The sequence below is a fragment of the Glutamicibacter sp. MNS18 genome (genome assembly GCF_026107515.2).
GTDB lineage: Bacteria > Actinomycetota > Actinomycetes > Actinomycetales > Micrococcaceae > Glutamicibacter.
Genome location: NZ_JAPCHW010000006.1, coordinates 230,686 through 284,821, shown reverse-complemented (window position 1 = coordinate 284,821; position 54,136 = coordinate 230,686). Strand labels below are relative to the sequence as shown.

The 54,136-nt window shown below is 63.4% G+C and carries 61 protein-coding genes, 4 tRNA genes and 1 pseudogene (2 of these 66 running past the window's edge); 34 read left to right on the top strand and 32 right to left on the bottom strand.

All coding sequences use genetic code 11. The features are described 5' to 3' along the window. A protein-coding gene (locus OK351_RS11140; protein WP_306349481.1) for a thiamine pyrophosphate-binding protein crosses the window boundary here: on the top strand, positions 1–713 show its end. The gene continues 949 nt to the left of window position 1, outside the view; the window shows 713 of its 1,662 coding nt (coding positions 950–1,662); its start codon lies beyond the left edge, outside the window; it ends in the stop codon at positions 711–713. 50 nt (positions 714–763) lie between these two features. Further along, entirely contained in the window at positions 764–1,891 is a 1,128-nt protein-coding gene (locus OK351_RS11135) for an endonuclease/exonuclease/phosphatase family protein (RefSeq protein WP_265158859.1), read from the top strand. A 73-nt stretch (positions 1,892–1,964) separates the two neighbouring features. Here the strand turns inward: OK351_RS11135 and OK351_RS11130 are convergent, their stop codons facing one another. Both OK351_RS11130 and OK351_RS11125 read right to left on the bottom strand, forming a co-directional pair. After that, positions 1,965–3,449, bottom strand: coding sequence for a mannitol dehydrogenase family protein (locus OK351_RS11130; protein WP_265158857.1), 1,485 nt, complete (start codon positions 3,447–3,449; stop codon positions 1,965–1,967). Between the two features lie 57 nt (positions 3,450–3,506). Continuing rightward, a complete protein-coding gene (locus OK351_RS11125) occupies positions 3,507–4,838 on the bottom strand; it encodes an MFS transporter (protein WP_265158855.1) in 1,332 nt (443 codons plus the stop codon). Between the two features lie 147 nt (positions 4,839–4,985). Here OK351_RS11125 and OK351_RS11120 point away from each other — a divergent pair, with 147 nt between their 5' ends. The 3 genes from OK351_RS11120 to OK351_RS11110 are packed head-to-tail and all read left to right on the top strand — an operon-like array spanning position 4,986 to position 8,040. Further along, positions 4,986–5,816, top strand: coding sequence for a DeoR/GlpR family DNA-binding transcription regulator (locus tag OK351_RS11120; RefSeq protein ID WP_265158853.1), 831 nt, complete (start codon positions 4,986–4,988; stop codon positions 5,814–5,816). Further along, the gene (xylB, locus tag OK351_RS11115) at positions 5,813–7,201 is read left to right on the top strand and encodes a xylulokinase (RefSeq protein WP_265158851.1); all 1,389 of its coding nucleotides are present in this window, start codon (positions 5,813–5,815) and stop codon (positions 7,199–7,201) included. Before OK351_RS11120 ends, xylB begins: the two co-directional genes overlap by 4 nt. A gap of 56 nt (positions 7,202–7,257) precedes the next feature. Further along, positions 7,258–8,040 (top strand): hypothetical protein, encoded by a 783-nt coding sequence (locus tag OK351_RS11110; protein WP_265158849.1) that lies wholly within the window; start codon positions 7,258–7,260, stop codon positions 8,038–8,040. Positions 8,041–8,121: 81 nt separating this feature from the next. Here the strand turns inward: OK351_RS11110 and catA are convergent, their stop codons facing one another. The 5 genes from catA to OK351_RS11085 all read right to left on the bottom strand — a co-directional run bounded on the left by catA (position 8,122) and on the right by OK351_RS11085 (position 12,871). After that, complete coding sequence (gene catA, locus OK351_RS11105) at positions 8,122–8,979, bottom strand: catechol 1,2-dioxygenase (RefSeq protein ID WP_265158847.1); 858 nt, start codon at positions 8,977–8,979, stop codon at positions 8,122–8,124. A gap of 177 nt (positions 8,980–9,156) precedes the next feature. Further along, positions 9,157–9,435: a muconolactone Delta-isomerase gene (catC, locus tag OK351_RS11100; RefSeq protein ID WP_265158845.1), complete on the bottom strand. Its 279-nt coding sequence runs from the start codon at positions 9,433–9,435 to the stop codon at positions 9,157–9,159. A gap of 27 nt (positions 9,436–9,462) precedes the next feature. After that, on the bottom strand, positions 9,463–10,563 hold the full coding sequence (locus OK351_RS11095) for a mandelate racemase/muconate lactonizing enzyme family protein (RefSeq protein WP_265158843.1): 1,101 nt from the start codon (positions 10,561–10,563) through the stop codon (positions 9,463–9,465). Between the two features lie 4 nt (positions 10,564–10,567). Next, positions 10,568–11,455, bottom strand: a complete 888-nt coding sequence (locus tag OK351_RS11090; protein WP_265158841.1) for a LysR substrate-binding domain-containing protein — start codon at positions 11,453–11,455, stop codon at positions 10,568–10,570. A gap of 159 nt (positions 11,456–11,614) precedes the next feature. Beyond that, on the bottom strand, positions 11,615–12,871 hold the full coding sequence (locus tag OK351_RS11085) for a DUF445 domain-containing protein (protein WP_265158839.1): 1,257 nt from the start codon (positions 12,869–12,871) through the stop codon (positions 11,615–11,617). Between the two features lie 78 nt (positions 12,872–12,949). On the opposite strand from OK351_RS11085, the gene OK351_RS11080 reads away from it, so the two are divergent. From OK351_RS11080 to OK351_RS11060, 5 genes are all read left to right on the top strand, one after another. After that, positions 12,950–13,819: a glycerophosphodiester phosphodiesterase gene (locus OK351_RS11080; protein ID WP_265158837.1), complete on the top strand. Its 870-nt coding sequence runs from the start codon at positions 12,950–12,952 to the stop codon at positions 13,817–13,819. A gap of 75 nt (positions 13,820–13,894) precedes the next feature. Then, on the top strand, positions 13,895–14,626 hold the full coding sequence (locus tag OK351_RS11075; RefSeq protein WP_265158835.1) for an AzlC family ABC transporter permease: 732 nt from the start codon (positions 13,895–13,897) through the stop codon (positions 14,624–14,626). After that, on the top strand, positions 14,623–14,940 hold the full coding sequence (locus OK351_RS11070) for an AzlD domain-containing protein (protein WP_265158833.1): 318 nt from the start codon (positions 14,623–14,625) through the stop codon (positions 14,938–14,940). The genes OK351_RS11075 and OK351_RS11070 overlap by 4 nt, the downstream gene beginning before the upstream one ends. A 54-nt stretch (positions 14,941–14,994) precedes the next feature. Next, on the top strand, positions 14,995–15,306 hold the full coding sequence (locus OK351_RS11065) for a thiamine-binding protein (protein ID WP_265158831.1): 312 nt from the start codon (positions 14,995–14,997) through the stop codon (positions 15,304–15,306). Next, positions 15,306–15,995 (top strand): O-methyltransferase, encoded by a 690-nt coding sequence (locus OK351_RS11060; RefSeq protein WP_265158829.1) that lies wholly within the window; start codon positions 15,306–15,308, stop codon positions 15,993–15,995. Before OK351_RS11065 ends, OK351_RS11060 begins: the two co-directional genes overlap by 1 nt. Positions 15,996–16,128: 133 nt before the next feature. On the opposite strand, the gene OK351_RS11055 is transcribed toward OK351_RS11060, so the two are convergent. Both OK351_RS11055 and OK351_RS11050 read right to left on the bottom strand, forming a co-directional pair. Continuing rightward, on the bottom strand, positions 16,129–16,395 hold the full coding sequence (locus OK351_RS11055) for a Txe/YoeB family addiction module toxin (RefSeq protein WP_265158817.1): 267 nt from the start codon (positions 16,393–16,395) through the stop codon (positions 16,129–16,131). After that, on the bottom strand, positions 16,392–16,640 hold the full coding sequence (locus tag OK351_RS11050) for a type II toxin-antitoxin system Phd/YefM family antitoxin (RefSeq protein ID WP_265158815.1): 249 nt from the start codon (positions 16,638–16,640) through the stop codon (positions 16,392–16,394). Before OK351_RS11050 ends, OK351_RS11055 begins: the two co-directional genes overlap by 4 nt. Positions 16,641–16,936: 296 nt before the next feature. Between OK351_RS11050 and OK351_RS11045 the strand changes: the two genes are divergently transcribed. Beyond that, positions 16,937–17,245: a type II toxin-antitoxin system Phd/YefM family antitoxin gene (locus OK351_RS11045; protein ID WP_265158813.1), complete on the top strand. Its 309-nt coding sequence runs from the start codon at positions 16,937–16,939 to the stop codon at positions 17,243–17,245. Then, a complete protein-coding gene (locus OK351_RS11040) occupies positions 17,242–17,808 on the top strand; it encodes a type II toxin-antitoxin system RelE/ParE family toxin (RefSeq protein ID WP_265158811.1) in 567 nt (188 codons plus the stop codon). Before OK351_RS11045 ends, OK351_RS11040 begins: the two co-directional genes overlap by 4 nt. A gap of 306 nt (positions 17,809–18,114) precedes the next feature. On the opposite strand, the gene OK351_RS11035 is transcribed toward OK351_RS11040, so the two are convergent. From OK351_RS11035 to OK351_RS11025, 3 genes are all read right to left on the bottom strand, one after another. After that, on the bottom strand, positions 18,115–18,567 hold the full coding sequence (locus OK351_RS11035; RefSeq protein WP_265158809.1) for a hypothetical protein: 453 nt from the start codon (positions 18,565–18,567) through the stop codon (positions 18,115–18,117). A 160-nt stretch (positions 18,568–18,727) separates the two neighbouring features. Continuing rightward, positions 18,728–18,961 carry a hypothetical protein gene (locus OK351_RS11030; protein ID WP_265158807.1) on the bottom strand — a complete coding sequence of 78 codons (234 nt, stop codon included), beginning with the start codon at positions 18,959–18,961 and terminating at the stop codon, positions 18,728–18,730. A gap of 549 nt (positions 18,962–19,510) precedes the next feature. After that, positions 19,511–19,873 carry a hypothetical protein gene (locus tag OK351_RS11025; protein WP_265158805.1) on the bottom strand — a complete coding sequence of 121 codons (363 nt, stop codon included), beginning with the start codon at positions 19,871–19,873 and terminating at the stop codon, positions 19,511–19,513. A 184-nt stretch (positions 19,874–20,057) separates the two neighbouring features. Here OK351_RS11025 and OK351_RS11020 point away from each other — a divergent pair, with 184 nt between their 5' ends. Continuing rightward, positions 20,058–20,573 carry a GNAT family N-acetyltransferase gene (locus OK351_RS11020; RefSeq protein ID WP_265158804.1) on the top strand — a complete coding sequence of 172 codons (516 nt, stop codon included), beginning with the start codon at positions 20,058–20,060 and terminating at the stop codon, positions 20,571–20,573. Further along, a complete protein-coding gene (locus tag OK351_RS11015) occupies positions 20,566–21,393 on the top strand; it encodes a spermidine synthase (protein ID WP_265158802.1) in 828 nt (275 codons plus the stop codon). The genes OK351_RS11020 and OK351_RS11015 overlap by 8 nt, the downstream gene beginning before the upstream one ends. Here the strand turns inward: OK351_RS11015 and OK351_RS11010 are convergent. Both OK351_RS11010 and OK351_RS11005 read right to left on the bottom strand, forming a co-directional pair. Further along, on the bottom strand, positions 21,383–21,871 hold the full coding sequence (locus OK351_RS11010; protein WP_265158801.1) for a DUF2087 domain-containing protein: 489 nt from the start codon (positions 21,869–21,871) through the stop codon (positions 21,383–21,385). The two genes, OK351_RS11015 and OK351_RS11010, sit on opposite strands and share 11 nt — an antisense overlap. Positions 21,872–22,005: 134 nt before the next feature. Beyond that, on the bottom strand, positions 22,006–23,463 hold the full coding sequence (locus OK351_RS11005; RefSeq protein WP_265158800.1) for an NCS2 family permease: 1,458 nt from the start codon (positions 23,461–23,463) through the stop codon (positions 22,006–22,008). 171 nt (positions 23,464–23,634) lie between these two features. Here OK351_RS11005 and OK351_RS11000 point away from each other — a divergent pair, with 171 nt between their 5' ends. Further along, positions 23,635–24,594 (top strand): universal stress protein, encoded by a 960-nt coding sequence (locus OK351_RS11000; protein ID WP_265158798.1) that lies wholly within the window; start codon positions 23,635–23,637, stop codon positions 24,592–24,594. 311 nt (positions 24,595–24,905) lie between these two features. Here the strand turns inward: OK351_RS11000 and OK351_RS10995 are convergent, their stop codons facing one another. After that, positions 24,906–26,579, bottom strand: a complete 1,674-nt coding sequence (locus OK351_RS10995) for a C40 family peptidase (protein WP_265158796.1) — start codon at positions 26,577–26,579, stop codon at positions 24,906–24,908. A 449-nt stretch (positions 26,580–27,028) separates the two neighbouring features. Continuing rightward, the gene (locus OK351_RS10990; RefSeq protein WP_265158794.1) at positions 27,029–27,400 is read right to left on the bottom strand and encodes a metallopeptidase family protein; all 372 of its coding nucleotides are present in this window, start codon (positions 27,398–27,400) and stop codon (positions 27,029–27,031) included. Between the two features lie 146 nt (positions 27,401–27,546). On the opposite strand from OK351_RS10990, the gene OK351_RS10985 reads away from it, so the two are divergent. From OK351_RS10985 to OK351_RS10970, 4 genes are all read left to right on the top strand, one after another. Next, positions 27,547–27,619: transfer RNA gene (locus OK351_RS10985), tRNA-Glu, on the top strand. A gap of 56 nt (positions 27,620–27,675) precedes the next feature. Next, positions 27,676–27,749: transfer RNA gene (locus tag OK351_RS10980), tRNA-Asp, on the top strand. Between the two features lie 55 nt (positions 27,750–27,804). Continuing rightward, positions 27,805–27,877 (top strand) — tRNA-Phe (locus OK351_RS10975). Between the two features lie 62 nt (positions 27,878–27,939). Next, positions 27,940–28,016 (top strand) — tRNA-Asp (locus OK351_RS10970). Between the two features lie 66 nt (positions 28,017–28,082). On the opposite strand, the gene OK351_RS10965 is transcribed toward OK351_RS10970, so the two are convergent. Further along, positions 28,083–28,937 carry a DUF8083 family protein gene (locus OK351_RS10965; RefSeq protein WP_265158792.1) on the bottom strand — a complete coding sequence of 285 codons (855 nt, stop codon included), beginning with the start codon at positions 28,935–28,937 and terminating at the stop codon, positions 28,083–28,085. Position 28,938: 1 nt separating this feature from the next. After that, positions 28,939–29,739 (bottom strand): exodeoxyribonuclease III, encoded by an 801-nt coding sequence (locus OK351_RS10960; protein ID WP_265158956.1) that lies wholly within the window; start codon positions 29,737–29,739, stop codon positions 28,939–28,941. Between the two features lie 156 nt (positions 29,740–29,895). Here OK351_RS10960 and OK351_RS10955 point away from each other — a divergent pair, with 156 nt between their 5' ends. After that, entirely contained in the window at positions 29,896–30,951 is a 1,056-nt protein-coding gene (locus OK351_RS10955; RefSeq protein ID WP_265158790.1) for a 3-hydroxyisobutyryl-CoA hydrolase, read from the top strand. Positions 30,952–30,953: 2 nt separating this feature from the next. Further along, the gene (gene mmsB, locus OK351_RS10950; protein ID WP_265158788.1) at positions 30,954–31,850 is read left to right on the top strand and encodes a 3-hydroxyisobutyrate dehydrogenase; all 897 of its coding nucleotides are present in this window, start codon (positions 30,954–30,956) and stop codon (positions 31,848–31,850) included. On the opposite strand, the gene OK351_RS10945 is transcribed toward mmsB, so the two are convergent. Beyond that, positions 31,845–32,348, bottom strand: a complete 504-nt coding sequence (locus OK351_RS10945) for a MarR family winged helix-turn-helix transcriptional regulator (RefSeq protein ID WP_265158785.1) — start codon at positions 32,346–32,348, stop codon at positions 31,845–31,847. The genes mmsB and OK351_RS10945 overlap by 6 nt on opposite strands. Before the next feature lie 73 nt (positions 32,349–32,421). On the opposite strand from OK351_RS10945, the gene OK351_RS10940 reads away from it, so the two are divergent. The 4 genes from OK351_RS10940 to OK351_RS10925 all read left to right on the top strand — a co-directional run bounded on the left by OK351_RS10940 (position 32,422) and on the right by OK351_RS10925 (position 35,060). Continuing rightward, positions 32,422–33,564 carry an acyl-CoA dehydrogenase family protein gene (locus OK351_RS10940; RefSeq protein ID WP_265158782.1) on the top strand — a complete coding sequence of 381 codons (1,143 nt, stop codon included), beginning with the start codon at positions 32,422–32,424 and terminating at the stop codon, positions 33,562–33,564. A 574-nt stretch (positions 33,565–34,138) separates the two neighbouring features. Continuing rightward, positions 34,139–34,330 (top strand): hypothetical protein, encoded by a 192-nt coding sequence (locus tag OK351_RS10935; protein ID WP_265158779.1) that lies wholly within the window; start codon positions 34,139–34,141, stop codon positions 34,328–34,330. Continuing rightward, the gene (locus OK351_RS10930; RefSeq protein WP_265158777.1) at positions 34,327–34,764 is read left to right on the top strand and encodes a hypothetical protein; all 438 of its coding nucleotides are present in this window, start codon (positions 34,327–34,329) and stop codon (positions 34,762–34,764) included. The genes OK351_RS10935 and OK351_RS10930 overlap by 4 nt, the downstream gene beginning before the upstream one ends. Further along, positions 34,761–35,060 (top strand): winged helix-turn-helix domain-containing protein, encoded by a 300-nt coding sequence (locus tag OK351_RS10925; RefSeq protein WP_265158775.1) that lies wholly within the window; start codon positions 34,761–34,763, stop codon positions 35,058–35,060. The genes OK351_RS10930 and OK351_RS10925 overlap by 4 nt, the downstream gene beginning before the upstream one ends. Here the strand turns inward: OK351_RS10925 and nadE are convergent. Both nadE and OK351_RS10915 read right to left on the bottom strand, forming a co-directional pair. Next, the gene (gene nadE / locus OK351_RS10920) at positions 35,057–35,881 is read right to left on the bottom strand and encodes an ammonia-dependent NAD(+) synthetase (RefSeq protein ID WP_265158773.1); all 825 of its coding nucleotides are present in this window, start codon (positions 35,879–35,881) and stop codon (positions 35,057–35,059) included. The two genes, OK351_RS10925 and nadE, sit on opposite strands and share 4 nt — an antisense overlap. 9 nt (positions 35,882–35,890) lie before the next feature. Beyond that, positions 35,891–36,337 carry a MarR family winged helix-turn-helix transcriptional regulator gene (locus tag OK351_RS10915; protein WP_265158770.1) on the bottom strand — a complete coding sequence of 149 codons (447 nt, stop codon included), beginning with the start codon at positions 36,335–36,337 and terminating at the stop codon, positions 35,891–35,893. A gap of 373 nt (positions 36,338–36,710) precedes the next feature. Between OK351_RS10915 and pyrE the strand changes: the two genes are divergently transcribed. After that, positions 36,711–37,268: an orotate phosphoribosyltransferase gene (pyrE, locus tag OK351_RS10910; RefSeq protein ID WP_265158768.1), complete on the top strand. Its 558-nt coding sequence runs from the start codon at positions 36,711–36,713 to the stop codon at positions 37,266–37,268. A gap of 64 nt (positions 37,269–37,332) precedes the next feature. Here the strand turns inward: pyrE and OK351_RS10905 are convergent, their stop codons facing one another. The 6 genes from OK351_RS10905 to OK351_RS10880 all read right to left on the bottom strand — a co-directional run bounded on the left by OK351_RS10905 (position 37,333) and on the right by OK351_RS10880 (position 41,876). Then, positions 37,333–38,064: an ABC transporter permease gene (locus OK351_RS10905; RefSeq protein WP_265158766.1), complete on the bottom strand. Its 732-nt coding sequence runs from the start codon at positions 38,062–38,064 to the stop codon at positions 37,333–37,335. Beyond that, the gene (locus OK351_RS10900) at positions 38,061–38,858 is read right to left on the bottom strand and encodes an ABC transporter ATP-binding protein (protein WP_265158764.1); all 798 of its coding nucleotides are present in this window, start codon (positions 38,856–38,858) and stop codon (positions 38,061–38,063) included. The genes OK351_RS10905 and OK351_RS10900 overlap by 4 nt, the downstream gene beginning before the upstream one ends. Positions 38,859–38,932: 74 nt before the next feature. Next, positions 38,933–39,565, bottom strand: a complete 633-nt coding sequence (locus OK351_RS10895) for a TetR/AcrR family transcriptional regulator (RefSeq protein ID WP_265158762.1) — start codon at positions 39,563–39,565, stop codon at positions 38,933–38,935. Positions 39,566–39,594: 29 nt separating this feature from the next. After that, positions 39,595–39,831: a hypothetical protein gene (locus tag OK351_RS10890; RefSeq protein WP_265158760.1), complete on the bottom strand. Its 237-nt coding sequence runs from the start codon at positions 39,829–39,831 to the stop codon at positions 39,595–39,597. 77 nt (positions 39,832–39,908) lie between these two features. Beyond that, positions 39,909–40,682, bottom strand: a complete 774-nt coding sequence (locus OK351_RS10885) for an HAD-IIA family hydrolase (RefSeq protein WP_265158954.1) — start codon at positions 40,680–40,682, stop codon at positions 39,909–39,911. A gap of 186 nt (positions 40,683–40,868) precedes the next feature. Further along, a complete protein-coding gene (locus OK351_RS10880; RefSeq protein WP_265158758.1) occupies positions 40,869–41,876 on the bottom strand; it encodes a magnesium and cobalt transport protein CorA in 1,008 nt (335 codons plus the stop codon). A gap of 58 nt (positions 41,877–41,934) precedes the next feature. Here OK351_RS10880 and OK351_RS10875 point away from each other — a divergent pair, with 58 nt between their 5' ends. The 4 genes from OK351_RS10875 (at position 41,935) to OK351_RS10860 (ending at position 45,763) form a co-directional block, all read left to right on the top strand. Next, positions 41,935–42,594: a TrmH family RNA methyltransferase gene (locus OK351_RS10875; protein WP_265158756.1), complete on the top strand. Its 660-nt coding sequence runs from the start codon at positions 41,935–41,937 to the stop codon at positions 42,592–42,594. 125 nt (positions 42,595–42,719) lie between these two features. After that, positions 42,720–44,168, top strand: coding sequence for a M23 family metallopeptidase (locus tag OK351_RS10870; RefSeq protein ID WP_265158754.1), 1,449 nt, complete (start codon positions 42,720–42,722; stop codon positions 44,166–44,168). Positions 44,169–44,321: 153 nt separating this feature from the next. Next, on the top strand, positions 44,322–45,344 hold the full coding sequence (gene fbaA / locus OK351_RS10865) for a class II fructose-bisphosphate aldolase (protein ID WP_265158752.1): 1,023 nt from the start codon (positions 44,322–44,324) through the stop codon (positions 45,342–45,344). A gap of 2 nt (positions 45,345–45,346) precedes the next feature. Beyond that, the gene (locus OK351_RS10860) at positions 45,347–45,763 is read left to right on the top strand and encodes a DUF3151 domain-containing protein (RefSeq protein WP_265158750.1); all 417 of its coding nucleotides are present in this window, start codon (positions 45,347–45,349) and stop codon (positions 45,761–45,763) included. Between the two features lie 86 nt (positions 45,764–45,849). On the opposite strand, the gene OK351_RS10855 is transcribed toward OK351_RS10860, so the two are convergent. After that, a complete protein-coding gene (locus OK351_RS10855) occupies positions 45,850–46,872 on the bottom strand; it encodes a sugar phosphate isomerase/epimerase family protein (RefSeq protein ID WP_265158748.1) in 1,023 nt (340 codons plus the stop codon). Beyond that, entirely contained in the window at positions 46,869–48,110 is a 1,242-nt protein-coding gene (locus tag OK351_RS10850) for an ROK family transcriptional regulator (RefSeq protein ID WP_265158746.1), read from the bottom strand. The genes OK351_RS10855 and OK351_RS10850 overlap by 4 nt, the downstream gene beginning before the upstream one ends. Positions 48,111–48,220: 110 nt before the next feature. On the opposite strand from OK351_RS10850, the gene OK351_RS10845 reads away from it, so the two are divergent. From OK351_RS10845 to OK351_RS10830, 4 genes are all read left to right on the top strand, one after another. After that, positions 48,221–49,759 (top strand): sugar ABC transporter ATP-binding protein, encoded by a 1,539-nt coding sequence (locus tag OK351_RS10845; RefSeq protein ID WP_265158744.1) that lies wholly within the window; start codon positions 48,221–48,223, stop codon positions 49,757–49,759. Then, positions 49,756–50,784 (top strand): ABC transporter permease, encoded by a 1,029-nt coding sequence (locus tag OK351_RS10840; RefSeq protein WP_265158742.1) that lies wholly within the window; start codon positions 49,756–49,758, stop codon positions 50,782–50,784. Before OK351_RS10845 ends, OK351_RS10840 begins: the two co-directional genes overlap by 4 nt. 250 nt (positions 50,785–51,034) lie before the next feature. Continuing rightward, positions 51,035–51,916, top strand: a complete 882-nt coding sequence (locus OK351_RS10835) for a substrate-binding domain-containing protein (protein ID WP_371931426.1) — start codon at positions 51,035–51,037, stop codon at positions 51,914–51,916. 50 nt (positions 51,917–51,966) lie between these two features. Next, positions 51,967–53,115 carry a Gfo/Idh/MocA family protein gene (locus OK351_RS10830; protein ID WP_265158738.1) on the top strand — a complete coding sequence of 383 codons (1,149 nt, stop codon included), beginning with the start codon at positions 51,967–51,969 and terminating at the stop codon, positions 53,113–53,115. A 63-nt stretch (positions 53,116–53,178) separates the two neighbouring features. Here the strand turns inward: OK351_RS10830 and OK351_RS10825 are convergent, their stop codons facing one another. From OK351_RS10825 to OK351_RS10815, 3 genes and pseudogenes are all read right to left on the bottom strand, one after another. Then, a complete protein-coding gene (locus OK351_RS10825; RefSeq protein WP_265158736.1) occupies positions 53,179–53,328 on the bottom strand; it encodes a multicopper oxidase domain-containing protein in 150 nt (49 codons plus the stop codon). Between the two features lie 76 nt (positions 53,329–53,404). Beyond that, positions 53,405–53,530, bottom strand: a pseudogene (locus tag OK351_RS10820) (multicopper oxidase domain-containing protein); the annotation flags it as partial. Next, positions 53,514–54,136, bottom strand: partial view of a multicopper oxidase domain-containing protein gene (locus tag OK351_RS10815; protein WP_265158734.1) — the 3' portion only. The gene runs 262 nt beyond the window's last position; only the last 623 of its 885 coding nucleotides appear in the window; its start codon lies off the right edge, out of view — the gene reads right to left on this strand; it ends in the stop codon at positions 53,514–53,516. The gene OK351_RS10815 and the pseudogene OK351_RS10820, both read right to left, overlap by 17 nt.

Below are 54,136 nucleotides of genomic sequence, written 5' to 3'. Positions count from 1 at the left end.
TGCCGCGGATCACCGATCGCCCGCAGGCCGAGCTGTACTGGCCGCAGCTGGACCTGGGCGAGATCACCGCGCGCGAACCGGGCGACGAAGTCGCCCCCGACGGGCTGCTTGATCCGCGCCGGGTGGCCAGTGAACTGGAGAAGATCCTGCCCGAGAACCGGCTGCTGGTCCAGGACGGCGGGCACTTCATCGGGTGGGGGCCGATGTACTGGTCGACCAGTGGCACCCGTTCGCTGGCCTGCGTGGGCACCGCCTACCAGTCCATCGGGCTGGGCGCCGCCTCGATGGTGGGGGTCGGGCCCGCCGCGGAAGGGCGCACCGTGGTCCTGGCTGCAGGTGACGGCGGGTTCCTGATGTCGCTGGCCGACCTGGAGTCGATCGTGCGCACCGTGGAGAGCGGAATCATTGTCATCTATAACGATTCCGCCTATGGCGCCGAAATCCACCAGTACGGTTCCATCGGACTGCATGAGGACCCGATGCTGATCCCGACCGTTGATTTCGGCGCCGTGGCCGGAGCCTTCGGGGCCACCGGAATCACCGTTAAAACCATTGCTGACTTGAAGAAAGTCTCTTCCTGGGTGGAGTCCGGAGCCGATGGCGTGTGCCTGGTGGACGCGCGCATTTCCCCGCAGGTACGCGCCCCCTATATGGAAGAAGTCCTTCAGGCCAACGCCCGGATCTCCGCCCCGCGGGTGTCACAATCTGATTAAGCCGGTGGAAATCCCCTCGTCGTTCAGCGTAGGGTTGCCACGTGCTATTAATGTCGGTTAGTCTTACAGTTTTTGGTCTGGGAACCTCACTGGCCGTTCCCGCGACCCCTGTTACGGACGATGCGGCAGGTGCGGTTGACTACCGTTGCGGGATCATCAGTATCGAGGAGAACGCGGGCCATCCCCTGAGTTCCGATCTGCTGGAGGACCTGCTCGTGGCCAGCTCCGGACAGCAAATGCGCGTGGCGACCTTTGACGTGGGCCTCAGCGGCGAGAATCCCGGTGAGCTGGCAGCCAACCTGGCCGGCGGGCAGGAAGCCCGGGCCGTGCAGGTGGCCACCGCCATCCAGCGCTCCGGGGCGGATGTCGTGCTGCTGACCGGGATCGATGCCGATGAGAGTGCGGTGCGCACCTTCAACGACGAGTACCTCAAGCAGGCCCAGGCCGATGGCCGGGCGACCGATTACCCCTACCGCTACGTCGGACCGACCAACAAGGGCGTGCCCAGCGGGGCGGACCTGGACGAGGACAAGATCATCGGTGGTCCGGCCGATGCCTGGGGCTACGGGCAGTTTCCCGGGCAGGGATCAATGGTGCTGCTTTCCAAGCACCCGATCGACCGGGACAACATCCAGACCATTACCGACCAGCGGTGGGCCGAGTTGCCCGGTAGCCGGATATCCGAAGCCGGTCTCGGCGCAACCGTTGCCGAGGCCATGCCGCTGATGGAATCGGGGCTGTGGGATATCCCGTTGACCGTCGCCGGGCAGCAGATCCGGGTCATTGCCGTGCAGGCCAACCAGGATCCCGAGGAAACCCGATACGCGGCACCCCGGCACAGTGACCAGCTCACCGCGATCGGTGATTGGCTGGCGGCCGAACCGTACATCCGTGACGATGCCGACGCCGCGCCTGCCCGCTCGGTGGCCTATGTGCTACTGGGTGAGCTGGGCAGGGGCGTGGAACACAACGCCGAGGTCGACGCACTGCTGGAAAAGATCGGCGTGGCCGAACAGGGTGTCCATGACCAGTCGAACTACATCCTGGCCGATAGCGACCTGGAGATCACCCGCCATGGCAGGATCGCCACCCCCTCCGTGGACGGCGCGGTCCCCGAAAGCGACGGCACGGTCAGTGGAGCCGCGGCAGACCTGCTGTGGAGCGACCTGAAATTCTGAGAACGCACAACCCGGACCGCCCGCCGGCAGGAGGGCAGGATCCGGGAGTGCGTTCGGCGGTGTTCTCCGGCGCTTAACGCGCTGTCGGTGCGGCGGTAAGTTCCTTGAGTGTGGCCAGGGCACCGCGCTCGTGCAGCGAGTGAAGGGCAGCCAGGTAGGGCCCGGTGAACCGTGGGTCCTGGGCCACGTCCCCGAACAGGTCATGCTGACGCAGGAAGGCCAGCGGGTCCTGCCGCTGTGCGGCTGCGGCGGCCCTGACCTGATCCGCCACCCGATCCACCACCTCGATGGGATTTCCCGATTCGTCAACCCCTTCGGCATAGCGCGCCCAACTGGCCACAATGGCCGCGGATAGGGCGATATCGCGTCCTGCCGCCAGGTTCTCGCGCACGACGGGCATCAACCACTTGGGGATGCGGTCCGAGGACTCGGCGCACAGCCGGGCCACGGTATCGGCAACATACTCGTTGCTGAACCGGTCGATCAGCGTGCGCTTGTAGGCCTCCAGGTCGACCCCTGGCACGGGAGCCAGCGTCGGGGTGGCCTCCAGATCCATGTATCGCAGCAGGAACCGGGAAAAGAGCTCATTGCGGGCCACATCGTGCACCGCCCGGTAGCCGGCCAGGTAGCCGAAGTAGCACAGTCCCTGGTGGCTGGCGTTAAGCAAACGCAGTTTCATCAGTTCATAGGGGACCACGTCGTCCACGACCTGCACACCGGCCTGCTTGAAGTCCGGGCGGCCGGCGACGAACTTGTCCTCCAGCACCCACTGCGTGAAGTCCTCGCACACCACCGGCCAGGCATCCTCGATACCGTAGCTTGTGCTGATATCGGCGCGGTCGGCATCGGTGGTCACCGGGGTGATCCGGTCGACCATGGAGTTCGGGAACGGGACGTTGGCCTCGACCCAGGCACCGAACTCCGGGTCCAGCGCGGTGGCGAAGGCACCGAACATCTTGTGCGCCACCTCGCCATTGCCCTGGATGTTGTCGCAACTCATCACCGTGAAGGGGATGATGCCACGCTCCCGGCGGCGTTGCAGCCCGGCGGAAATCAGCCCGAAGGTGGTCCGCGGGGCCGTAGGTGCGGCCAGGTCCGCGAGTATCGCGGGATTGGACAGGTCGAATTCACCGGTGACCGGGTTGACGTTGTAACCTCCCTCGGTGACGGTCAGCGAGACGATGCGGATGGCGGGATCGGCCAACTTCTCGATCGCGGCCTCCGTATCGTCCGGGGCATAGAGGTAGTCGATGATCGAACCGATGACCCGCACGTCCCGGGTGCCGTCGGGATTCTTTACCACCAGGGTGTACAGCCCGTCGCTGTCCTGCAGGGTATCGCGCATCCGGGTGTCCGAGGGCATCACGCCCATCCCGCAGATCCCCCAGTCCATGGCCTGCCCGGCATTCATCAGGCGGTCCAGGTACATGGCCTGATGGGCCCGGTGGAAGCCGCCCACCCCGAAGTGCACGATGCCGGCGGTGACGTGGTTGCGGTCGTAAGCGGGGGTATGCACCGCGCCGGTGATCCCGGTCAGTGTCTTGGTGTTCAGCTTCATGGTCTGCAAGGACTCCTTGGAGATAGGGGGAAGGGGATATGCCGCAGCGGCCAGGGGCTAGGAGACCCGTTCGGGGGACGGCAGCGGAACGCCGGCGAATCCCGGTTGGGTTCCGCGCAGGGCATGGGACATGAGGGCGGCCACCAGGTAGAGTGCCGCGAACAAATAGACCATTCCGGCCGCCCCCAGCGGGGTGTAGAGCACCGCGACCAGCAGCGGTCCGGCGAAGACCGCCGCACCGATGCCCAGGTTGTAGGAGGCCATCGCCGCTCCGGGGTTCTTCGGGGCCAGCGACACCGCGATGGCCGAGAGCGGAACGAAGCCGGCCAGCCCGATGCCGAAGACCGCGCCGACCAGCAGGGTCAGGCCGTAGGCCGACTCCCAGCCCTGGTCCACGGCATAGGAGGGCACCAGGTAGAGCCCGGCCATCGACACGGCGCAGAGCGCCGCCCCGAACCAGGTCACCGTCCGGGACCAGCCCAGCTTGTCGCCCAGGGCGCCGAAGAACAGGTTGCAGGGGATGTTCACCGCGTAGATGACCGTGGTCAGGATCAGGAACTGTCCCACGCTCCAGCCGAAACGCTCAACAAACAGGGCGGGGAAGAAAATGGCCATACCGTACGTGGGGACGGAGTTGATGGTGCGCGTGAGCATCACCATCAGGGCCTTGCGGTTGCCCACCAGCAGCCGCAGGCCGAAGCTCAGGGTCTGCCAGACCTGTTCGGGGTTCTCCACCAGGGGCCCGCGTCCGGTCTTTTCCTTGATTCCCACCAGGGCCACGGCGGCGCCGAGAACCACCAGGGCCAGGGAGAGCCACAGGGTCTGGTAGTAGTCCAGCCCGAAGATGTCCAGGGAAGCGGTGGCGGTCAGGGCGCCGAGGGTGGGTAGCCCGGCGCTGAAGGCCACGTAGAACCAACCGATGGCCACAGCCAGTCGTTTGGCGGTGGCGGTCGCGCTGATCCAGACCAGGAACCCGTAGGCGAAGAACGGGTAGCCGAAGCCGCGCAACCCGTAGGAGAGGAAGATCAGGGCGGTGTTCGAGGAGTTCAACGCCACCAGGAGGAAAAGCAGCTCGAAGACCACCCAGATGCCCGCGCCGATGAACATCACCTTGCGTGGCCCCCAGAGGTCGGAGAGGGAAGCGGAAAGGAAGGCCGCGATGGCCACGGCGACACCGTAGACGGTGACCAGGGTCCCTGCCTGTGGAATGGTGAAACCATGGTCGCCGGTGAGGAACGGTGCCAGGATGTTGGTTTCCACCCCGTCGCCGATCATGAAGATCATCAGGCCGACGAACCCCCACAACAGCGGACGCGGAAGGCCCATCCTTTCAAGCAACGGCGGGCGCTGCTCCCATGCCGAGGGGGCTGCGTTGGGGTCCTGGCTCATTTTGCTCCTTTGCATGCATGCGGTCCCGGTTCTCTGCGACCGCAATCAATCTAACACCAAACGAACAAACTCAACAGCTTTTATGTTAAATATTCTTCCGAACCCCAGCTCTTGGAAGCTCGAGGTGAAGCATCTATCATCGAAGTTGTGAGAAATGACGAATCAACCCAAGGGCACAGCGAGATCGCCGTACACGGGCTGCCCCCGGAACACCGCCGGGATGAAGTGACCAGTTATGTCAACAAGGTTCGCAACGTCCGGGTTGAGGACCTGGCAGAGCATTTCGGTGTCAGTGCCATGACCATCCACCGCGATTTGGACACCCTGGCCGCCGATGGCCGGCTTGAGCGTGTGCGCGGCGGGGCGCGGGCGATCACCGCACGGTTGGCCGAACGGGACGTCAGGCTGCGTCGGCACCTGAATGCGGAGGTCAAGGAGCAGCTGGCCGCCACGGCAGCGCAACTGATTCCGGCTGGGGCCGTGATTGCCCTGGATGACTCCACCACCGTCGGTGCCCTCGGCGCCCACCTTTCCGCGTGCGCTCCCTCCACCGTTATTACCCACTCCCTGGACCTGATGAACCAGGCCGTGGCGCAGCAGATCCCCATGGTCGGCCTGGGCGGGCAGTACTATGCCGAAACCGATTCCTTCCTCGGGTCGGTCGTGGTCGAGCAGGCCCGCCGGCTGACCTGCGACGTGGTTTTCGTCTCCACCACCGCCATCAAGAACGGCGTGCTGCTGCATCCCGATGCCGAGGCCGCGCAGACCAAGGCGGCCCTGTTGAAAATGGGCGGTCGGAAGGTGTTGTTGGCCGATGGTAGCAAGTTCGAGGGCGCGGGCCTCTATCACGTGATGGCCCTGCAGGAATTCGACGATATCGTGATCGACGACCAGGTGGATACCGCCCATCGCGAACAGTTGCGGGCCCTGGGCCTGGATGTCCATGTCGCCGCCAACCCGGTTGGGAGCCAATCATGACTACCACATACGTCCTGGGTATCGACTCGTCTACCCAATCATGCAAGGCCCTGTTGGTCGACGCCGAAACCGGTGAAACCAAGGCCGCCAGCCGCCAACCGCACCCGCCGGGCACGCAGGTGGATCCGGCCCATTGGATCCGGGCGCTGAAGGCCACCTCCGACGGGCTCGTTGAGCAGGCGCAGGCCCTCTCCGTGGCCGGTCAGCAGCACGGAATGGTTGCCCTGGATTCCCGGGGACGGCCAGTGCGCGAGGCGATGCTGTGGAACGACACCTCCTCGGCCGCGCAGGCCCGTGACCTGGTCGAGGAACTCGGCGGCGCGCAGGCCTGCGCCGACAAGGTAGGCAGCGTCATGGTTGCCTCGCTGACCGCCAGCAAGCTGCGCTGGATGCGCGAGAACGAACCGGAGAATGCCCGGCGGACCGAACGGGTGCTGCTGCCCCACGACTACCTCACCTGGCAGCTCGGTGGTTGCCAGGAGGCCACCACCGACCACGGGGACGCCTCGGGTACCGGGTACTATTCCACCTCCGAACGCCGGTTCCTACCCGAGGTCGCGACCATGGCGCTGGGACACGACATCGAACTGCCCCGGCTGGCCGGGGCCAGCGAGCTGGTCGGTGAAACCCGCAGCGGTGCGAGCATTGCGGCGGGCACCGGGGACAATATGGCCGCAGCACTGGGTTTGGGGCTGCAGCCGGGGGACGTGTGCATCTCGATTGGCACCTCCGGGGTCGCCTCGGCAGTGGTTGAGCACAGCGTCCATGACGGTAGCGGGATGGTCAACGGGTTCGTGGATGCCACCAACCGTTACCTCCCGCTGGCCTGCACCTTGAATGGGGCGCCGGTCCTGGATTTCGGGGCGCGCATGCTGGGGGTGGACCAGCGGCAGTTCTCCGACCTGGCGCTCAGCGCCCCGGCGGGGTCCTCAGGGGCTGTGGTGCTGCCGTATTTGGGTGGAGAGCGCACACCCAACCGGCCCACCGCCACCGGCCTGGTGCATGGGCTGCGCACCTCGACGACCCGGGAAGACATCGCGCGCGCCTTTGTCGAAGGGCTGCTGTGCTCCATGAAGGATGCGGTTGCCGCACTGGAACAGGCCACCGGTGTCCCCACCGGCAGGATCCTGCTCATTGGCGGCGGAGCCCAGTCCGAGGCAGTGCGCCGTATCGCGCCGGAAATCTTCGGGGTTGCGGTCGAGGTCCCGGCCACCGCCGAATACGTCGCACTGGGTGCCGCCCGCCAGGCGGCATGGGCGATCAGCGGCCACGCCGAGCCTCCCCAGTGGAATACCGCGGCGTCGCAACGCTACGAGGCGGTTCCCCGTCCCGGGGTCTACGAACGCTATGCGGCAACCCGGGATTCCACCGAGGGTTGGAACTAGGTCGGCTGGCTGGACATTAAAGGCAAACTACCATTTGCGGTCGCTAGAGTAGTGGCATGATGAGCAAAGATCCCATCACCATGTCCCTTTTCGATTCGAACGGGAAACCCCGCTCCGGGGTTCAGCAGGCCATCCTGAAGGGGATCGGTGTACAGCGTCCCATCGTCCTGGCCTATCTCAAGCGGTTGCGCCGCAAGCATCCGGAAGCCTCCAGCGCCCAGCTGGCCAAGATTGTCGAGCGCAACTACCTGGCCGTTGCCACCGGTTCGGGAGCGGCGGTCGGCGGTACCGCGGCCGTTCCGGCCGTGGGCACCACAGCGGCGCTCGGTCTTTCGGTGGCCGCGACCCTGGGCTTCCTGGAAGCCAGCGCGCTCTACGCGCAGGCACTGGCCGAATTGCACGGGATCGCCATCGAGGACCCGGATCGTTCCCGTGTGCTGGTCATGGCCGTGTTGATGGGCGAGGAAGGCAGCTCGATGATTGCCGGGCTGACCGCCCAGGCCGCCGGACGCGGTGGCGGGCCGGTCAAGGGCTGGGCGAGGGCCTTCGGCGCGGGCAAGCCCGCCAGCTTCTACACCTCCATGCAGAACACCCTGCAGAAGAGGTTCATGCGCAAGGTCGTAGGGACCCAGGCGGCCAGCGTGCTGGGCCGTGTGGTGCCCTTCGGGATCGGTGCGGTCATCGGCGGCGCCGGTAACCGGTACCTGGCCAGGCGGGTCATCGATACCGCGGCCACCGCCTTCGCCGGGATCCCCACGGTCAACCAGAAGCAGCTTGAACTGGACGATCCGGATATCCTCGACGAGGAAATCGTCGAAGCACCAGGCAAAGGCCGATAGGCGGCACGGGTTCATGAAAAACACGGGGTTCCGGGCGGATAAACCTTGCGGTTTCCACCCGGAACCCCGTGATCCTGCTGGCTACTTGACTGGGTCCAGCACGAAGTCGTAGGTGACCTGCTTGCCTTCGCCCGACTCTGCAGGCTGGACATCCAGCATCAGTTCCGGCTTGACCGCGTTGGCGATGTCGTCGTCATTGTGCTCGTCACCCGGGAAGTACAGCTGCGCGGTGAGCAACTCGTGTCCCGGTGCCGAAACTTTCAGATGCAGGTGGGCCGGACGCCAGGCATGCCAACCTGCGGCGGCAATCAGCTGCCCGCAGGCGCCGTCGGTCGGGATCTGGTACGGTGCCGGTTGCTTGGTGTTGATCTGGAAATTGCCTTCCTCGTCCACCAGGAAGGTACCACGCAGGTTCCATTCCGGGATTCGCGGGGCGAACTGCGAGTAGAACCCCTCCTCATCTGCATGCCACAGTTCGACCTTGGCATCCTTCAGGACGCTGCCGTCGGTGGAACGGACCTGGCCTTGGAAAAGCAGGTCGGTGCCCTTCTCGTCCTCGCGCATTGAGATGGTGGCGGGGGACTGCTGGGTCGGCGCCTCCGGCACGTAGTAGGGGCCCTCGATCGAGCCCTTGTTGCCTTCACGATGGTCGGTGGCGACATCCTCCACCGAGTGCTCAAGCCAGACATCCAGGAACAGCGGCCATTCGCCGTCCTCGCCGACCTTGATCAGCCAGGCCTTCAGCGCGTTGAACTCGTCGTAGCTCACGCGCTCTTCGAGGATGATGTCGTTGGCGGCCTTGACCAGGCGGCTGGCCAACAAGTTCACGCGCTCGGTCGAGGCCTGGACGTTGCCCAATTTGCCGGACTGGCGGAACCTGTCCGTGGCGGCATTGCCCGACTTGGCGGCGGTGGCCTCGGCTGGGGTTTCGGTGCTCATGGCGACTCCCTTGTTTTCGTGTGGTGTGCGTGTGTGGCGGGTGGCCGGGCCGCAGGGGCCGGTTATCGCTTGCGGTTACAGCCACTGTAATCCGCGTCATAGTGTGCAGGGAAATACCTATTTCCGCTCCAATAGGACGATCTGCATATCAATGCAGGTGGCCGCGACAGACGTTGGTCAGCCTAGGGAATTCGGGTGCTTGGCCAGTGCGGTCACCTTGATTTTCATGTACGCGTACATCGGGAATCCGGAGAGGATCTGGTGTAGTTCGTCGTTGGAATCGACCTCAAAAAGCGAATGGTTGGCGTATTCGCCGACGATTCGCCACAGCCCGACCATCTTTCCGCTGCGCTGCAGCTGTCCGGAATACGCCTTTTCGCGGGCCTGGAATTCGGTGACCTGCTCGTCGGTCAGCGATTCGGGAAATGTCACGTCCATACGGGCTAGGAACAGCATGGGAACTCCTCGGTATAGGTGGGTGGGTCAGGCCTGGCGATAATGCGCCAGCTTGTCTTCATCGATGGTGGCACCCACGCCAGGCAGGTTGCGCACCGAGATCCGGCCATCGCGGATCCGGATCGGATCGGCCAACAGGTCATCGGCCATGTCCAGGAAATTCGATAGTTCGCCGGCGCGCCGGCTGGTGGCCTCGAAGGCTGCACCGAAGGTCACGGTGGCCAACGATCCGACCTGCGTGTCGATCTGGTTGCCCATGGTCACATCCACGCCCAGCCCGGTGCATAGTCCCAGGACCTCGGTGGCCTCGGTGAAGCCGGAGCGGGCGGTCTTGATGCAGATCGCGTTGGCACCCCCGGAGAGCAGCTCGCGTGAGACATCCCCGGCGGTGGGAACCGATTCGTCGGCGACGATGGGGATGGGCGAATGTTCCACCAGTCGGCGCCGGCTCATGGCTTCCTTGGCGTCGCAGGGTTCTTCGAGCATGGTCAGCCCCAGTCCCTCGGTGCGGCGCAGGACCTCCAAGGCCTCGTTGGCTGTCCATCCCCGATTGGCATCCAGATAGATTTCCACGTCATCGCCCAGGCCCTCACGCAGTACATGGCAGGCCTCGATATCCAGGGCCAATGGCCGGCGGCCCACCTTGAGTTTGAAAGTGGTGATCCCGTATTCCTGTCCGAAGCGCAAGGCCTCGTCCAGCAGTTCCTGTGCCGGGCGGAAACCGAGCATGTGGCTGACCCTCATGGAATCGGTGTAACCGCCGAGCAGCTTGTGCACGCTGGTGCCCAGCATTTGGCCCACGGCATCCCACACTGCGATATCCACCGCGCCCTTGGCGACCTGGTTGTTGATGGTGCGGTCCATGACCGCGCGGATCTTGGCCCGGTCCAGGATGTCCAGCCCGATCAGTTGCGGGGCGAAGATCTCCTGCACTATTTCGATGATCGAGGCCTGGGTTTCCCCGTACGTGTACGGGCGCGGGGGAGCGTCGGCGGTGCCGACCAGCCCGGCATCGGTGTGGATACGCACCAGGACATGATCGGCCGTATGCACCTCCCCACTGGCGAACCGCAAGGGGTGGGTGTACGGGATGGCGTAGGGGATCGCCTCGATCCGCTGGATTTTCATGGTGTCATGGTCCTTCCTTGGTAAGCGGTGGTGCACACAGATCGAGGAAATTGCGCACCAGGGCGGAGTCGTTGCCGGATTTCCAAGCCATGGCCAAGTCGACGGCGGGAGCGTTGGCTAGGGGGCGGAAGGCGATCCGGCCGCTATGCGGCAGGTAGTTGGTGGTGGGCACCAGCCCGATGCCCAGCCCGGCGGCCACGAAGGTGAGCAGGGTGGAGGTTTCCCGGGCCACCTGGGCCACGCGGGGAGTGAAGCCGGCGCGGCGGCAGGCCTCAAAGGTGATGGTGGTGACGGCCGAGGACTGCGGGTAGCAGACGAAATCCAGCTCGACTAGCTGGTCAATGTGCACCGTGTCGAGCTGGGCTAAGGGGTGGTCGGCAGGCAAAGCAACGGAGAGCTTGTCCTGTTCCATCAGCACGTAGTCCACCTGGTCGCTGCGCACCGGTGGGCGCAGGATCGCCACATCCAGGCGACCCTCGACCAGGGCCTCTTCCATCTGCGGGGTAAGCATCTCGCCCTGGACATTGAGCTGCATCCCGGGCATCTGCCGGGTGGTGGCCTCGATGATGCGCGGCATGATCCGGTACGTGGCGCTGCCAGTGGACCCCAGACGTAGTACGCCGGAGGCGCCTTCTCCCACGGTGCGCACGTCGCGGGCCAGCTGTTCGTGTTCCTCAAGCAGTGCCCGTGCGCGGGTGAGCAGCAGCTCTCCGGCGGCGGTGAGTTCGACCTTGCGGGTGGTGCGGATCAGCAACTGGGTCCCCAATTGATCTTCGAGTTGCTTGATCTGCTGGGACAGGGGAGGTTGTGCCATGTGCAGGCGCAACGCCGCGCGGCCGAAGTGGCGTTCCTCGGCGACGGCGACGAAGTAGCGCAGATGTCTGGTGTCCATGGGTGCTCCGATCGTCGAACCGTGCGCCAGTTGCACGGCGGACGCATCGAGGCAACTCTAGCGCTGTGATCCAGTGGTTAGAAATACTTATTCTTGCTCTATTCAGAGCTTACAAGTATCAATACCTGGTGCCAAGGCGCGACAGGTACCGGGGCTGGGCTACCCCCAGAGGGCGAGGATCAGCTGGCCGATGGAAAAGATGACCAACCCGGCCAGGGCGCCGATGACCGTGCCGTTGATGCGGATGAACTGCAGATCCCGGCCGACCTGGAGCTCCAACTTGGCGCTGGCCTCGGCCGGGTCCCAGGCCTGGACGGTGTCACTGACCAGCCCCGCCAGCGTGGAACCGTGACCCCGTACCAGGCGTTCGACCATAGCGATCAACCGATCCTCGAGGGACTGGCGCAACGGCTGGTCGTCCAACAGGCGATGCCCAAACGCGGTGACGGCCCCGAGCAGGGCCACTCGCAGCGCGGACTCGGGGTTGGCCAGGGACTGGTGCAGCCCGGCCTTCAACGATCCCCAGCCCCGGATCGCCAGTTCGCGCAACTGCTGGTCGGTCAGCAACGAATGCTTGAATAGTTCGACCTTGGCGATGGTGTCGGCATCGTGCTGCATGGCGTCGGTGAAATCGACCAACCATCGGGTCACCGCCCGGCGCAACGGGTGCTCCGCGTTGCGGGTGACCGTCTTCAGCAGTGCGGTCAGTTCACGGTGGATCTTCTGCGCCAGCAGTTCATCGACCACGCGTGGCACCCAGCCGGGGGACTGGGAAGCTATCACCTCGCGGAAGACCTCGGGATGTTGCCGCACCCAGGCACCGGCACGCTCGGCCAGCAGGGTCAACGCCTGTTCATGATGCCCATCGGCCAGCATCTTGCCGCCTAGGGCGCCCAGGGTGGTGGACCATTCCGGGGCCACCATGTAGTCATGGGCCAGGGCCTGCAGGACGGTGAGGACCTGCTCGTCATCCAGCATATCCAGGGCCCCGCGGGCGGTGACGGCCGCTTGGGTCGACGCCTTCCCGGCACCGTCCGGGGAGGACAGGTAGCGGCCGGCACGTTCGGGCAGCCCGGCGGCACGCAGCTTCCGGGCCACGACGGGGGCGGAAAGGAAGTTCTCCTGGACGAAACCGCCCAAGGATTCACCCAGCTCGTCCTTCTTGCGCTGGATCAGGTTGGTATGCGGGATCCTCAACCCCAACGGGTGCCGGAAGATGGCCGTGACCGCGAACCAGTCGGCCACAGCCCCCACCATGCCACCCTCGGCCGCGGCCTTCAGGTAGCCGAAGGCCGGCCAGCTCTGCATCAGCAGCAGACTGATCACAAACAGCAGGCACATCACGGCAAAGAGTGTGGTGGCCAAGCGTTTCATGTTGCGCAGTGCCTGCGCCCGCGGATCAAGTAGCTGGGGCATGCGCCCAACTGTACCGATTGCCCCACCCGGCGACGTGGCACCCACGCCCGGTGCCCGGGTTACAAGTAGCGTAGAGGCATGGAAACGTTGTTCTACGCCCATCGCGGAAGCTCCGCCAAGTACGCCGAAAATACCCGGGCCGCCTACCTGCAGGCGATCGACGAAGGGGCTGACGGTATTGAATGCGATGTGCACCTCTGTGCGGATGGCCAGGTCGTCTGCCACCACGACCCCACGGTGAACCGCACCTCGAACGCCTCCGGGCCGGTGGGCGGCTACACCCTGGCCGAGCTGAAGGCCATGGATTTCACGGTGCTGCGCGATACGGTGATACCGGCCGAGTACGGCGCCATGGACGAGCAGTTGGTGACCCTGGACGAGCTGTTGACGCTCATCGACAAACGGGGCGTTCGGCTGGGGTTGGCCGTGGAAATCAAGCACCCCAGCCCGGCCGGGCGTGGTCTGGAGGACACCGTGCTCCAGGTGCTGCATTCCCACGGGTTTGATCCCCGCACCGGCAAGGCCGGAAGTCACGGGCAGATCCAGATCAGCATCATGAGCTTCGAACCGCAGTCCAACCGGTACCTGGCCGGACTGGTCAACCCGCAACTGCTCTGCCAGCTGATCACCGAAGTGGATGCCGACTGGGTGGAGGAACTGGTGGCCACCGGGCAGCACAACCGGGCCGAGGTCTACCGGGTGCTGCAACGTTCCGTCATCGAGGGTATCGAGGTGATCGAGCAGGGGACAGTAGGCATGATCGGCCCCGGCGTCCAGTGGGTGCGCGACAACGAGGCCCAGGTACGCCAATGGATTGACCGCGGCCTGGTGCCGCGGATCTGGACCGTGGATTCGGTGGCAGATGCCCGTTACCTCCATGGACTGGGAGTACGCCAGCTGACCAGCAACCACCCTCAGGTCCTTCGCGCCCGATCCGGGCTAAGCTGATGGGCGTGGATAGAGCAATGACAACCGGCCAAGCATGTCAGGCCGGGAAATGCGCGGGCTGCAGGATGCGTGATGATGCCGGGAAGCACTAGGGAACTGTTGACCCCGGCCACCCGGATGGGGGTCTCGATTGCCATTGCCACCGGCCTGTACGGTGTTTCCTTCGGGGCACTGTCGATCGCCGCGGGCTTGGATCTGTGGCAGACCGTGGCACTGAGCGCCATCATGTTCACCGGGGGATCGCAATTCGCCTTCATCGGGGTCATCGCCGGGGGAGGGACCGGGGCCGCCGCCTTCACCGCCGCCTCGCTGCTGGGGGTGCGCAACGCGGTCTACGGCATGCAGATCAAGCAGACGCTGCGCCCCCGCGCCAGGCAGGTGCCGATGATGGCCCATGTGACCATCGACGAGTCCACCGCCACCTCGCTGTCGCAGAACAGTCTCGCCGAGCGGGCGCGCGGTTTCTGGACTGCCGGACTCGGTGTCTTCATCCTGTGGAACCTGTTCACACTGGTGGGCGCGCTGCTGGGTGAATCCCTGGGAGACCCGGCCGCCTGGGGACTGGACGGCGCAGCTGTTGCCGCATTCCTCGGGCTGCTCTGGCCGCGGCTGAAGGGAATGGAACCGATCATGATTGCCCTCGCCGCCGGGGTCGTCACCGCGTTGGCGGTACCCCTGACCGCCCCGGGCATGCCGATCCTGATCGCCGCCGCCGCTGCGGTGCTCTATGCGGTGCTCAGCGCCAAACGTGGAGAGCAGGCCACCGAGCACGGGAAGCGGCAAGAAATTGATGGAGGCATGCAGTGAGCGAATTGAGTTGGTGGATCGCCGGGGCCTGCGTCCTGGCCTTCGCCATCAAGCTATCGGGGTATTTTGTTCCCCGCAGCGTGCTGGACTCGGCGTTGATGACCCGGGTCGCTGCCACGCTCACCGTGGCGCTGCTGGCCTCGTTGGTCACCATGAACGCCTTCACCTCGGGCCAGGAACTGGTCATCGATGCCCGCGTCGGTGCCCTGGCTGCCGCGTCCATTGCCCTGTTGTTCAAGGCACCTTTCCTGGTGGTGGTGATTGCCGGAGCGGCGGCCGCCATCGTGCTGCGTGCGACTGGCCTGGCCGCGTAGCCCGGGGACTTAAACAGTCGACAGCAGGCGGTCGGCGGTGGCACAGTGGGGAACATGATCGTAGCCTTTTCAGTTGCCCCCAGTACCGACCGCGCCGATGCCTCGGTGCACGACGCCGTTGCCGAAGCCGTCAAGATCGTGCGTGCCTCCGGCCTGCCGAACCGGACCAGCTCCATGTTCACCGAAATCGAAGGTGAATGGGATGAAGTCATGGAGGTCGTGAAGCAGGCGACCTTCGCGGTCGCCAAATACGGGTCCAGGGTTTCGCTGGTTCTCAAGGCGGATATCCGCCCCGGTTACAGCGGAGAACTCGACGGCAAGATCCGACGGCTAGAGACCGCCATTGCCGAGGGAAAAGATTCCTGATGAGCGGGCATTCGCCGGAACATGATGCCGCCGCCGTTGACCAGTACGTGGCCCGGGCCTTGGGGCTGAACGACCCGGTCCTGGACGCCGGCCGCGAGCACGCGCACCGTTCGGGCCTGCCGCAGATCGAGGTGTCCGCTGCACAAGGTAAGCTGCTCAAACTGCTGGCGGAACTCGTTGGCGCTCGCCGGGTACTGGAGATCGGCACCCTCGGCGGATTTTCCACCAGTTGGCTGGCACGAGGTGTGGGTGAAAGCGGTCAGGTGGTCACCTGCGAATTCGAGCCGTTGCATGCCAAGGTGGCACGGGAAAACCTGGAGCGTGCCGCCCTGGCGGATCGGGTGCAGATCCACATCGGTCCCGCTGCCGACACCCTGGCCACGCTGATCGATGAGAATACTGAACCGTTCGACCTGATCTTCATCGATGCGGACAAGCGCAGCAACGTCACCTACCTGGGGCTGGGGCTTGAACTGGCCCGGCCGGGAACCCTGTTGATCGTGGATAACGTGGTTCGCAATGGAGCCATCCTGGACGACCCCGATGAACATGGCGAGGCCTCTGCGGATATTCGCGGTGTCCAGGACGCGCTGGCTTGGCTGGGCAAGGATCCTCGGGTCGATGCCACGGCTTTACAGACCGTGGGAGCCAAGGGCTGGGATGGATTGGCAGTGGCCAGGGTCCTCTAGCCAGGATGCCGGGTAGGCTAGCCGTTCTGCCGAAAACCAACCGGCTCCCACCCACGTAACATGCCTGAATCGCTGTCTCACAACTCGAGGGGGCGGGATCCCTTGAGGTGTATTTGACATCTAAAAAGTCAGATCAGTAGTGGTATTTGGCTTGCAGAATCGTCACTGAGTGGTCATCAGCGACATACACCAACCTATTGACATCATCGATACGACGTGACCAGGCGCCAGCCAGTGCATGCTTCAGTGGTTCAGGTTTTCCAATACCCTCGAAAGGATCGTCACGTAGGACGTCTTCAATGAGAAGATTGATGCGTTTGAGCGTCTTGCGGTCCTGGGTCTGCCAGTAGACGTAATCTTCCCATCCTTCGGCAGTCCAGGTCAGTAGTCTGCTGCTCACGGATCAATAAGCCCGTGTTCTATGGTCTGGTCATTTCTTGCTGCTTCAAGAGCTGCAAGCAGGCGTACTGCGTTTTTCGGTGAGCGTAGAAGGTGGCTGGTTTCAACTAAAGAGTCGTATTCGTCTTTCGACATCAGCACTGCTGATCCGCGCTTGGATATGATTTCAACTTCGGTGTGGTCAAGGTTGACGCGTTCAATAAGGCGGAAAAGTTCGCGACGTGCTTCGCTGGTTGTGATAGCCATATCGCCTCCTAGTTGTACTAGATATGGTACCACTTCTAGCCCGCCTTGAAGGGTCCTGGCTCCAACCTGCCGCCTAACGAATGGCGGGCAATGCACGATCGACGCCTCGACATGGGACAGTGCGGGAGTTATGCAGGAAAGACTATCTACATGTTCTGCCGATAATCGCTTTACAACTTTGCATAACGTTGGTTTTGGCCTATTTTCCCGGGGGTGGAAGTGCTTGAATCAACGGGTTGCTTTGTTTCCCGCTGAGCAGGTTGGGAATCTAGGCAGAAATCTATATAGTTTTCTGTATGGCAACCTTGAGTATCACTGAAGCATCTCGAGCGGGTCTTTCTGCACTGGTTACCGCCGCAGAAGCAGGTCGAGATACTTCTTTGTCCCGTCATGGCAAGGTCGTGGCCGAAGTCGTATCGGCCCAGGAGATCGCTCAACTACGCCAAGACCGAGACACACTACGCGATGCCGCACTAGTGATGGCTCGCTTCGCTACCGATAGCGGAGTACGCACCGATCTTGATCAGGCAATGAAGTTCTTCAACCTAAACCGCGCCGAGCTCGAAGCGGAGAACGTTGAAGAGGCTGAGTCCAAGAATTCGTGAAGCATTCTCAAGATCGCCTATGTATCGTCCGACTGACTGAAGACGCAGTATCCGATCTGCACCGGCTTCACAAGAAGGACCTACGGATCGTGCGGGCCGTTTTCAAGAAGATGCTGTTACTGGAAAAATCGCCAGAGGCCGGCGAGCCGCTTCTGGGCGCTCTGGTTGGTTTTCGCAAACTAGTTGCCGGCGATCGTGACTGGAGAATCGTTTGGCGCATCACTGAAGACGCATCCGGCCTTCCAATCCTTGATATTTCCGAGATCTGGGCGGTTGGCACCCGTTCAGATGATGAAGTCTATGATGAACTCACCTCGCGCGTTGCGCGCATGGGCGATGATCCAAAGATTCAACCACTCAAAGATGTCATCACCCAGATGGGTCGCCTTTACAAATCGGTCGAAGCGACCGCCGAACCGGCACAGGAATCCGCTCTGCCCCAGTGGATGGAAACAGCGTTGAAAGACCAACTGCATCTTTCCGCACGTGAGATCCATGGACTCAGCGAACAGCAAGCCCAGCAGAGGCTCATTGAGCACTGGTCCCGCGAGCCAGGTAGTTGATCAGCTCTTCAAAATTCAGGTGTAATCGTGATCGAGCTTCAACTAATGGGCGTAGAAGTAGTTGCGAACGCTGATGATTCGCGATGAAGCCAGGGCCCTGTCTATCGGTTGAAAATTCACTTCAGCTCAGCCCCGGCTTTTCACCCGGTACCGCAGGACCCGATCAGTACCCGGATGCAACGTCCCCGTAGCAGTGAGCCGATCGCAAAGCTCTCCCAGTGGCCGGGTCGCCCGACCGGTCGGCAGCCGATCCAGCACCTCATCCAGGAGACCATCCTCCCGCGGATCTAGATCCTCGGTCTGGGGTTACGCCTGCCGGGCAAGGTTTTGCGTCTCGTTCTTTACCGCGGTGTACCCGGTATGCGTGCGCACCTCGGTCGCCAACATCATCGATACGTTGTAGGCCGCCATCCGGAACGCGTGCAGGAATTGTTTCAGCTTGCTATCCGACACCACCTGCTCCGGATTCACCTCACCGAGGAGTAACCGGGCAAGGATCGCGTGGTACGTCTCGTGGACCTCGGCCCAAGGTGCGACGTCCATCGGCGAGCACGCGCCCTTGACGGGCAGGTTCTCTTGGTCGAAGACACACAGTTCCTCGTGGTCGCCTACAGCGCGCTGCGATGCCTTGTGGGTCTCCTCGAAGGTGACATTGGCGGCATTACCCAGTTCGTACCACTCGCACTGAACGGCCTTCGTTGTAGCAGGCCAATCAGCCGATCCAGACGCTGGGTGTGTTGTTCTCGGGAATAGGAGCACCTCTCCACGGCGTGATTTACAGGTCGAAAGGTATCCCGAGCCGACGCTGTCGGCTACGCGTTCGATTGCTGCCTAGAGCCGATATGCATGAAGGAACCCCTGCGGCCGTGGTCGCAGGGGTTCCCGATTGATTCGGTTCAGGTCTTGCCGACCTCACCGGCTATTCCGAAATGCTGGCCCTCGGCTGAGTCCGATGGTTGGTGAATGCGAGCACCAGCGCCGCCAGCAGCAACGTTTCTCCAACAACCCAACCGACCATGGTGTAGTCGACGAGCTGAGGGACGCGAGGCATGTTGATCGCGGCCACTGCGAGCAAGAAAAAACTACTACGAGACTCTTCCGAGCGGGGGACGACTTTTTCTGCTCCGTTGTCATTCCCCGATTCCTTTCTCATGACCAGGTGCCCATTCCTGTGCAATATGCCTGGGAAACGAAGCTCGAAACGACATCGATCGTACCGGTGGTCGGGTACAGGATGCCCCACCCGACAGCTTGGTCCTCCGAGGCAGTTCCGAGCAGCTCCGACGTCACTTCCGTCCATACGCCGTCGAAAAGTCGTCTCAGGGCCTCACCGGGAAACAGCTCGTACCGTAACCGAAGCGTCGCAGGAAGCCTCTCGGCTGACGTCCAGCTCTCCAGCATCCTGCGTTCGGTAGGGTCAAGGGAGCCAGTGCCCCACGGGTCATCGGCGTCGATAACCTCTAAAGGGCGCGCTCGACCTTACCTCGTCCAGGATGTGCGTACCGCGCTCCTGTCGGGCCTGCACGTCGAGGCGTTCACTGTGCGTCATCGTGGAATGACCACCCAGACCTTACCCATTCTTGGGGCATTTCACCTTGGGCAGGTCGGGGAACTTCGTGCTGTAGCAATCGCGAGCAGCGATGCATGCCGGCGGGGCTGGCTGATGTTCGGCAAACCTGCTGGCACTGCAACCAGCTCGGGCTCATTCCCCGTTCGAGTGCAGCAGCCCGGCCGCAGTCGGTTCGGTGATCACCGGGAAGGCACGGGCCAGATAGTAGGTTGCAGCCCCTCCGACCGCCGCGATCACCGGCCCGATCCAGAAGGCCAGCTCGGTATCCAGTAGCCCACAGATGCTGGGGGAGAGGATCAAGGGCACCATGTAGTACCAATGCTGGCGGTTCAATTCCTTGGCGGACCGTTCCAATTGTGCCACCGCGGTAAAACACGCCATCAGCAGCACCGCTGCCGCGACACCCAGCCAGAGCCCCGGGGCCAGGCAGATGATGAGCGAAAAGCCCGTGACCATGGCGGCCGCCACCCATGCGAACTTTTCATTCGGAGACACGAAGCGGCTACCTCCAAAGGGACCGGGGTCGGTAATGGTCGAACTGCCAGTCTTTCAAAGTGGAGTGTTCGGCTCAATGGTACTTAAGTAGGAGGGCGGTGCAGCTGCTGGTGTGATGACGGCCAAACCGACGTGTGGTGTGGTGGTGTGGCAACGTGCAATGGCCTGCCGTACGCTGGAGGGCGTGGGACTGAAAAGTGACTATCGAATTCGTTTGGCCCAGGCCGAGGACATCCGTCCGGCACTGATGATGAAGCAGCAGGCGTGGCGGGAAGCCTACGGGCATCTGCGTGATGAATCCTTCTTCGACGAACACAAGGACAAACTGGATGCCGAGGTTGCCTGGTGGGAACGCGGCATAGCCTCCGGTGCGCAGTTCTACGTGGCCGAATTGGCCGACGGCACCATCGTGGGCCTGGCCGGGGGGACCCCGGTCATTGACGAGGACAGGGACACCGGGGTCGAGATCGAGTTGGGCATGCTCTACATCCTGTCCCCGCTCTATGGCACCGGGCTTGGCGAGCATCTGATGGAGACCGTGCTGAACCGCCGTGACGCCTTGGTCTGGGTAATTGAGACCAACGCCCGTGCCCGGGCCTTCTACGCCAAGCATGGCTTCATCGCAGACGGGACTGGTGAGGACCTGACCGGGTGTTGGGCCGGACTGCGCGAAATCCGCATGGTGCGCAAACGTGGCTAGGAGCGATGCCGCCACGATTATCGGGCAGTACGAAATCGACACCGGCCTGGCCGAAATCGAAGCAGACCCCTACGGGGCCGGACGCTACATCCTGAAAGTCAACGGGGTCTCGTCCTCGCACATCGACCTGAACGATCCCTCGTTCCTGGATTTCGAGTACATGCGCTGGATGGAACCGGTCTTCGACTTCGGATACCCGCGCGAACTCTTCGACGGAAGGCAGCGCAAACTCCGGGTGCTGCACCTGGGTGGCGGCGGATGCTCCATGGCCCGCTGGGTCGCGGCCAGCTATGACAACGCCCGTCAGGTGGTGGTGGAACTCGACGCCAAGCTGGCCGAATTGGTGCGCACGCACTTCGAGATCCCCCGTTCCCCGCTGGTACGGCTACGGGTCGGGGATGCCGGCCAGGTGTTGCCCGGCCTCAGCGACCACAGCCGGGATGTGATCATCCGCGATGTCTTCGCAGGGAACACCACACCGCGCGAACTAACCACGGTCGACTACGCCCGGCATGCCCAACGGGTGCTGGATGTGGGCGGGACCTATCTCATCAACTGCGGGGATACCGCGGACCTGGCCGGCGCGCGGGCCGAAGCGGCAACGCTCAGCTCGGTGTTCGGACATGTCGCAATGATCGCCGATCCGCCGATGTTCAAGGGCCGGCGCTACGGCAACATCGTGTTCCTGGCCAGCGACCAGCCGCTACCATTGGGGGCGGCCTTCGAGCGAAACCTGCGCACCGCACCCCTGCCGGCCCAGCTGGTATCCGGCACCGGCGTGGAACGCTTCATCGCAGGAGCCGCACCGATCACCGGGTAGGCCGGGTGTACACCGAACCGTCACCGGCCCGGTGAACCAGCCCGTGGTCCACCATGTACCGTCGCACCAGGGCCACATCCGGGTGGATGACCCGCAGCCGTTCATTCAGTTGGGTCTCGGTCAGTCGATCGTCTGGCTGGATCACCGCGTCCCGGATGTACTTCAGCACCTCGAAACGCTCGGCGGGTTTGGCCGGCAGGGTATCGAGCCGCAGGCCGGTGAAGAAACGCTCCACACCTTCACGGTCGGTGGCCGGCTTGGCCTGGGAGCGCAGGACCTCGTTGAGCATTTTCTCGTTCAGCGCCCACCCGGAGCCGTCCCGGGAGAGTAAACCGGATTTCTCCCAGCGCTCCAGGTTCTTGGTGGTCGTTCGGTCGGATGCCAGCCGATCTGCCTGACCCAACAGGATGGCACCCAGCACCTTGCGCATCCCGGGATTCTTCAATCCCGCAAAGACCTCGATCCATGAACCGCTCATGCCCCCGCCTTCCCTTGGTCGCTACTTCAAATCGAGTCTAGCCGTGCCACCCTTGGGGTTGGTATCTGCGATCTGCCAAACGCAATCAGGCCCGCCACCTCGGAAAGGTGACGGGCCCGGGAGTTATGCAGACGCTAGACCCCGGCGAGCTGTTCGATCAGGCCAATCCCGAAGAACACGACGAACGCGGCGGCCACAACCCACATCAGGGGGTGGACTTCCTTCGCACGACCCTGGGCGGTGCGGATGAACACGAAGGCGATGAATCCGGCCCCGATCCCGTTGGCGATTGAGTAGGTGAAGGGCATCAGGGTGAAGGTCAGGAAAGCCGGCAGGGCCAGGCCCCAGTCGTTCCAATCGATCTTGGAGACCTGCGAGATCATCATGAAGCCGACCACCACCAGGGCCGGTGCTACGGCCTCGAACGGCACCAGGTAGATCAGCGGTGTCAGGAACATCGCGGCCAGCAGCAGCAGGCCGGTGATGACCGAGGCGAACCCGGTCCGGGCGCCCTCGCCGATGCCGGCGCCGGACTCGACAAAGATCTGGGAGGAGGAACTAGAGGTGCCGCCACCGACAATGGCACCCGCGGCATCAACCAACAGAACCTTCTCCACATCCGGGATATTCCCGTCCTTGTCCATGTTCCCGGCCTCGGAAGCCAGTCCCACCATGGTGCCCATGGCGTCGAAGAAGATCGAAAGCAGGATCACGAAGGCCAGCAGCAGTGCCGCCGTGGTCCCCAGGGTGCTGAACGCGCCAAAAAGGCTCACATGCCCGATCAGGCTCAGATCAGGAAGGGTCCAGCTCGGCAGGGAGGGAACCACCAGTGACCAGCCGTTGGGATTCTCGGCACTGGAGGCACCGATGTGGAAGAATGCCTCGAAGATATTGGCCAGTACCGCCGCGGAGACGATACCGATCAGGATCGCACCCTTGACCTTGCGCACCACCAAGGCCATCGTCAGCAGCAGACCGATGATGAATACCAGGATCGGCCAGCCCAGCAATTGGCCGTCAAAGCCCAATCCCACCGGAACGGTGGTCCCCGCGGCATCCGGGATGCGACGCACAAAACCGGAGTTCACCAGGCCGATCAACGCAATGAACATGCCGATGCCTACCACGATGGCGGTTTTCAGCGAGGCCGGCACGGCATTAAAGACAGCGGTTCTGAACCCGGTCAACACCAGGATGAACATGACGATACCGGCGATGACCACCAGCCCCATGATGTCCTGCCAGGTTAGCCCCGGATTGGTGGCCACGGTGATCGCCACGAAGGCATTAACACCCAGGCCGGTGGCCATGGCGAAGGGGTGGCGTGCCCAGATGCCCATGATGATGGTCAGGATACCGGCCACGAAGGCGGTCACTGCGGCTACCCGCTGCAGCCCCAGTTCGCCGCCGGCGGAGTCTGCCCCGGAAAGGATCAGGGGGTTCAGGACCACGATGTAGCTCATTGCGAAGAAGGTGGCGATACCACCTCGTACTTCGGTGGAGAACGTGGAGCGGCGTTCGGAGATCTTGAAATAGCGGTCTACCCGCTGTGCAAAAGTTGATGTCTCTGTGGACTGGGTACTGGTGGACATGCTGAAAATTCTATGCGTTCAGCAACCTGTATTGAACCCCTAACCCGGTGTTGAGTAGGCTCTGTGCGAAATCATTAGACCCAATTCACATCTTTGGGTGAGAATGGAAGTACATTGGTGGTAACGGGTATCACACCCGGTACCGCAGCCGGTCAATGAGGAGTGAATCTGATGAGCGACGAGACACCAGCCACAGCCGAGAAGATCGAGGGGATTGTCGTCGGTGTTGACGGCTCGCAGCAATCACGCTGCGCCCTGAAATGGGCGGAGAGGGAAGCCCGACGAAGGTCGGTGGTGCTCAACGTGGTCTCGGCCTACACGATTCCGGTTTTCGCGGCCTCGTCCATGGATGCCGGGTATTCCACGCTTGATGACGACCTGATCCGCGGCGGGGCCGAGGACATTGTCCGCCAGGCCCGCGAAGACCTGGGCGATACCGATGTCACGGTGCGTACCTACATTGAATCCGGCGATCCCGCAGGCGTGCTGCTGGACCTGAGCAATGATGCGGACCTGGTGGTCGTTGGCACCCGCGGCCGCGGCGGATTCGTTGGGCGGATGCTCGGCTCGGTCTCCTCGGCATTGCCGGCCCACGCCAAGTGCCCCACCGTTGTGGTGCCGCTGCGCATGGCCAAGGAACAAGACGGTGTGGAGGCTCCGGTCAGGGATGCCGTGGTGGTAGGTGTGGACGGCTCGGACCGTGCCCGCGCAGCCGTGCTGGCTGCAGCGGAAGCCGCGCTGGCACGGGATGTCAAGCTACGCGTGGTGTGCGCCGTGGCGCCGGTCAGCGCCGCGCTGGCATGGATGCCCGCGACCGTGGACCAGGAAGCGGTCCTGGAGGACGTACGCCATCAGATGTCGGTGGGTGTGCGGTGGCTGAAATCGCACTACCCGAACCTGCAGGTGGAAACCGACGTCATTTCAGGTCCGCCGGTAGAGGTGCTGATTGGTGAGTCCGAGCATGCGGTGCTGACCGTCACCGGTTCGCGTGGTCGCGGAGGGTTTGCCGGCATGTTGCTGGGATCCACGAGTCAGGGCGTATTGCACCACTCCAAGGGGCCGGTGATGGTCGTCCCGGACAGCGACGACCCGCGACTGGCGGACCGCAAGGACTTCGAGACCGAGGACTAGATCGGACGGGGCAATAACCTGCCCCGGAAACTTGAATAGGCAGGGGAACTGTGACCGGCGGGGAACCGGTTGGTCACAGTTCCCCTGCCTTTTGTCCGGTAGACGAGGGGCACGGAGGCGATTCGGCCCGCGGGCCACCAATTGACCGGAGCGCTACGCAGCCGCCTGAACGTGGCCCCGTTGACGGTTGCCACCGGTGGGGCTGAGCGTTTAGGCAGGACCAACCGGGGTGCGGGGAGGGTAACAAGAAAGGGCGGTGACGGGTTGAACCCGTCACCGCCCTTGCACCTCAACCAGCGAGGTGTTGTCTTCTAGTAGCGTGCAGCCTTCGAATGCAGGTTGTTGACCCAGCTCAGCGGAGTCACGGAAATGCCTGCACTGGGGTTGCGTGCATGAACAACTTGTCCATTGCCGATGTAGATGGCCACGTGATACATGGAACTTCCTCCATTGGAGGAGGAGAACACCAGGTCACCCGGGCGTAGCTGGCTCAGGGACACATATTGCGGAGCCGCCTGGTACTGTTGCGTCGACGAGCGAGGCAGCGAGATACCGGACTGGGCGAATGCCGCACGGGTGAATCCGGAGCAGTCGTAAACGTTGGGGCCGTTGCCGCCGAATACATAGCGCTTGCTGGGGTCGTTCGCCGTCTTCAGCGCCCAGGCGATCGCTGCCGAGTAGCTGTTGTTGCTCTGCGGCTTCTGGGTTTCCTGGGGCTTTTCAGTCACCGTCGGCTTGGGCGTCGCCTTCGGAGTTGGCGTCGGTGTGGCTTTCGGCTTTGGTGTGGCCGTAGGCGTAGGCGTAGGTGTGGCCTTAGGCGTCGGAGTCGCCTTCGGAGTGGGCGTTGGCGTGGCTTTCGGCTTTGGTGTGGCCGTAGGCGTAGGCGTAGGCGTTGGAGTCGCCTTCGGAGTGGGCGTTGGCGTGGCCGTAGGCTTTGGTGTGGCCGTAGGCGCCGGGGTCGGTGTGGGTTTCGGGGTAGGAGCAGCCTCTGGAGCCCGTGTTGCTTCAGGTGTTGGCGTCGGCGTTGGAGTGACCCGGACCTCTTCCTGGCTGTTTTCCGGTTCGGTTGCTTCCAGTTCCTGTGGAGCCTGGACGCTCAACGGCTGGATCTCGGAAAGTTCGGGTGCTTCGTTGATAACGACTTCGGGAACGGCGTTCTCCGACAACTGGAGTTCCAATTGTTCCGCGGCGGCTGCAGCCTCGGCTTGCTCAACCTGTTCACGGACCTCTGCTTCTTCCTGCTCCTGCAGGAAGGCCAGATGGCCGATCAATTCATCCCGAAGCTGCTGCTGCGGAGCCAATGCCGCTTCATACCGCTGCACGGAGGACGTCGCGTCGGCAGCTGCCTGGTCATAGGCCGTCGTGGCGTCACTGGCGGCCTGTTCGGCTGCCGAAGCATAGTCCTGCCATGCGGTGACCAATGCCTCGGCCTCGGAAGCCGAATTCAGTTTGCTGGCCTGCGTCTGGCTCAGGGCATTGATCGTTGCAGCCTTGTAGAACACGTCGTTGCTGTCGTCATCCTGCAGCAGGATCCCCAAGGCGGAAGAGCTGGCGCCGGTACGGTAGAGGTCGGAGGCGATATTGCCGACTTCAACGCGGCTTTGCTCCAGATAGGTTGTCGCCAGCTTGATCTGCTCGCGGGCCTTGTCGGCTTCCGCAACCCGGACATCGCGTTCCTGGGTGGCAGTCAACAGGGAGTCCTGGGCCTCAAGGGCGGCGGCTTCAATGGACGCCAGCTCGGCTTGGCTGGAAGCCAAAGAGCTTTCGATCCGCAAGATCATCGCATCGGTGGCCGACTTGCTCTGCTTTGCCGTCTCGACTTCGGCGGCACTAGGCAAGCCGGTCGCGGACGGTTCGGCCGGAAGGGCCAAAGCGGGGGAAAGTGGGGTCTGGCCAGAGGCCGAGGCCGGAATCGCACCTGCAAGGCAGGAGGCCGCCAGGGCAAGGGCGCATGCGGCGACGCTGAGCGTGTGGCGTTTGGCCATGTGGACGTTCCTCACGAGTTCGAATGATGACTGGGTGCCAGATCCAAGCGTTATGAAACCCCTCAAAGGTCACATTTTGGACAAGGTCCCAATTAGCACACTAGGCCAGGTTTGACTCGATTGGCAACACTCGTCACACCAGTCACAACGACGCTTTATGCATTACAGGACCATTTAGGCTTGTGACTTCGTAAGTTTTTGTCGGAGAGCGTGACGTGAACTTTCGAGAAATTGTCTCGAATCAGTTACTTTGATATCGCAAGCCCTGCGAACTGGTCGCATAAAGATATAGAAGATGTGCGATGTTAGCGGGCGGGCCGTATTGGTCGATCGGGCAATCGTGAATCAATCCTGGTGTCACGGGCTCGATACAGGCAGGGTCCTCGTGAGTGGGTGCGAACCCGATTTGGTGAGCTAGATCTCAAACAAAAAAATCGCGGACTGAAGGGTCAGCCCCAACCCAATTCATGCAGTCGAGCATCGTCGATGCCGAAGTGATGGGCTACCTCATGCATCACCGTAATGCCGATTTCACGGACGACATCCTCGCGCGTCAGACACGCTCGCAGTGTCGGGTTCTTGAATATGGTGATCCGGTCCGGCATGGCGCCAGCGGCCCAGTCGTGATCGCGCTCGGTGAGCGCAACACCCTCGTAGATCCCTAGGATTTCGGCGTTTTCCGGCTCCCCGGGTAGCGGTTCGTATTCATCCTCGACAAAGAAAATGACATTGTCCATCATCTCCAGGGCGGCTTGCGGGATGGCCTCGATAGCCTCCTGAACCAGCGCGTCAAACTCGTCGTCGGGCATCTGTAAATCCATGTCTCCAGCCTACGGGGAAGTGTCGCTCGGAGGGGTGGATTGCGGGCCCTTGGGGCCCGTTTGGGCTCGTTTTGCGAAATCAAAAAATGCCACGTATAGTTATTGAAGTCCGCAGCGGGGACGAGAGAAACCGCAGCAGATAATAGGCCCCCATCGTCTAGCGGCCTAGGACACTGCCCTTTCACGGCAGCGGCACGGGTTCGAATCCCGTTGGGGGTACAAGCAACCGGCTTCCGGTTGCCAGGCAAAGAAATTTGCCGGCTTGCAGTATGCAAGGCCCTGTAGCGCAGTTGGTTAGCGCGCCGCCCTGTCACGGCGGAGGTCGCGGGTTCAAGTCCCGTCAGGGTCGCTCAGGTTTTCCAAGTCATTGGGAATCCGGGTGTCCGCCAGAAATGGTGATGCCAGGCTCTGTAGCTCAGTTGGTAGAGCGTTCGACTGAAAATCGAAAGGTCACCGGATCGACGCCGGTCGGAGCCACGCAAGCCCTCGGGTCAACCGAGGGTTTTACTGTGTCGTTTGGGGATACCCTCAAATTACATGGCCCTGTAGCGCAGTTGGTTAGCGCGCCGCCCTGTCACGGCGGAGGTCGCGGGTTCAAGTCCCGTCAGGGTCGCCAGCAAGCAAAACCTTCCTTCGGGAAGGTTTTTGTTTTTAAGCAACAGGGCCAGTGGCCCTTCGGAGGCTAGTTCGCCCGACCCAGGTGTCGGGGGCCGAGCCACCGGTTACTCAGTCGGCGGTAGGCCGCAGCCGCCCCGGTTAGATCGTCATCCTCCAGGGCCTGGATGCCATGATAGAGATCGTTGATGGACTCATCGGGCCAGACCAGCTCGGATAGGGTGCCATAATCCAGTTCAATGACCGATTCCTTGTCAAAGCCCTCAAGCCAGCTTCCGAGCTGCCCCAGATCCTCGAACAAGGGTGCCTGCGGAGCATGGGTCACCAGGACCTGCAGCGCCCAGGACAGCCTCTCCACGGCCTGCCCAAAAGTCGTGAGCAGGCGCACCGAGCGCAGTTTGTCGCCGACCTGGTATTCCTCGTACTCATCGTCCTCGCGAAACAACGCGAACCAACACAGCGGGATCCCCCAGGTCGAGGTCCTGGTGTTCAGGTGTGTCAGGTCAACCGCCAGCCGGTTGGCGTCCAGGCGGGCCGCATTGGCGCTGCGCGCCGCCGGGGGAACAAGCAGATCAAAGACTTCCGAGCGCATTGATTCCTCCGCCTGCTCCGCAGCCAGTAGCGAACGGGCCTGCAGTTGTGCCGGGCAGTACCGCGTGTTTTCGCTGCCGTCATAGCCCACTGTCGTCACCGAGCGGAAGAATTCCGGTTCGTCATGCGGAAAGGGATCGGAGACGTTACGCAACGTCCGTGACCAGAGTAGTTGCGCCTCATGGGCGTTGGCTTGCTGCCAATCGAGTTTCGGGGTGGACAGGATGATGCTCTGGGCCCAGTCTTCGAATGCGGCCAGCGGTTCGTAGACGCGCAGGTGCGCGGTGGCGGCCGTGAGTTCCTCGTGGGGTCCAGAGATCTTTGGGATCATGTCAGTCCGCGAGCTCGATGATCACGGGTACATGGTCGGAGGCACCCTTGCCCTTGCGCTCCTCGCGGTCAATGGACGCGGATACGACCCGTGAGGTCAGTGAAGGGGAGGTCAGGGCGAAGTCGATGCGCATGCCTTCACCGCGGGGGAAGCGCAGCTGGGTGTAGTCCCAGTAGGTGAACGCACCTTCGGTGTGGGCCCGGACCGGGTCGTTGAAGCCGATCTCCTCGAAGGACCGGAACGCGGCACGTTCGGCGTCCGAAACGTGGGTGAGGTTGTTATCGAGGAAGAATTGGATATCCCAGACATCCGCATCGGTTGGGGCGATGTTCCAGTCGCCGGTCAAGGCGATTTGCGCATTCGGGTCGGTATCGAGCCAGCCCTTGGCATTGTCCTTCAGCACGTCTAGCCAATGGAGCTTGTAGGCCATGTGCTCGTCATCCAGGGCACGGCCGTTGGGAACGTAGAGGCTCCAGATGCGAACCCCGCCGCAGGTCGCCGCGATGGCGCGGGGTTCCTGGATGGGGTCCTTCCCGCCCTTGCCGAAAACCGGCTGATCGGCAAAGGTACGTTCCACCTCGTCAAGCCCCACCCGGGAGGCGATGGCTACGCCGTTCCACTGGTTGACCCCGAAATGGGCCACCTCGTAGTCGTTGCTCTCGAACAGTTCCCAGGGGAAGTTGTCATCCTTGCATTTGGTTTCCTGGATGGTCAGGACATCGACGTCTGTTCGTCGCAGCCAATCCTCGACACGGTCGGCGCGGGCTCTGAGGGAGTTCACATTCCAGGTAGCAATCTTCACCATTCCAACCTATCAATATTTGATCCCGGATTCCGGGTGGCAGGCGCGACCGCGATCACGAAACGGAACCCGGTGGTTATGGGCACTTCAAATTACTTGGATGTCCGAGTATATTCATGAATAACATGTGACCCACCTCATGAGAAAGCGTGCCGAATGAGTGATCTTCGCATAGAACAACACGGCAGCCTTGGGGTTATCACCCTGAACCGACCGCAGTCGCTGAACGCGCTGACCACGGATATGTGCCGCGGAATGCTGACTGCCTTGCTGCGATGGCGCAATGACCGCAGCATAAGACAGGTTGTGGTGGCCGGTGCCGGGGATCGGGGTCTGTGCGCCGGCGGGGATATTGTCGCGATCTACCGGGATATCCAGAACCGGGAGGGGTCCACCGATGAGTTCTGGCGCATTGAATACCAGCTCAACGCACTCATCGACGAGTATCCCAAGCCCTATATCGCGTTGATGGATGGGATCGTCCTGGGCGGAGGGATAGGAATTTCCGCACATGGAAGCCACCGGGTGGTCACCGAGCGCAGCAAGTGTGGAATGCCCGAAGTGGGTATCGGCTTCTTCCCCGATGTCGGCGGAACGCACCTGCTGGCCCGGGCACCACGCGCGGCCGGACGCTACGCGGCGCTGACCGGCCTCGGCGTGGGGGCCGCAGATGCGATCCATTTGGGGCTTGCCGATGTCTACGTGGAATCCTCACGGCTGCCAGCACTACGACAAGCCCTGACCGAACAGCCGGTGGACGAGGTCTTGCCGCTGTTTCGCGGCGATGCGCCGAAGGGAATCCTGACCGAACCGTGGATTCTGGCGTTCGACCATGGCGAGCTGGAGCAAATCCACCGCGCGTTACGCCAAAGTGGAGACCCCGACGCGCTCAAGGCCGATGAGGCCCTGCAGCGGGCTTGCCCTAGTGCGGTCCATCTGGTCAACCGTCTGATCGGCGGAGCAGGAAAAAACCTGCGGCTCGACCTGGTCCGGGAATTCCGTGCGGCGATCAATCGTCTTGATGATCCGGACTTCGCCGAGGGGATCCGCGCCGCGGTGATCGACAAGGACCGCAGCCCGCAGTGGGTGCGCTCGCTGCCCGGATTGGATCCGGAACGACGTACAGCGGCACACTTTGCCCCGCTACCTGGCGGGGACTTGGCCTTTGACCTGATAGCCGAATTCGCCGCAGATAACGAAGGAGCGAAATGACCATGGAAAGCAAACCACGGATCGGATTCCTGGGACTGGGTCACATGGGACTGCCCATGGCCAAGAACCTGCACTCCGCCGGATATGATTTGCGGGCATTCGACGTCATGCCGCAAGCGGTGGCCGCAGCACGGGAAGCGGGAATCCGCACCGTGGATACCGGGGCCGAGGCTGCAAGGGATGTGCAGATCGTGCTGACGATGTTTCCCTCCGGCCAGCATGTGCTCGACGCCTACCGGGATTACCTGTTGGAAGCCGCGGCCCCGGACACCCTGTTCCTGGAATGCTCCACCATCGACGTGGCCCAGGCGCGGGAAGCCGCAGAACTGGCTGTGGCCGCAGGCCACCGCAGCGCCGACGCTCCGGTATCCGGGGGTGTGGTGGGCGCCGAAGCCGGCACCCTGACCTTCATGCTCGGCGCCGATGAGCAGGACCTTCCAGCCATCACTCCGGTGCTGGAGGTCATGGGCAAGCGGATTGTGCATTGCGGCGGACACGGGGCCGGTCAGGCCGCCAAGGTCTGCAACAACATGTTGTTGGGGATCTCGATGATCGGTGCGGCCGAGGCATTTGTGCTTGGCGAACGGCTGGGGCTCACCCACCAGGCCCTGTTCGACGTGATCTCATCGGCCTCCGGACAGTGCTGGTCGGTGACCACCAACTGCCCGGTTCCCGGGCCGGTACCCAGTTCGCCGGCCAATCGCGATTACACACCGGGGTTCGCGGCGGCGTTGATGACCAAGGACCTCGGGCTGGCTTCCAGCGCCCTGCAGTTGACCGAGACCGACGCACATATGGGGGCGCTGGCTGCCACCCTCTACGCCAGGTTTACCGAGTCCGGGGGCGCGGGGGCAGACTTCTCGGCCATCATCAACGCCATTCGTGACGGGTCCCTATAGGAAATCCCCGGCACGGTGCCGGAAGGAGGCCAGGATTCCAGAGAGCTCGGCGGCTTCCCGGGGCTCCAAGCCACTGTCGGCAAAGAGCTGGATGTTCAGCTGCTCACGGGCTGCCTCCAGTACTTCCCTGCCGGAATCGGTCAGTTCCAGCAGCCGTGTCCGCCCATCGGTGGGGTGCGGGACCCTGCGTACCAGGCCAGCTGATTCGAGCCGGTCGACCGAACTGGTCAGCGAGGTGGCATGAACCTGCAGCCGACGGCTGGCGTGGCTCATGGGCAGCGAGCCACGGGAGGAGAATCCCAGCAGTGCCAGCACCTCGAAGCGTGCAAAGGTCAGCCCGTACGGTTTGAGGATCGTATCGGCGCGCTGCAAGAAGATCGAGGCGGAACGCATGACCGCGGTGATCGCGGCCATGGCATCGGCCTCCTGGTCCCAACCATGTGAAATCCACTGGTCACGGGCTTCTGCGATCGGGTCGCGTGGGAGTGGCTCAGTCATCGAATACCCCTGAAGGAATAGGAACTAGTCCAACAATATACTTGGACATCCAAGGTTTGGAAGGAGACCCCAGATGGACCTCTTGGGAATTGAACAGCAACTCGAACCGGCCGAGCGATCCCGGCTACATCAGGTGCGCAGGTTGATGCAGGAAGAAATCAGGACGCAGGCGATCGAATACTGGGATAAGGAAGCCTTCGCCGCCGACCTGGTCCGCAAGCTGGGTGATGCGGGGTTGGGAGGGCTGCACCTCGGCAACCATTCCCGGTTGTTTGACGGACTGATCCATGCAGAAATCGCCCGCGCCGATATCTCCCTGTCATCGGTGGTTGGGATCCACAATGAACTGGTTGTGGGAATGATCGATTCGCTGGGCTCGGCGGAACAACGCGCCCGATGGCTTCCCCGATTGAGCCGGTTCGAGGCTTTCGGGGCCTTTGCCCTGACTGAACCGGAGCACGGATCCGATATCGCCGGGGGACTGGGGACCGAGGCCAGGCGCGAGGGAGACGAATACGTGATTACCGGATCCAAGCGCTGGATCGGCATGGGAACCCTGGCGGACTTCGCGCTGGTATGGGCCCGGGACACCGACACCGATCAGGTGGGCGCCTACCTGGTGGAAAGCCACCGCCCGGGTTACCGGGCCAGCAAGATCGAGAACAAGATCGGCCTGCGCATCATGCAGAATGCCGACATCGAGCTGGACCAGGTGCGCATACCGCTGGCGAACAAGCTGCCCGGTGCCCGGGATTTCGCCGCAGCCAATGATCTGCTGATGCGTTCACGGGCCTGGGTTGGCTGGCAAGCGGTTGGTGCCCTGATGGCGACCCTGGATATCACCACTGCCTACGCTACGGGGCGCGAGCAGTTCGGTAAGCCGCTGGCTTCCTTCCAGCTGGTACAACAGCCGCTGGCCGAGATCGCGGGACATCTGACCGCATGCCTGGCGATGATGGGCGAGGTGGCCCGCAAACAGGAGCGGGGAGAGCTGCAGATGGTCGATGCCGCCTTGGCCAAGTCCACCGCAACCCGGCTGGCCCGGCATTCCGCGGCCCAGGGTCGTGCCTTGCTCGGTGGCAACGGAGTGGTCTCCGGCCACGAGATGGCCAAGGTTTTCTGCGATGTGGAGATCATCCACACCTACGAGGGCACCTACGAGATCAACTCGTTGATCGTCGGTCGAGCCCTGACCGGGGTCGGGGCCTTCGTGTAGCAGCCGGAGTGGGGCAACGGTGCGCACCCACCGCACCGGGTCGATCACCGCGAAGCGGAGGGCGGTCGCAGCGGCCGGGAGAAGGGATCGCTGAAGGGGGGCGAAGCCATGATCGCACACGGAACCCACACCTTGCCGGCGCCAGCCCGGTGACCATCGAGCTGGCCCAGGGCAAGGTGGAAACGGTGCCGCAGGTCATGGTGGCCAGTGTCGGGGGTTCGCGGCTGATCGACAAGTGAAGCCCCTTGATACCGGGCATGCCCGGCCAGGTTTCGGTTCGCGGCGGGTGCCCGGTGGTTGTAGCTGGGCGGGTCGCGGGAGCCGCAGGTGCCAGTGGCGCAACGGGGAAGCTGATGAAGCGGTGGCCGGAAACCTGACCTGGGTTTCACGAGCTAGCCACGTCATCGGCTGGGCCTCATCTGCGGTTGTTCCAGCGCGTGGACACGTTCCAACGCAGTGTGGCAACCGGAGAGAAAGCACCCCCGGGCAATATGAAGAAATTACTTTCCAAATAGGAAAGTACTTGTTATGCTTGGTCTATCGACAGTACGCCAACCAACACCGGGAGAATCCGATGGACAAGCTCATCCGCTACGCAGTGCTACCAATGATGATCCTGGCCGGTCTGACCGTACTGGGCATGCTCGTGGCCTGGTCCATCACCGGAACCCCCGTCTACCTTGTCGCCGGAATGTCGGGTTTTGCCGCCGTTGGCGCCTCGGTGGTGGCCTACTGCCAGTACCGCGGGAAAAGGGTAGCGGCATGAGCCCGGAGAAGAACGAGAGCCTCCGCCGGCAACTGGAGTCCATGGAAGTGGCGCAGCAAGGGATTTCCGGTGCCAAGCGGCAGGGGGCCCGGCAGTTGGGAACACTGTGCATCCTGCTGGCAGTGGTGCTCGGGGCCCTCCATGGTCTGTTGCATGTCTTCAACCCCGAACGGAACCTGGGCGCATTCTTCGTTCTCTGCGCAGCTGCGGTGCTGGCGATCCTCGCGCTGACATTCGGCTATCAATTCCTGCGGCGGCTGCTGCCGGCCGGGTTCGGCCGCAAGTACCTGATCGGACTGGGGATGAGCCTGCTGCTTTACGGGCTGGGGCTGGGGCTGATCACCGCAGGGTTGGGCGCGATGGTGGTCGTGTTGCTGGCCATAGTGGTGGCTATGCCGCTGCTGTTCGCCGGGATCTGGATGGTGCGGCAATGAGCGGGCATCCGCGGGCGAGGATGAACGAGGACTTCACCAACCCGGTCAGGCTGTCCCTGATGGCCGCGTTGCAGCAGGTTGATGAGGTGGACTTCAAGACCTTGCGGGAGTCACTGGAAATCTCGGACTCGGTACTGTCCCGCCAGCTGTCCGCTCTGGAAGAGAAGGGGTACGTCATTATCCGCAAGGGTTTCGTGGGCAAACGGCCGCGCACCTGGGCCAAGCTCTCCTCATGCGGGCAACGGAGCCTGGATGAGCATGTCCAGGCCCTGCGCGAAATCACCGGTGGGTTCTAGCCCCGCCACCACGTGTCGGCCGGGGATGCTGGAACCGCGCGCTTATGCCGTGACATGACAAACCGGCGTTCAATCAGTTCCGCGGCTTCAGGGTCGATCTCCTTGCCCTCAAGGTAGTCATCGATTTGCTCGTAGCGCAGTCCCAACTCGTCCTCGTCGGTGCGTTGCGGCTGGCCGTCCAATAGATCCGCAGTCGGGACCTTGGCCCACAGCTTCTGCGGGGCACCGAGTTCTTGTAACAAGGCCTGGTTCTGCCGTTTATTCAGTCCGGACAGCGGAATCAGATCCACTCCGCCGTCACCGTACTTGGTGAAGAACCCGGTCACCGCTTCGGCGGCATGATCGGTTCCGACCACCAGCATCTTCCGGTCCCCGGCCAAGGCGTACTGCATGATCATGCGCATGCGTGCCTTGACGTTTCCCCGGGTGAAATCCGAGAGTTGACGGTATCCGGCTTCCGCCACGGCCTTGTCCACGGCGCTGACCGCATCGGCGATGTTCACCGTGTAGCTCTCGTCCGGGGCGATGAACTGCACTGCCGCCTGGGCATCCGCGGCATCCTGCTGCACCCCGTGGGGAAGCTGTACGGCGACAAACGTGGCCTCGGACCCTTCGGCCCGCAGTTCCTGCACCGCCAATTGGGTCAGCCTTCCGGCCAGGGTCGAATCGATTCCACCGGAAATGCCCAACGTGAATCCGGCCGCTGCCGAGGACTTGAGATAGTCCTTCAGGAAGCCGACCCGTGCGGTGATCTCCGCTGCCGGATCGATCCGGGGCCTGACCCCGAGTTCGTGGATGATTTCAGCTTGGAGTTCTCGCATACTCCAATACTATGGGGTAGAGGTGGACGAATTGCCCGGTTCCCACCCAAGATTAAGCGCCATCCGCTCCAGGGAAGCCACGGTGGTCGCATACTCCTCGGCGCTCAGATCGGCCCCGCAACGCTCACGGATCTGCTCCACCAGTTCACTGAGCGTTTGCAGGGAATTGTGCCCACGGTCGGTAATCGAGTAGTACTCCCCTTCGTGGGCGATCCACCCGGATTCCACCAGTTCGACCAGGTGCTCGGTCACGCTCGGCGGTTCATCTGCCGAGGCGAAATAGGGGGCCAATGCGTCAATGAGTTCGCGTTCGGTGGCAGGGCGTTGCTCGAGCATGTTCAGTACCTGCCATTGGCGTCGTGTGACACCGTGTTCGTCCAGGGTCGCTGCAAAGTGCTCGTCGATCAGCGAGTCCACCAATTTCAGCCAGAACCCCAACGGGCGAGTCGTATTCACAGAATCAGCCTTTCTCTATCCATCGATCGAACCAAGTGAGGCCCTGAACATTCCGGAGAATGTTCAGACTGGAAATTCAGTCTATCCGTCGGCAGGTGTCCGGGCTAGGGGGAGCCGTGAGCCGGAGAACCAGCTGGAACCAGGTGCATGCCTGACCGGGCCAGGCTGCTGCTGACGGCTGGTCCGTACTGTCAGCGCGAGTGGGGGGCAGGGACGTCGCTGCCCGGTGTGGTCGGCAACAGCAAGGTCCGCTCCTGGAACTGCGCTGTTGCGCCTTGACCAGCGCATCAGGGTTCCGAATGCCTTGTCGGCCTCGGGTCACAGGCACCTGGAATTGTGCCGGCTACCCTACCGGGCGACTAGAATCGAGACCATGAGCAAAACCAGCGCCCGCGAGCGACTCAAAGAACTGATCCAGGAACTTGCCATCGTCCGTGGCAAGGTCACCCTCTCTTCCGGCAAGGAGGCCGACTACTACATCGACCTTCGTCGTGTTACCTTGCACCACGAGGCCTCGGGGTTGGTCGGGCAGGTCATGCTGGACATGCTGGATACCGCGAAACTGGAGTTCTCCAATGTCGGCGGCCTGACCATGGGGGCGGACCCGGTCGGTACCGCCATTCTGCACACCGCCCGCACCGGACACCGCAACATCGACGCCTTCGTGGTGCGCAAGGCCCAGAAGTCCTACGGCATGGGTCGACAGGTGGAGGGTCCGAGCATCGAGGGCAAGAACGTCGTCGTCCTGGAAGACACGTCCACCACCGGCGGTTCGGCGTTGACCGCAGTGGAAGGCGTGCGCAAGGCCGGCGGCAACGTCGTGGCCGTGGCCGTCATCGTGGATCGTGATACCGGGGCCAAGGAACGCATCGAAGCCGAAGCCGGTGTACCCTATCTCTTCGCCTACGGCAAGGACGAACTGGGTCTCTGAGGTCCCACCATGGCGCGGGGAACACGGGGAGCCGTGAACCCCGCGCTTTGCCGCCCCAGGGAAATCAGGCGGTGCGCCGCCGGAGCGTCAGGGAACCGACCAGCAATGCCGCGATGATCCACGCGGCGATGATCAGGATGCTGTTTGTCGTTTGTGAGTCCTCGGTCCCGGCGGCCACCGCGACCAGGGCATCGATTGCGTGGGACAGCGGGAGCCAGTCGCTGATGGCCTCAAGTGCCGGCGGCAGCGACTGCCGGGGAAGCACGATGCCGCTGAGCAGGAACTGCGGCAGGATGATCGCAGGCATGAACTGCACTACCTGGAATTCTGTTCGTGCAAAAGCGCTGGCCATCAGCCCCAGGCTCGTCCCCAGCAGGGCGTCCAAGGCGGCGATGGTGAACAGCAAACCCAGGCTTCCGGCGATCTCCAACCCACACACCCACACGGCAAAAACCACCGCCAGCGCCGTTTGGACGATCGCGACCAGGGTAAAGGCCAGTGCGTAACCGAGGATGAAATCCGGTTTGGCCAAGGGCATGGCCAGCAGTCGTTCCAAGGTACCGCCGCGCCGTTCTCGCAGGGTGGCAATGCTGGTGACCAGGAACATCACCACAAACGGGAACAAGGCGATCATTGCCGGGCCGATGTGCGTAAACGCGCCGGTCTCGGAGAAGATCCAAGCGACCAGCCCGATCAGCAGGCTGGGTACCACCAGCATCAACGCCACCGTTCGCGGGTCATGGCGGATCTGTTCCAGCACCCGGTGGGCGGTATATGCGATCCGTGCAGGACTCATGGCCGTCCGCCTCGTTTCGGGTGCTGCCGCCGGCGATGGCGGCCACCGTGGACTGCCGAGGCGCCATCGGTTGCATCCTGCTGCCGCGCGATCAATTCCAGGAATGCCAGCTCTGGGGTAGCGGCGCCGGTGGATTCCATGAGTTCGCCGGGGCTCAGGTGGGCCAGTAGCCGACCTTCTCGCAACAACAGCAGATCATCGCACCTCATGGCCTCCTCCATGACGTGGCTGGAGACCAGCAGGCAGGTTCCCGATGCCGCCAATCCGGCAAAGACCCGCCACAGCTGGGAGCGCAGTACCGGATCCAGGCCCACCGTCGGCTCGTCAAGGACCAGAACCGGAGGTGCCCCGAGCAACGCCACCGCCAGCGAAACCCGATTCCGCTGGCCTCCGGAAAGACCCGAGACCAGTCGTTCGGACTGCCCGGATAGATCGGTGATCCCGATGACCCGTTCGACCTCGGAGGCATCAAGGCGCAGGATCCGCGCGAAGTAGGTCAGATTCTGCCGCACACTCAAGTCCTCATAGATGCTGGCGGCCTGGGTCATGTACCCGATACGGTGGCGCAGCCCCTTGCCACCTGCTGGCTGTCCCAGCACGGTCACACTGCCCGATGTGATGACCTGGCTTCCGGTTACGGCACGCATCAGCGTGGATTTTCCGCTGCCGCTGGGTCCCAGCAAGCCAATGGTCCGCCCGGCTGGCAGGGAAAAGCCGAGCCCGCGCAGCACCGGTGTGCCCCCGCGCCTGATGGCCAGGTCGTGGGCTTCGATCACCGGACCTTTATTCATCATGTAATGAATTAAAGACCTCGGAGGTACCTACGTCAAGGGGGCGGCACGGCGAAATCCGGGTGACAGCGATGTGCTCACTGTGCCGGAAGGCGACCGGTCAGATGCCACTGGAGCACCGGGGCGATGCTGGCCACGATTTGCTCATCCGTCGCGGCAACCACCGGTTCGAGCTCGATGATGTATCTGGCCATGATCATCCCGACCAGCTGGCTGGCCGCCATGGCCGCACGGTAGTCGGCATCCGGCCCCTGCAGTGGCTCGCTGATACGGCGCAGGATTTCACGTTGCAGGAAGGGGCGGATCAGGTTCAGGGCGGCCTTGCTTGAGAGCACGCTGCGGAACAGGGCCGTGGCCGCCGGGCGGATGGTCGGACTGCCCCACAGGCGCAGGGCCGTGCGTACCAGGTTCTCCCCGTAATTCTCCTCGGGCCCCTGCAACGCCTCGGCGAAGGCGGCGCCCGGGTTCAGCGGCAGATGCACCACTTCCAGGAAGAGCTCGGTCTTGTCCTGGAAGTAGTGGTGGATCAACGCCGGGTCGACTTTTGCCCGGCGGGCGATGGACCGAAGACTTGTGGCCTCGTAACCGCTGTGGTTGAATTCCTCGGTTGCCGCCTTGAGGATCGACGCGCGGGTTGCCCCGCTGCTGCGGCCCCGCGGGCGTCCGCGACGCCGTACACCCGGCTGTGGATCCTGGGAATGCTCGCTCATGGTTCCAGATTACTGCGGATAGCGGCCTCTCAACGGCGGGTCCAGAGGCCGAAGACGAGCACCAGGTAGATCAACAAGGCCACACCGAACCAGCTGGTGTCGCCCCACGCCAGCGGGTTGTCCACACCGCAGTGCACCGCGGCGTAGGAGCCGATGCAGGTGCGGACCGTGTACAGCAGCCCGATCAAGAACATCGCTCCCAGGTAAAGGCCGACCGCCACCAGCACAAGGTGCCAGAACCTGCGGCCCCGGGTATGCGCCATCATGGTTCCAGTATCCGCCGTACGGATTCCACTGCAAAGGGGTAAGGGGCGACCGGGCCTCCTCCCGTCCCTGCCGGATGTCAGCTGTCGCTGGAGGCGGCTTCCATGCCCTGGACCAGCTGGCGATGCAGGCCCGCCACCGAGTCATAGCTCAGGTCGGGGCGGAACGGGAAGGTGGCCACATCGGATTTGGCGGTGATACCGGTATGGACCAGGGCCGTGAGTAGCCCGGCTTCCATTCCGGCCACGATATCGGTATCCATCCGGTCCCCGATCATCGCGGTGGTTTCCGAATGTGCCTGGATGCGGTTCAGCGCCGAACGGAACATCATCGGATTGGGTTTGCCCACCACGTACGGATCGCGATTGGTGGCCCGGGAGATCATTGCGGCCACGGCCCCGGTGGCCGGTAGCAGCCCTTCGGCGGACGGGCCGGTGGCATCCGGATTGGTGGCGATGAAACTGGCCCCGGCGGCAATGAGCCGGATGGCCTTGGTGATCGCCTCGAAGGAGTAGGTGCGGGTTTCGCCAAGTACCACGTAGTCCGGGTCCGTGTCGGTGAGGATAAACCCCGCATCATGCAATGCCGTGGTCAACCCGGCTTCGCCGATCACAAAGGCGCGACCGCCGGGACGTTGCCGGCCCAGGAATTCGGCGGTGGCCAACGCCGAGGTCCAGATGTTCTCCTCGGGAACGTCCAACCCACTGGCCAGCAACCGTGCCCGCAGGTCCCGCGGTGTATAGATCGAGTTGTTGGTCAGGACCAGGAACGGCTTGTCATTGCTGCGCCAGAAATCGATCAATTCCGCGGCTCCGGGGATCGCCTGGTTCTCGTGGACCAGCACCCCATCCATGTCGGTGAGCCAGCTGTCGATATCGTGGATGGTGCGCGCTGCGCGGTCAGTCTTGGGCACGGTACCAAGGTTCCTTTCGTAGGTGGACAACGGGGCGGGACCAGTCGTCGTTGAGCAGCTTCCCTACACCACCAGATTACACAAGGGCGGTCGCCGGTAGGCGGGTTGGTGCCCAATGGCACAGGCTCATAGCCACTTGTTCTTCTTGAATACCAGATACAGTCCCAGTGCGGCACTGGCCATCAGCCCCAGGGCAAACGGGTATCCCAGGGTCCAGTGCAATTCAGGCATGTCATCGAAGTTCATCCCGTATACCGCGCCGATCAGGCTCGGGGTGAACAGGATCGCGGCCCAGGAGGAGATCCGCTTCATCTGCTCATTCTGCGCCAGCCCGGCTTCGGTGGCCCGTTGCGAGGCCAACGTGGAGGACAGGGACAACGCGTTGGTCAGCAAGGCGCGGAACGAGGCGACCCGTTCGGCACATCGGATGGCATGGTCAATCACGTCGACCAGATTCGCGTCCAGTGCCTTGGCGTGGGTCTTGTCCAACCCCAGGCGGCGCACGGTGCGGCGCAACTGCTCCAGCACCTCGGGTAGCGGGGCCACCGCCCGCTGGAAGTCGATGACTTCACGGGAGAGCTGGTAGATGCGCCGGGAAACCTCCAGATTGCCCTGGAAAAGCTGGTCGTCGATCTCGTCGATGTCGTTCTGCAATCCATCGATCACCGGGAAATACTCGTCAACCACCTGGTCGATGATCGCGTAGAGCACTGCGGCAGGACCGGCGGCAAGCAGATCCGGTGCATGCTGCAGCCGATCACGCACCCTGGACAGTTGCGGGGCTTCGGCCCGGCGCACGGTAACCGCGTAGTTGGCCCCGGCATAGATGTGGATTTCACCGAACTCCACCTCCTCCACCTCGTCGAGATAACGTGCCGGGCGCAATACGACGAACAGGTGCTCGTCATAACGGTCGAGTTTGGGGCGTTGGTGGCCCTTCAGGGTGTCCTCCACCGCCAGCGGGTGCAGGCCGAATTCCCGGGTGACCGCATCCAGTTCCCCTTCGCCCGGCCGGTACAGGCCCAACCAGCCCATGCCACCGGTTTCATTCATGACCCCGACAGTGGCATGCAGGTCCTTCGGATGGGCCACGGGCCTACCGTCCACATAGACCACGTTGTCGATCACTGCCATGCGCTTCTCGCAGACCTGTTGGTGCACTCAAACCGTCCCATGAGCCACTACCCTAGTAATGGTGAGCCAAGAAGTGCATGATCCCTCCCGCGAGTCGAACCCCGAACATGTGATCGGAGTGGGTCCCTGGGACGGGCCCTGGCCGGATGACGACCGATACGACCGGCAACTGCTCGAAGAAGGCGACCGCCGAAATGTCGCGGACAAGTACCGCTACTGGTCCATGGACGCGATCATCGCCGACCTGGACGAACGTCGTCACGACTTCCATATCGCCATCGAGAACTGGCAGCATGACATGAACATCGGCACCGTGGTGCGCAGTGCCAATGCCTTCCTGGCCAAGGAAGTGCACATCATCGGGCGGCGCCGTTGGAACCGCCGGGGTGCCATGGTCACCGACCGCTACCAGCATGTGCGCCACCACCCCACCGTCGAGGAGTTCGTGGCCTGGGCCAGGGACGAGGGCCTGGCGGTGATCGGGGTGGATATCTTCCCCGATTCGGTGCCGCTGGAAACCTACGAGCTGCCCAGGAAATGCGTCCTGGTCTTCGGGCAGGAAGGCCCGGGGCTCAGCGAAGAAGTCCACCAGGCTGCCGAAGCGACCTTGTCAATCGAACAATTCGGGTCGACCCGGTCGATCAATGCCGCCTCCGCGGCGGGTATCGCCATGCACGCGTGGGTGCGCCGCCATGTGTTCAACCAGCTGGTCAAGTAGACAACAGCCCGAATTAACCCGACTTTTTACTCAAACACCTTTATTAGTTTCCGGTTAATGCCTAGGCTTGGTGGTATTCGTCTGTGGGGGAACGAAAGCGAGCCAGTGTGAAACGGCGTCACCGTGTGAATCATGAACTACTGCTCCCCACGCGGGGCAGACCACAACGTCGCGCGCTGAAAACCTCGTTGGCCATTGTGGCGACATTGGGTCTGACCGGAGCCTTGGCGATCCCGATCGTCGCCCAGGGGGTGGAAGACCGGCAGGGCAATATCCCGGTGGCGATCGATGCGATCTACGACCCCGGTTTCTTCGCCGGTGATGTGCTGGTGGACGAGTATGCCCCGCTGGCGGCTTTCGGTGCCTCGGGCAAGCAGGTCGCCATCGACGGCCGCCCGATAGGCATGCTGGAAGGCGCGTCCGCCGAGGACGAGGCGGTGTCCGGTGTCGGGAGCGGGGCTGCGAAGGAGGGCGGGAACACCGCTTCCGGGAACACCAACGCCGCCCTGCTCGCCGGGCAGGTCGGTGAACTCGGCGTGCTTCCCGGGGACCTGCAACTGATGCACCCGGTCACCACCCGCAGGATTTCCAGCGCCTACGGTTGGCGTAAGAACCCCACCGGGCCGGGCAACCAGATCCATATCGGCCAGGACTATGCCCTGGCCTGTGGTTCGCCGGTGTACGCCGCGGAAGCCGGACGGGTGATTGTCTCCGGTTGGCATGGGCATTCGGGCAACCGGGTGACGCTGGACCACGGCAACAATGTCCAGACCGGTTACAGCCACAACTCCAAGCTGCTGGTCAAGATCGGTGACGAGGTAGAGCAGGGCGAACTGATCTCGCTGGTGGGCACGACCGGCAACTCCACCGGCTGCCACCTGCACTTCGAAGTGATTATCAATGGACGCTGGCACGATCCACGCAACTACCTGCCATTGATCCCGGGCCAGCCCAACGCCATGGTCGATTCGCGCCGCCTGACGGTGAAGTCCAATACCCCTCCGGGCACCCATGGCGGCAACCAGGGCAGCAGCCCGCAGCCTTCACAGGACCCGGATGTGGTCACCCCCGAGGATGACACCCCGGTGGTGCCCAAGCCGAAACCGTCGCCGTCACCTACTCCGACCGCGTCCCCGTCCCCGTCCCCGTCAACCTCGCCTTCTCCGACACCAAAACCGACCGTGGCGCCGTCGCCGTCCCGGACTCCTTCGCCGACCTCACCCTCGCCCTCGCCTACCAATACGGCGCCGACCGAGCAGGGGCCGAGTACCACCCCGACCCCGACGGACCCCGAACCCACCGATAGCGAGATGTCACCGAGCCCGGAAGAGGAGCCGTCCCCGGAACCGACCCCTTCCGAAAGCGGCAGCCCGAGCCTGAGCGCCTCGTCCGCACCGGAGACCGCCGAGGACGAGGTGGCCAGCCCAACCGGCCAGGATGACGATGACACCTCCACCAGCCCGCAGGCCACTTCGGACCCCAGCGCGGTCCCGGTCGAACCAAGCGGGACATCCGCACCTACCCCCACCGAACTCCCGGAGCTATCCCCGGGCACCAGCGCCACCCGCAAGTAGCCGCCCGGCAGCCGAATGCGGGCAGGCGGGCACGTAACCCACGTGTCACGTTGTGTGATCTGCCTGCCACAGATCGGCAGGGAAGCTAGGATGGATACGAATTGCCGTCGAGGATGACGGGCCACCCCCCCGCTCAACCATCAGGAGTGAAGCATGCCTATCGCAACCCCGGATACGTACAACGCCATGATCGATGCGGCAAAGGCAGGCGGGTACGCATTCCCGGCTGTTAATGTCACCAGCTCGCAGACGCTGAACGCGGCCATCCGCGGCTTTGCCGAGGCCGAATCCGACGGCATCATCCAGGTTTCCACCGGCGGCGCCGCCTACTGGTCCGGTGCCTCGGTCAAGGACATGGTCGCCGGTTCCCTGGGCTTTGTCGCCTTTGCCCGTGAAGTGGCGAAGAACTACGGCGTGAATATCGCGCTGCACACCGACCACTGCCCGAAGGACAAGCTCGATACCTTCGTGCTGCCGCTGCTGGCCGCTTCGGAGGCCGAGGTCAAGGCCGGACGTGACCCGCTGTTCAACTCCCACATGTGGGACGGCTCGGCCGAAACCCTGGAAGACAACCTGCGCATTGGCGCCGAGCTGCTGGCCCGCACCTCCGCGGCCAAGCAGATCCTCGAGGTCGAGATCGGCGTCGTCGGCGGTGAGGAAGACGGGGTGGAGAACGAGATCAACGAGAAGCTCTACACCACCGTCGAGGATGCCCTGGCCACGATCCAGGCGCTGGGCACCGGCGAGAAGGGCCGCTACATCGCCGCACTGACCTTCGGCAACGTGCACGGGGTCTACAAGCCCGGTGGCGTGAAGCTGCGCCCGGAGATCCTGAAGGACATCCAGACCCAGATCGGTGCCAAGGTCGGCCAGGAGAACCCGTTCGACCTGGTGTTCCATGGCGGTTCTGGCTCCTCGGCGCAGGAGATCGCCGACGCGGTGTCCTACGGCGTGATCAAGATGAACATCGATACCGACACCCAGTACGCCTTCACCCGGCCGGTGGCCGGGCACATGTTCGGCAACTATGACGGTGTGCTGAAGGTGGATGGCGAGGTCGGCAACAAGAAGACCTACGACCCACGCGTCTGGGGTGCAAAGGCCGAGGAATCCATGGCCGCGCGCATCGTGGAAGCCGCCCAGCAGCTGGGCTCGGCCGGAAAGGCGCTGAAGTAGGGATGGAGATCGGCAAGAACCTGCTGGGGATCCCGGAAACCCTGCTGCCCGAGGAAACCGAGGTGCTCGCGCGCCTGGAGGCCGGCGACGAACCGGTGGACGTGGCAGCGAAGTACCCGTCCTCCTCGCTGGCCTGGGCGTTGCTGGCCGACGAGGCGCACGCCGCCGGGCAGGTCGTCGAATCGTACGCCTACGCCCGGGTGGGCTACCACCGTGGGCTGGACGCGCTGCGCCGCGCCGGATGGAAGGGCCAGGGCCCGGTGCCGTGGCGCCATGAGCCGAACCGCGGATTCCTGCGTGCCCTGTACGCGTTGGGCCGTGCGGCGGCAGCCATCGGGGAGGCCGAGGAAGTCCAGCGCATCGCCGATTTCCTGAACGATTCGGACCCGTCGGCGAAGGCCGCGATCGAGGCCGAGTAGCCGTTGACCCGGACCGGAGGCCGGTGCACGCAACGCGTGCACCGGCCTCCGGTCTGTCCGGGTGCTGCCACCCGGGGATGTGGCCTCTATTGCTGGTTGCTGAAGGCCGCGTCGAAGGAGGCCTCCGGCACCTTCCACAGCAGTGAGCGCACGAACGCCAGGGCCTGGCTTGCCCCGTGCAGCCGATCCATTCCCGCATCCTCCCACTCGATCGAAATCGGTCCGGTGTAACCGATGGACTTCAGCGCCCGGAAGGCGTCCTCCCAGGGCACATCCCCGTGGCCGGTGGACACGAAGTCCCAACCGCGCCGCGGGTCGCCCCAGGGAAGATGTGATCCCAGCACCCCGGCGCGTCCGTTGGGGGTACGCACCCGGGTGTCCTTGCAATCCACATGGTAGATCCGCTCCCGGAAGTCCCAAATGAAACCGACCGGATCGATGTTCTGCCACATCATATGCGAGGGGTCCCAGTTGAATCCGAAGGCCTCGCGGTGCCCGATGCTTTCCAATGCGCGGACCGATGACCAGTAGTCGTAGGCGATCTCCGAGGGATGGACCTCGTGGGCGAACCGTACCCCCTGGTCGTCGAAGACGTCCAGGATCGGATTCCAGCGGTCGGCGAAGTCCTGGTAGCCGGCGTCGATCACCGCTTCCGGCACCGGAGGGAACTGGGCCACATACGGCCAGATCCTCGAGCCGGTGAAGCCCACCACCACATCCACATCGAGTTTCCTGGCCACCCGTGCGGCCCTTTTCATGTCCTCGGCCGCTCGTTGGCGCACCCCCTCGGGTTGCCCGTCACCCCACGTGTAGGGGCGGACCAGCCCCTGGTGGCGGAAATCGATCGGGTCATCGCATACCGCCTGCCCGGTGAGGTGGTTGGAGATGGCGTGGACCGCCAGCCCGTGGCGTTTGAGGATCTCCCTGCGTGATTCGAGGTAGGCCTCGTCCTCGTCGGCCAGCTTCAAATCCAGATGGTCGCCGGAGGCCGCGATTTCCAACCCGTCGTAGCCCCAACCTGCGGCCAGTTCGGCCACCTTCTCGAAGGGAAGATCGGCCCATTGGCCGGTGAAGAGGGTGACCGGATGGGTTGGCTCGTGGGTGCTCATGACGCCTTCTCCTGGCTCCTGGCAGGGGACTGCCGGGTTGTACTGTGATCGAGGACGAGTTCATCAACCGCCCCGGCGGACAGGACGTGGGAAATCACCAGCATGCTGGCGCCGCGCACCCCGGCCATGTCATGGGCCGCCGACCCGGCGATCGCCAGGTGCTGGGTGGCCAGCGGGGTGGAACGCAGGTAGACCACCTCGCGCACCCCGGCGATGACGTGCTCTCCGGCGGTGGACAGCCGCCCGCCCAGCACGATCACCGAGGGGTTGAGCAGGTTGACACACATGGCCAGCACCGAGCCGATGTCGCGTCCGGCCTGGCGCAGGACCTGGATGGCCGCGGTGTTGTTCTTCTCCGCCAGCCGCCCCACATCCGCGGCCGTGGTTACCGCATGACCCTGGGCGGCCAGCTTGCCGGCCAACGCCGGCCCGCCGGCCAGGGCCTCAAGGCATCCGGTGTTTCCGCACCGGCACGGGATATCGGCCCCTCCGGGAACCTGGACATGTCCCAGGTCCCCGGCCGAACCCTGGGCACCACGCTGCAACTGGCCTCCGCTGATGATTCCCACCCCGATCCCGGTGGCCACCTTCACGAACATCAGGTTCTCCGCCTGCGGCCAGGCCAGCGACTGCTCACCCAGGGCCATGATGTTCACATCGTTGTCCACCAGCACCGGGACGTCGAACTCCCGCTGGATGGTCCCGGGAATATCGAAGTCGTTCCACCCCGGCATGATCGGCGGCTTGGTCGGGCGTCCGGTGGTGTGTTCAACGGGTCCGGGCACTCCGATGGCAATGCCCGAGAGCGTGGACCGGTCCCGGTTATTGCGCTGCAGCAGCGACAGGAAGTTCTCCACCACCCAGGCCAGCACGGTCTCCGGCCCACTGGTGATGTCCATATCCGCCCGCAGGTGGTCCAGGATGTTCCCGGCCAGGTCGGTCAGGGCTAGGATCGCGTGGGCTGCCCCCAGATCGGCGGTCAATACCGTACGCGACTGCGGGACAAAGGCGAAGGTCGACGGCGGGCGCCCACCGGAAGACAAGGCGGCCCCGACCGTGTCGACCAGACCGGTGTCCAGAAGCGCATCGACCCGGGTGGCGATGGTCGAGCGGGAGAGCCCGGTCAGCGCGGCCAGTTCGGAGCGTGTGCGCGGGGTGCCCTCACGCAGGTACTGGAACAGTTCACCGGCACCCGTTCCCGGGGTCGGTGACTTAGTAGCGGTAGTCGTCATTGCCATACCTCCAGTGAATCATAAAGAACAGAAGGTGTAACCCAGGTTACAACTATCTAAGAATATTTGTGGACTTTTGCTCGACAGTTGGCAGAAGTCTGTGTAATGTCCATCACATGGCTCACGATGAAATGACGGGGTTGGCCGGATCTCACCCGGCCCTGCTACAGATGCGGGGGATCGAAAAACGGTTCCCGGGGATCATTGCCCTGCACCAGGTCACCTTCGATGTGGCCCCCGGCGAGGTGCACTGCCTGCTGGGGCAAAACGGTGCAGGCAAATCGACCTTGATCAAGGTGCTTGCCGGGGTGCACCAGCCCAACGCGGGCCGGATCGTCTTCGATGGCCAGGATGTGGACTTCTCCAGCCCGGATGACGCGATCAAGGCCGGCATCGGAACCATGTACCAGGAACTGGACCTGGTCGAGTCGTTGACGGTGGCCGAGAACATCTTCCTGGGCCACGAGCAAACCCGCGGCGGCTTCAGCTCACGCAAGTCGGAGCAGTCCAAGGCGCGTGAGCTGCTGGCAAGGCTCGGTCACCCGGAGATCTCCCCGGACATGGAAGTCGGGGAGCTATCGGCCGCCGGACAGCAGATCGTCTCCATGGCCCGGGCGTTGTCCCGTGAGGTGAAGCTGATCATCATGGACGAACCCTCGGCGGTACTGGACTCGGAAGAAGTGGCCAACCTGTTCGATACCGTCAGGACGCTGACCGCCAACGGCGTCGCCGTCATCTACATCTCACATCGGCTGGAGGAAATCAGGATGATCGGCGACCGTATCACCGTCCTGAAGGACGGAACCGCGGCGGCCTCGAACCTGCTGGTTTCCGAAACCCCCAACGCCGAACTGATCAGGTACATGACCGGACGGACCATCAGCAGCATCTTCCCGCCGGTACGCTCACTGGACGAGCGGACCCCGCCGGTCCTGGAGGTCAAGGACCTGGTTATCGCCCCCGGCCACCAGCCAATCTCGTTCTCGGTGCGGGCAGGGGAAATCCTCGGGCTGGCCGGACTGGTCGGTTCCGGACGCTCGGAGATCCTGGGGGCCGTCTACGGCAGCACCAAGGCGGTGTCAGGCTCGGTCGCGGTTGACGGTAAAAAGATCCGCAGCGGATCCACTGTGGCCGCGGTCAACGCCGGGATGGGCTTATGCCCGGAGGAACGCAAGAGCCAGGCGCTGCTGCTGGATGACACGCTGATCGCGAATTTCACGCTTCCCAGCATCGGGCGATTTGCCACGGCGGGGTTCACCGACGGCGCGCGCGAGTACCGCGCCAGCATGGAGCAGATCGAGAAACTCGAGTTGCGCCCGGCCGACCCCCGGCGCGAGGCACGCACCCTCTCGGGCGGCAACCAGCAAAAAATCGTCCTGGGGCGCTGGCTGTCCCATGGCTGCCGGGTGTTGCTGCTGGATGAGCCGACCCGTGGTGTGGATGTGGGTGCGCGTAGTGAGATCTACCAGCTGGTCTCCGAACTGGCCGGTTCCGGCATCGCCATCATCGTGGTCTCCAGCGAACTGGAAGAGGTCCTTGGCCTGTGCCACCAGGTCCTGGTCGTCTCGGAGCAACGTATCGTGCACCGGGCCCCGGCAGGCGAACTCAGCGAGCACCAAATACTTGATCTTGTGATGGAAGGCAGCACACTATGAGCATCTCGACCCCACCGAAGCTGGAACGCGCGCAAGCGGTCGTGCCGCGGCGCAGTGCCATGAAATGGCTGTTGGACGCGGGCCTGCGACGCAATTTGGGCTTGATCCTGGCCCTGGTCCTGCTCTGCGCACTGGGCGTGCTCACCGCCGGGGACAGATTCGCCGACTCCAACAACCTGATGACCATCCTGCGGTTGGCCGCGGTGACCGGAGTGGTGAGCATCGGGGCGACCTTCGTGATCACGATCGCCGGGATCGACCTCTCGGTCGGTGCGATCCTCGCCCTGGCCGCCGTCTGGGCCACCACCTTGTCCGGGCAGGCCTTTGCCGAGTCCACCTCCTGGATCTTCATGCCGCTGACCGCAATGCTCATCGGTGCCGCGGCCGGGCTGCTCAACGGGATCCTGATCGCCTACGGCAAGGTGGTTTCCTTCATCACCACCCTGGCCATGATGGCCGCAGCCCGCGGATTAGCCGAGATCATCTCGGACAAGAAAACCCAGTTGATCACGGTTGACGGTTTCCTCCAGGCGGTGGGCGGGGAGGTGTTCGGCATCCCCGTGATCGTGGTGATCTTCGTGGTGGTGGCCGTGGCCGGCTGGGTGCTGCTGAACCGGACCACCTTCGGCCGGCGAACCTTCGCGATCGGCGGTAACCCCGAAGCCGCCCGGCTGGCAGGTATCAAGGTGCAACGGCATACCGCCCTGGTGTACACGCTGGCCGGCCTCTGCGCAGGAATCGGCGCCTTCATGCTCATGGCCCGCACCACCACCGGCAGCGCGACTCACGGTACCGGGTTGGAGCTGGATGTCATCGCAGCCGTTGTCATTGGCGGAACGCTGCTTTCCGGTGGCCGCGGGTCGATCTTCGGCACCGTGCTGGGTGTGCTGATCTTCTCGGCACTGACCAACATCTTCACCCTGAACAACCTCTCGCTGTCGGTGCAGCTCGTTGCCAAGGGCGCGATCATCGTGATCGCGGTGCTGATCCAACGCCAGTTGGCCATCCGCCAATCCAGAACCTGAACCGTCCGACCCGCAGGGTCTGGTCCCTCCAGGCACCTGTCACTCGCAGTAACACCGATTCAAGGAGAAGGAAATGTCCATTTCAACCCGTCGCCCGCGCAGGATCCTGGGGGCCGCAACACTGCTGGCCGCCTCGGCCCTGGTGCTCAGCTCCTGTGTTTCAAACTCCCCGCAGCCATCTTCCGAAGGCAGCGCCACGGGCAATGTCCCGGCCGCCGGCTCCAACACCGAAGAGGGCCCGAAGGTCACCATCGGGTTCTCGGTTCCCGCGGCCGATCACGGCTTCATGGCCGCGATGACCGACCTGGCGGTGGAAACCGCCGCCGAGTACCCGGATGTTGAACTGAAGGTCGCCGAGGGGACCAACGACGTGAGCGTCCAGATCAGCCAGGTCGAGACGATGATCAACGACCAGGTCGACGCGATCGTGTTATTGCCCTTCGACGGGGCAGCGCTGACCCAGGTGGCGCAGAAGGCCATGGATGCCGGGATCCCGGTGATCAACGTGGACCGTGAATTCAGTACCGCGCAGTCCTCCCGGGTTACCGTACTCGGGGACAACTACGGGGTCGGTGTCTCGGCCGGCGACTTCATCTGTGCCGAACTCGATGGCAAGAAGGATGCCAAGATCGGCGAGATCCCCGGGATCGATTCGCTGCCGCTGACCCAGGAACGCAGCCAGGGGTTCAAGGATGCCCTGGCCAAGTGCGGGATGGAAGTCTCGAACCGGGTTGCGGCGGAGTTCACCGTGGAATCAGGTGAACGGGCCGCCTCCAACCTGTTGCAGGCAGCCCCTGAACTCGACGCCATCTGGAACCACGATGACGACCAGGGCGTCGGTGTGCTGGCCGCCATCAAGGCCGCGGACCGGGACGAGTTCTTCATGGTCGGCAATGGTGGGTCGGCCAACATGATGCGCGAGATCCAGTCGGGTGATTCGGTGGTCAAGGCCACGACCGTCTACCCGGCCTACCAGGCCGCCGATGGGGTACGCATCGCCCGGCTGGTGGCCCAGGACCGCGCGCTGGGTGACCTGCTGGATATCGAGGTACCCCGTGAGATCGTGCTGTACGCGGCGGTGGTGACCGCGGAGAACGTCGAGAAGTACCTGCCGACGGCCTTCGAGTCATAACCCTCGGCAGCTTGCCAAGAAGAGAACCCACTACTGGAGGAGAGAGACCCATGCCCGTAACCGGATCGGCCCTCGGCGTTGCAGTGATCGGCCATTCGTTCATGGGCAAGGCCCACTCGCTGGCCTGGCGCAATGTCAACGCCACCTTCGACACCCCGCCGGTCGCCCGGCGGGTGCTGGTGGGCAGCAATGACCAGGCCGTGCAGCACTCGGCGCAACGCTACGGCTGGTCCGAATCCAGCACCAGCTGGCAGCAGACCATCCTGCGTGATGATATCGACATTGTCGATATCTGCACCCCCGGTGCATTGCACGCGGAAATCGCCTTGTTCGCCCTGGCCCACGGCAAGCATGTGCTGGTGGAAAAACCCCTGGCCAACACGGTGGCCGAGGCCGAGGCGATGGCCGCCGCCGCCCGAACGGCGGCGGCCGACGGGCTGGTGGCCATGCTGGGATTCAACTACCGCCGGGTCCCGGCACTGGCCCTGGCCCGCCGGCTGATAACCGAGGGCCGGCTTGGTCAGCTGCGCCAGCTGAACATCCGCTACTACCAGGACTGGCTCGTTGACGAGCAGGCACCGATGAGCTGGCGGCTGCGCAAGGAACAGGCAGGATCCGGTGCCCTGGGCGACCTGGGCTCGCACGCGGTTGACCAGATCCGCTACCTGACCGGCTCGGAGGTATCCAGCGTGGCGGCCACCAGCCATACGTTCGTGACCGAGCGGAACGGCGAACAGGGCACCGAAGCGGTCAGTGTGGATGACGCGGTCTGGTCCACCCTGGAGCTCGAGAACGGGGGCATGGCCACCCTGGAAGCCAGTCGGATGGCCACCGGCAGGAAGAACTCCCTGCGGATCGAGGCCTACGGGTCCCGCGGTTCGCTGGCCTTCGACCTGGAGTCGTTGAACCAGCTGCAATTGTGCGAGGTAGGGGCCCCGGCAGCTGAGCAAGGTTTCAAGACCATCCTGGTTACCGAGCCGGAGCACCCCTACTTGGACGGATGGTGGCCCACCGGCCACGTGCTGGGATGGGCGGACACCTTCACCCACCAACTGCGCGATTTCCTCCAGGCCATAGACGGCGGTCCAGCAGCCGCGCCGACGTTCGACGACGGACTGAAGGTCCAACGCGTCCTGGAGGCCATCGGGCAGAGCGCCGCGGTGAACGGGACCAGGGTCCAGCTCGCCGGGCAACCCTAGCCCGCTACTTCCCTGTGGGGCCTGTTACTTGTGCGCCGATTCCGGGGGTCGGGGCACCCATGATCAGTGCTCATGGACGGTATCGATGATCCCGGCCTGCTGCCCGGGCTCAACGACGACGAACTGGCCCATCATTCCCTCGTCTTCGTGCCAGAGAAGGTGGCAATGGTACATGTACGGAATATGCGGGTCGGTGAACTCGGTAAAGCGCATGATCAGCCTGAAGCGGAGATCGGGGGGGCAGGTAGACGGTGTCCTTCCAGCCCGAGAGCTGCGCAGGGGGCTTCCGACCATCGATGTCGAGGATTTGGAACTGGACATCGTGGACGTGGAAATTATGGGGTTGGCGATGCCCGTTCCAGACTTCCCAGATCTCGGTGGTATCAACAGTGATGACTTCATCGATCCGATTCATGTCCATCGATTGGCGGTTGATCCGGTTGTTGCGCAATTCGAACCGACGTGTTTGGGTCGCCGAGGAAGCAGCCAGCGCGTTGATGGTTGCCAGCTGCTGCGGCACAGCGGCAGAGGCGGTCAGCGTGGGTTTGGACCGGAGCAGCAATACATCGAGGGTATCGGCGGCACCGGTGTTGCGGGTTCGTGGTCCCGATCATTCCGTTGTCACGCCGGGAGGTATCCACGAGCTGACCGCGCTCGGTGAAGGTCTTATCTTGGACGATGACCGGGATATCGTCGATGCCGTAATCCCGGGGAAGCGGCAGTGCCGCTTCCAGATCGTCGTCCAGAATGAACAGTCCGCCCAGTCCGCGGTAGACATGGCGCTCGGTCTGGCCATGCGGGTGGGGGTGATACCAGAGAGTGGCGGCAGGCTGATTAATCCGCCAGGACGGCGACCACGTTTTACCCGGATCGATCATCTGGTGCGGCCCGCCATCCGCGGATGCCGGTAGGTGCATGCTATGCCAGTGCAAGGTGGTAGCCTCATCGAGCTGGTTGGTGATGTTAACTCGAACGGACTCGCCTCGCCTGGCACGCAATGTCGGTCCTAGGAGTGGGCCGT

Excerpts from the sequence above, each read along its gene's own strand:
- OK351_RS10880 (WP_265158758.1), bottom strand. The coding sequence starts at position 41,876 with ATGGCAGTGATCGACAACGTGGTCTATGTGGACGGTAGGCCCGTGGCC.
- OK351_RS11005 (WP_265158800.1), bottom strand. The coding sequence starts at position 23,463 with ATGTCCACCAGTACCCAGTCCACAGAGACATCAACTTTTGCACAGCGG.
- OK351_RS10905 (WP_265158766.1), bottom strand. The coding sequence starts at position 38,064 with ATGAGTCCTGCACGGATCGCATATACCGCCCACCGGGTGCTGGAACAG.
- OK351_RS11065 (WP_265158831.1), top strand. The coding sequence starts at position 14,995 with ATGATCGTAGCCTTTTCAGTTGCCCCCAGTACCGACCGCGCCGATGCC.
- OK351_RS11045 (WP_265158813.1), top strand. The coding sequence starts at position 16,937 with ATGGCAACCTTGAGTATCACTGAAGCATCTCGAGCGGGTCTTTCTGCA.
- OK351_RS11090 (WP_265158841.1), bottom strand. The coding sequence starts at position 11,455 with ATGGACACCAGACATCTGCGCTACTTCGTCGCCGTCGCCGAGGAACGC.
- OK351_RS10890 (WP_265158760.1), bottom strand. The coding sequence starts at position 39,831 with ATGATGGCGCATACCCGGGGCCGCAGGTTCTGGCACCTTGTGCTGGTG.
- OK351_RS10935 (WP_265158779.1), top strand. The coding sequence starts at position 34,139 with ATGGACAAGCTCATCCGCTACGCAGTGCTACCAATGATGATCCTGGCC.
- OK351_RS11030 (WP_265158807.1), bottom strand. The coding sequence starts at position 18,961 with ATGAGAAAGGAATCGGGGAATGACAACGGAGCAGAAAAAGTCGTCCCC.
- OK351_RS11080 (WP_265158837.1), top strand. The coding sequence starts at position 12,950 with ATGGAAACGTTGTTCTACGCCCATCGCGGAAGCTCCGCCAAGTACGCC.
- nadE (WP_265158773.1), bottom strand. The coding sequence starts at position 35,881 with ATGCGAGAACTCCAAGCTGAAATCATCCACGAACTCGGGGTCAGGCCC.
- OK351_RS10990 (WP_265158794.1), bottom strand. The coding sequence starts at position 27,400 with ATGGATTTACAGATGCCCGACGACGAGTTTGACGCGCTGGTTCAGGAG.
- OK351_RS11010 (WP_265158801.1), bottom strand. The coding sequence starts at position 21,871 with ATGAGCGGTTCATGGATCGAGGTCTTTGCGGGATTGAAGAATCCCGGG.
- OK351_RS11075 (WP_265158835.1), top strand. The coding sequence starts at position 13,895 with ATGCCGGGAAGCACTAGGGAACTGTTGACCCCGGCCACCCGGATGGGG.
- OK351_RS11095 (WP_265158843.1), bottom strand. The coding sequence starts at position 10,563 with ATGAAAATCCAGCGGATCGAGGCGATCCCCTACGCCATCCCGTACACC.
- fbaA (WP_265158752.1), top strand. The coding sequence starts at position 44,322 with ATGCCTATCGCAACCCCGGATACGTACAACGCCATGATCGATGCGGCA.
- OK351_RS10845 (WP_265158744.1), top strand. The coding sequence starts at position 48,221 with ATGGCTCACGATGAAATGACGGGGTTGGCCGGATCTCACCCGGCCCTG.
- OK351_RS11085 (WP_265158839.1), bottom strand. The coding sequence starts at position 12,871 with ATGCCCCAGCTACTTGATCCGCGGGCGCAGGCACTGCGCAACATGAAA.
- OK351_RS11125 (WP_265158855.1), bottom strand. The coding sequence starts at position 4,838 with ATGAGCCAGGACCCCAACGCAGCCCCCTCGGCATGGGAGCAGCGCCCG.
- OK351_RS10930 (WP_265158777.1), top strand. The coding sequence starts at position 34,327 with ATGAGCCCGGAGAAGAACGAGAGCCTCCGCCGGCAACTGGAGTCCATG.
- OK351_RS10860 (WP_265158750.1), top strand. The coding sequence starts at position 45,347 with ATGGAGATCGGCAAGAACCTGCTGGGGATCCCGGAAACCCTGCTGCCC.
- OK351_RS10885 (WP_265158954.1), bottom strand. The coding sequence starts at position 40,682 with ATGGATGGGGTGCTGGTCCACGAGAACCAGGCGATCCCCGGAGCCGCG.
- OK351_RS10925 (WP_265158775.1), top strand. The coding sequence starts at position 34,761 with ATGAGCGGGCATCCGCGGGCGAGGATGAACGAGGACTTCACCAACCCG.
- OK351_RS10945 (WP_265158785.1), bottom strand. The coding sequence starts at position 32,348 with ATGACTGAGCCACTCCCACGCGACCCGATCGCAGAAGCCCGTGACCAG.
- OK351_RS11060 (WP_265158829.1), top strand. The coding sequence starts at position 15,306 with ATGAGCGGGCATTCGCCGGAACATGATGCCGCCGCCGTTGACCAGTAC.
- catA (WP_265158847.1), bottom strand. The coding sequence starts at position 8,979 with ATGAGCACCGAAACCCCAGCCGAGGCCACCGCCGCCAAGTCGGGCAAT.
- OK351_RS10840 (WP_265158742.1), top strand. The coding sequence starts at position 49,756 with ATGAGCATCTCGACCCCACCGAAGCTGGAACGCGCGCAAGCGGTCGTG.
- OK351_RS11050 (WP_265158815.1), bottom strand. The coding sequence starts at position 16,640 with ATGGCTATCACAACCAGCGAAGCACGTCGCGAACTTTTCCGCCTTATT.
- OK351_RS10855 (WP_265158748.1), bottom strand. The coding sequence starts at position 46,872 with ATGAGCACCCACGAGCCAACCCATCCGGTCACCCTCTTCACCGGCCAA.
- OK351_RS10850 (WP_265158746.1), bottom strand. The coding sequence starts at position 48,110 with ATGGCAATGACGACTACCGCTACTAAGTCACCGACCCCGGGAACGGGT.
- OK351_RS11130 (WP_265158857.1), bottom strand. The coding sequence starts at position 3,449 with ATGAAGCTGAACACCAAGACACTGACCGGGATCACCGGCGCGGTGCAT.
- OK351_RS10995 (WP_265158796.1), bottom strand. The coding sequence starts at position 26,579 with ATGGCCAAACGCCACACGCTCAGCGTCGCCGCATGCGCCCTTGCCCTG.
- OK351_RS10955 (WP_265158790.1), top strand. The coding sequence starts at position 29,896 with ATGAGTGATCTTCGCATAGAACAACACGGCAGCCTTGGGGTTATCACC.
- xylB (WP_265158851.1), top strand. The coding sequence starts at position 5,813 with ATGACTACCACATACGTCCTGGGTATCGACTCGTCTACCCAATCATGC.
- OK351_RS10875 (WP_265158756.1), top strand. The coding sequence starts at position 41,935 with ATGGTGAGCCAAGAAGTGCATGATCCCTCCCGCGAGTCGAACCCCGAA.
- OK351_RS10965 (WP_265158792.1), bottom strand. The coding sequence starts at position 28,937 with ATGATCCCAAAGATCTCTGGACCCCACGAGGAACTCACGGCCGCCACC.
- pyrE (WP_265158768.1), top strand. The coding sequence starts at position 36,711 with ATGAGCAAAACCAGCGCCCGCGAGCGACTCAAAGAACTGATCCAGGAA.
- OK351_RS10825 (WP_265158736.1), bottom strand. The coding sequence starts at position 53,328 with ATGCGCTTTACCGAGTTCACCGACCCGCATATTCCGTACATGTACCAT.
- OK351_RS10940 (WP_265158782.1), top strand. The coding sequence starts at position 32,422 with ATGGACCTCTTGGGAATTGAACAGCAACTCGAACCGGCCGAGCGATCC.
- catC (WP_265158845.1), bottom strand. The coding sequence starts at position 9,435 with ATGCTGTTCCTAGCCCGTATGGACGTGACATTTCCCGAATCGCTGACC.
- OK351_RS10900 (WP_265158764.1), bottom strand. The coding sequence starts at position 38,858 with ATGATGAATAAAGGTCCGGTGATCGAAGCCCACGACCTGGCCATCAGG.
- OK351_RS11110 (WP_265158849.1), top strand. The coding sequence starts at position 7,258 with ATGATGAGCAAAGATCCCATCACCATGTCCCTTTTCGATTCGAACGGG.
- OK351_RS10895 (WP_265158762.1), bottom strand. The coding sequence starts at position 39,565 with ATGAGCGAGCATTCCCAGGATCCACAGCCGGGTGTACGGCGTCGCGGA.
- OK351_RS11000 (WP_265158798.1), top strand. The coding sequence starts at position 23,635 with ATGAGCGACGAGACACCAGCCACAGCCGAGAAGATCGAGGGGATTGTC.
- OK351_RS10830 (WP_265158738.1), top strand. The coding sequence starts at position 51,967 with ATGCCCGTAACCGGATCGGCCCTCGGCGTTGCAGTGATCGGCCATTCG.
- mmsB (WP_265158788.1), top strand. The coding sequence starts at position 30,954 with ATGGAAAGCAAACCACGGATCGGATTCCTGGGACTGGGTCACATGGGA.
- OK351_RS11135 (WP_265158859.1), top strand. The coding sequence starts at position 764 with ATGTCGGTTAGTCTTACAGTTTTTGGTCTGGGAACCTCACTGGCCGTT.